Below are 57,042 nucleotides of genomic sequence, written 5' to 3'. Positions count from 1 at the left end.
AAACGCGCCGATTGTCGTGGGGATCGGGCGAAAGTGATGTGGACGCAGGTGGAAACCGGCTCGGCGATCACGTGGAAATACCCGTCCTGCATTTTGCGCGGCAATGAAAGCCAAGGCGAGTTCTACTCGATCGCGATCGCCAACAATTACCAGCAGGCCGATACCGGCACCAAGATGATCCATCTGGGGCGCGACACGCGCTCGCGCATCGTCTCCAAGGGGATCTCGGCTGGGCATGCGCAAAACACTTATCGCGGGTTGGTTTCGATGCATCCCAAGGCCAAGGAATCGCGCAACTACACGCAATGCGACAGTTTGCTGATCGGCGATCAATGTGGCGCGCACACGGTGCCTTATATTGAGGTCAAGAATAATTCGAGCCGGGTCGAGCATGAGGCCACCACCTCGAAGGTCGATGACGATCAACTGTTTTATTGCCGCGCGCGGGGCATGGACGAGGAAGAAGCCGTGGCGCTTGTCGTGAATGGTTTCTGCCGCGAAGTGCTGCAAGCGCTGCCGATGGAATTCGCGATGGAAGCGCAGGCGCTGGTCGCGATCTCTCTGGAGGGGAGCGTCGGGTGAGACAGGCGAAATTTCTCCCTGAGGTTGTCACTGATGCGCCCCAATTGGGGCGCAATCGGGCAGCAGTTTCGGATCTGTTGAATGACAGATCTGGGGTTGAAAATGTCCTTAGCCAGCACCAATTTTTCCGATCGCCTCTCGCGCATCGAATCGTCGCAAAAACGCCTCAAGGGCGGCGTCGTGCTGCATGTCGGGGACAACGAGATGCGCGTGCGCTCGGTCTCCGAGCTGCGCCGCGCGGTCGCGCAAGAGAAGACCACCACCGGGTTTCGGCCCTTCGCGTTTCTCGGCGCAACGGTTCTTGGGACGTTCGGGGTTGTGGTAGCGCTGGCGCTACGCGAACGCATTTTGACGCCGCAAATCGCAGCCTTGATCAACAATCATCCCCAACTTGCCGTCTTCGGGGCGGCTTTGCTGATCGCGATGATCGTTGGCTTTTTCCTGCGGCTGACATCGATCAAATTGCTTGCCTTTCAGATCGCTGGAATCCTTCTGACAATGGCCACGCTGCACAATCTCGCATTCTGGCAGCCTCAGATTGCGGCGCAGGTTTTCTCGCGCGATTGGGTGGCGCATCAGACCGCGACGCATGCCGCGCGCACGGTTATCTTCGGCCAGACGACCATCCCCTTCTGACCTTCGGGCGCGCGACCCGATTGGGTCGCCGCGCTGGAGGTCAGCTATGATCATCACCACAACCCCGACGGTTGAGGGACGCCCGATCACCTCTTATCACGGCATTGTCGTGGGCGAGGCGATCATGGGCGCCAATATTGTGCGTGATCTCTTTGCGCAGGTCACCGATATCGTTGGCGGGCGCTCGGGCGCCTATGAATCCAAACTGCAAGATGCGCGCGAAACCGCGCTGCGCGAGCTTGAAGAGCGCGCCCTGAAACTGGGCGCCAATGCCGTTGTCGGCGTGGACCTCGATTACGAGGTCGTCGGCCAATCCATGCTTATGGTGTCGGCCTCCGGCACCGCTGTCACCCTTTCCTGAAGGACCGAAATATGTTGGAAATCAAGAACCTGCACGTCAAACTTGAAGAAGAGGATAAGCAAATCCTCAAGGGCGTGAACCTGACGCTCGAGGATGGCAAGGTCCATGCGATCATGGGGCCGAACGGCTCGGGTAAATCGACGCTGAGCTATGTTCTGTCGGGGCGCGATGGCTATGAGGTCACGCAGGGCGAGGCGCATCTAAACGGTCTGAACCTGCTGGAGGCCGAGCCCGAAGAACGCGCCGCTGCCGGTCTGTTTCTGGCCTTCCAATACCCGGTCGAAATTCCGGGCGTGGGCAATATGACCTTCCTGCGCACCGCGCTGAACTCGCAGCGCAAGGCGCGTGGCGAGCCCGAGATTTCGGCGGGCGATTTCCTCAAACTCGTGCGCGAAAAAGCGAAGTCGCTGAAAATCGACGCTGAGATGCTGAAGCGTCCGGTCAATGTCGGCTTTTCGGGCGGTGAGAAAAAACGCAACGAAATTTTGCAGATGGCGATCCTTGAGCCGAAAATGTGCATCCTGGATGAAACCGATTCGGGCCTTGATGTGGATGCAATGCGTCTGGTCTCGGACGGGGTGAACGCGCTGCGCGATGGCACGCGGTCGTTCCTTGTGATCACCCATTACCAGCGTTTGCTCGATCACATCAAACCCGATGTCGTGCATATCATGGCCGATGGTCGCATCATCGAAACGGGTGGGCCGGAACTGGCGCTTGAGGTCGAGAAAAACGGCTATGCCGCGCTGTTGGACAAGCACGGTATCGCGCAGGAGATGGCGTAATGTCGGCTGTCGAGAAAATGACCCCCGCCGAGGCGCGGCTGGCCCGTGTCACCTTGCCCGAAGGGATGGGCCCGGCGCGGCGCGCGGCGCTCGATCGGCTGGTCGCGATGGGCCTGCCAGGTCGGCGTGATGAATATTGGCGCTGGACCAATCCGACCGATCTGATTGCGCCCGAGCCGGTGCCCGCTGCGCCTTTCGTCGATGACGAGCCCGCGCTGTTTGGCGATGTTGAGCGGCTCAAAATCGTGTTCCGTGATGGTGTGTTTGACGCCGAGGCGTCCGATGATCTGGCCCTCTCGGGCGTCGAGATCTCGCGTCTTTCCGAGGCGCGTGATGTGAATTGGGCCAGCGGTCTTTATGGCACGCTGGAAACCGCCGGCCAGACCCCGGTTGAGCGCCCCTTTGCCGCGCTCAACACCGCGTCGGCCGAAGATGGTGTGCTGATCCGTGTGACGGGTAAGGTCGAGACGCCCGTAAACCTGATTTATATCCATGAATCAGAGAGTTCCGATGCGATCTTGCACCACGTTATCAAGCTGGAAGAGGGCGCCGAGATCACCGTTCTGGAAAACGGCCCGGCAGGCGCACGCGCCAATCTGGTGATGGAAGTGGATGTCGCCAAATCCGCGCGGTTTCACCATATCCGCGTTCAGGGCCGCGATCACGAACGCCGTATGCTGACCGGCATTTTCGCCCGCATCAGTGAGGGCGCGCTGTTCAAAAGCTTCACGCTCAGCTCGAACGGGGCGCTCACGCGCAACGAATGCGTGCTCGATATCGTGGGCGATGATGCCAATGCCCATGTCGCAGGCGCGGCGTTGGGCGATGCGAAAACGCGCCCGTTTCATCACGACGACACGATCTTCATCACCCACGGCGCTGAGCGCGGCGAAAGCCGTCAGGTGTTCAAAAAAGTGCTGAAGAACGGCGCACAGGGCGTGTTCCAGGGCAAAATTCTGGTGAAACCCGGCGCGCAGAAAACCGATGGCTACCAGATCAGTCAGGCCTTGCTGCTGGATGAGGACAGCCAGTTCCTTGCCAAGCCCGAACTGGAAATCTACGCCGACGACGTGCAATGCTCGCATGGCTCCACCACCGGGGCAATTGACGAGACGGCGCTGTTCTACCTGCGCTCGCGCGGCATTCCGACTGAGGAGGCGACGGCGCTTCTGGTGCTGTCTTTCCTCGCCGATGCGATCGAGGAGATCGAGCAGGAGCGTTTCCGCGATGAGATCGTGACCCGGCTGGAAGGCTGGCTTGCGCGGCATCGCAGCTGAGATGGCGGCCACCGATGATATCTGGCGCAGCTATCGCCGCCCGCGTGTGGTGATGCGCGAACATCTGGCGCGCGCGCGTTCTGAGCCGCGCGCGCTGGTGTTCTTGCTGCTCGCGCTGACGGTGATTTTCATCGGCCAATGGCCGCGCTTGTCACGCCTGTCCTACCAGATGCCAGATCAGCCGATGGTCGGGCTAATGATGGGCACGCTTCTGGCGCTTTTGGCCATGATCCCCGTGTTTTACGCCGCGGCCGCGCTTGGCCATCTCGGCGCGAAACTGATTGGTGGACAGGGCAGCTGGTATGGCGCGCGCGTGGCGCTGTTCTGGGCGCTGCTGGCGGTGTCGCCGCTGATGCTGCTGCAAGGTCTGGTGGCGGGTTTTATCGGGGCCGGGCCGCAATTGGCGCTTGTTTCGGGGCTTGTGTTCATCGTCTTCGTGGTGTTCTGGATGGCGGGGCTGCGCGTGGCCGAGTTTGAAACGGAGACGTCGTAATGCCCGATCTCAAGGATTGGTTGATCCGCAGCTTCTCCGAGCCGCAAGCCGTCGCGCGCGAGTTGATGGCGCTGCGTCTGGATATGTCCACCCGGCTTTTGGCGATGGCGCTGGTTGTGGTCATGACGGTGATCTTGGGCACGCTGGCGCAAATGGTTTTCGTGCTCATTACCAAGATTGAACTCGGTGATTTGACGGCGCCCCTTGCCGTGATGGGGCTGCAGATCGCGTTGATTCTATATGGCGCTTTCGTGCTTAGCTTCGTCGGGCAGCGGTTTGGCGGGCAGGGCAGCTTTGGTGACGCGCTGTTGCTGATCACCTGGATCGAGTTCGTGCTGATGGTCGGGCAGACGATTCAGGTCGTTTTGATGGTGTTCTTTCCGGTTTCAGCCACGATCATGTCGATCCTGCTGATCGGGTTGATGTTCTGGCTTTTTGTGCAATTCAGCATGGCGCTCCATGGCTTTACCAACCCGTTCGCGGTGGCGGTCGGGGTGCTTTTAACCTTTGTCGGCTCGGCGCTGGTGGCGGGGTTGATTCTGGTCTCGACAGGTTTGCTGCAAGTGCCCGCAACGCTGTGAGGAAAACAGATGTATGATATCGCGAAAATCCGCGCCGATTTCCCGATCCTGAGCCGCGAAATCAACGGCAAGCCTTTGGTTTACCTTGATAACGGGGCGTCCGCGCAAAAGCCGCGCGTGGTCGTGGATGCGATGAGTGATCTGTATCTCAACGACTATGCCAATGTGCATCGCGGGCTGCATACGCTGTCCAATATCTCGACCGAGAAATACGAAAGCACGCGGGCCATCGTGGCGCGTTTCTTGGGCGTGAAGAACGAGGATGAGATTATCTTCACCACGGGCGCGACCGAGGGGATCAATCTGGTTTCTTACGGCTGGGCCGCGCCAAATTTGCAGCCGGGCGATGAAATTTTGCTATCGGTGATGGAGCATCACGCCAATATCGTGCCGTGGCATTTCCTGCGCGAACGTCAGGGCGTGGTGCTGAAATGGGTGGAGCCAGAACCCGATGGTTCGCTGCCGCCCGAAAAAGTCCTCGAGGCGATCACGGATCGCACCAAGCTGATCGCAATTGCACATATGTCCAATGTGTTAGGAACCAAAGTTGATGTTGCGAGCATCGCCAAAGCCGCGCGCGAAAAAGGCATCGCGACGCTGGTGGATGGCTCGCAAGCGGCGGTGCATGGGCCCGTTGATGTCGATGCGATTGGCGCAGATTTCTACGTTATCACCGGGCATAAACTTTATGGCCCCTCGGGCTCGGGCGCGATTCATATCCGCTCTGAACGCATGGCGCAGATGCGGCCCTTCATGGGTGGCGGTGATATGATCGACACGGTCACGCGCGACAGCGTTACCTACAACACCCCGCCGATGAAATTTGAGGCCGGAACCCCCGGCATCGTGCAGCAAATCGGCATGGGTGTGGCGCTGGAATATATGATGGGCGTCGGGATGGAGAACATCGCCGCGCATGAGCGCGATCTGCGCGATTATGCGCAGGCCAAGTTGGCGGGGCTGAATTGGCTTAGCCTGCAGGGCACGGCTGCGGACAAAGGCGCGATCTTCTCGTTCACGCTCAGCGGGCCTGCGCATCCCCATGATATCTCAACGATTCTTGACAAGCGCGGCGTAGCCGTGCGCGCAGGCCAGCATTGCGCCGGGCCACTGATGGACTGGCTCGGGGTGACGGCTACGGCGCGCGCCTCTTTTGGGATGTATAACACCCGCGACGAGGTCGACGCGCTGATCTCTGCGCTGGAACTGTGCCACGATCTGCTGGGATAGCCCGAAAGGCGCATAAAAAGTGAGCGGGCAGGGCCTTGGCCTAAACCTGTGATCTAGGTGCGTATTTTTTGATCAATCGCCCGCGCCTTGGGCCTTTTCTGCGCGCTTTGTGCATTTTGCGAGTGTGAAGCGGGCCGGGCACACCTAGTCTTGGGGAGAACAATGAACGGGGCGCATCGATTATGGCGATTCATGCCAGCATTCACCATCTGACCCATTACACTTATGATCGGCCGGTCACTTTGGGCCCCCAACTCATCCGGCTGCGGCCTGCGCCCCATTCGCGCACGCGCGTGATCTCGCATTCGCTCAGGGTTTCGCCCGGCGGGCATTTCGTGAACCATCAGCAAGACCCCTATGGCAACTGGCTGGCACGGTTCGTGTTTCCCGAGCCGGTGCGCGAGTTCAAGATCGAGGTCGATCTGACCGCCGATATGACCGTCTACAACCCGTTTGATTTCTTCGTCGAAGACAGCGCCGAGACGTGGCCTTTTGAGTATTCCGACGACCTGCGCGATGACCTGTCGATTTATCGCACCCCCGAACCCGAAGGCCCGTTGCTGGCGCAATTCGTGGGCGCGCTGGATTTTCAGGAAAACCGCACCGTTGATTTCCTGATCGCGCTGAATGCGCGGATTTCGCAGGTTGTGGGCTATACGATCCGGATGGAGGCAGGCGTGCAGACGCCCGATGAGACGCTTTCGAGCAAGATGGGGTCGTGTCGTGACAGCTCGTGGCTGCTGGTGCAGGTGCTGCGTCATCTGGGTTTTGCGGCGCGGTTTGTCTCGGGCTACCTCATTCAGCTCAAACCCGATCTTGAGGCGCTGGATGGCCCTTCGGGGACCGATCACGATTTCACCGATCTGCATGCGTGGTGTGAGGTGTTCTTGCCCGGTGCAGGCTGGATCGGTCTGGACCCGACTTCGGGACTGCTGACGGGGGAATCCCATATTCCACTCGCCGCGACCCCGCATTATCGCAATGCAGCGCCGATTTCGGGCGGGTTTTCCGCCCAGGGCACGCCAGAGGTGAATTTCGACTTCGACATGACCGTGACCCGCGTGGCCGAACATCCGCGCATCACCAAACCGTTTTCCGACGAGAGCTGGGAGCGGCTCAATGCGCTGGGGCGCAAGGTTGATGAAAGTCTGGCCGCGGGCGATGTGCGCCTGACGATGGGCGGCGAGCCCACCTTTGTCTCCATTGATGATTTCGAAAGCGCTGAGTGGAACACCGACGCGGTTGGCCCGCAAAAACGTGCGTTGGCAGATACGCTAATCCGCAAACTGCGCGACCGTTTCGCGCCGGGCGGTTTCTTGCATTACGGGCAAGGCAAGTGGTACCCGGGCGAAAGCCTGCCGCGCTGGACGTTTTCGCTTTACTGGCGCCGCGATGGCAAGCCGGTCTGGCGCGATGAATCGCTGATTGCCTATGAGGGCGATGACACGGGCGCAGGGCCGGAACAGGCGGGCACGCTGATGCGCGGTATCGCGCAGCGTCTGGGGCTGGAGCCGGAAAACGCTCAGCCCGCGTTTGAAGATCCCGCCGAATGGATGCTCAAAGAGGGCAACTTGCCCGACAATGTCACCCCCGAAGATAGTAAGCTGAAAAACCCCGAGGACCGCGCCCGGTTTGCGCGGGTTTTTGAGCGGGGTTTGGATAAGCCGACCGGATTTGTGCTGCCGATTCAGCGCTGGCAATCCAAGGCGATGCCGGGCCATCGCTGGCGCTCGGAAAAGTGGAAAACCCGGCGTGGCAAACTGTATCTGGTGCCCGGCGACAGCCCGGCAGGCTTTCGTTTGCCCTTGGGCGCCCTGCCGCATGTGCCGCCCAGCCAATACCCCTATCACTACGTCACCGATACTTCGCTGCCCAAAGACGATCTGCCCGATTTCCATGAACAGGTCGAACGCGCGGTGGCGGAGGGTTTGGTGGCCGCTGCCTCCAAAGAGCGCAGCCAACCTGTCTCCGAAGCGCAATCGTCTGACGCGGCGCAACAGATCGTCGAGCAGGAATTGGGCGCGATTGATGGCGTCGTGCGCACCGCGATTTCAGTGGAACCGCGTGATGGGCGGCTCTGTGTCTTCATGCCTCCGACAGAGGATCTTGAGGACTATCTGGAGCTGATTGCCGCCGCCGAGGAAAGCGCCAGAGAAATGGGTCTGCCGATCCATATCGAGGGCTATGCACCGCCCTCGGACCCACGCCTAAATGTGATCCGCGTCGCCCCCGATCCGGGCGTGATTGAGGTTAATATTCACCCCGCCCATAACTGGGAAGAATGCGTGGCCACCACCGAGGCTATCTATGAAGAGGCCCGCCAGTCCCGTCTGGGCGCGGATAAGTTCATGATCGACGGGCGGCACACGGGCACCGGCGGGGGCAACCATGTGGTCGTGGGCGGGGAAACCTTGCTCGACAGCCCGTTTCTACGCCGCCCCGATCTGCTCAAATCGCTGATCCTGACATGGCAGCGCCACCCCTGCCTGAGCTACCTGTTTTCGGGTCTGTTCATCGGCCCGACCTCACAGGCCCCGCGTATCGACGAGGCGCGCCACGACACGCTGTATGAACTGGAAATCGCGCTGAGCCAGATCAATCCGCCAACCGAGGGCGCAGTGCCCCCGGCCTGGCTGGTGGATCGCCTGCTGCGCAATATGCTGACCGATGTGACGGGCAACACCCATCGCGCCGAGATCTGCATCGACAAGCTGTTCTCGCCTGACGGACCGACCGGCCGTTTGGGTCTGGTCGAGTTCCGCGGCTTTGAGATGCCGCCAGATCCGCGCATGTCCTTGGCCCAACAATTGCTGCTGCGCGCCATCATCGCGCGCTGCTGGAATGCGCCGATCTCGGGCAAACCGGTGCGTTGGGGGACGGTGCTGCATGACCGTTTCATGCTGCCCCATTTCCTGTGGGAAGACCTGCGCGATCTACTGTCGGATCTGCGCGATCACGGCTTTGACCTTGATCCGCAATGGTTTGAGGCGCAGGCAGAGTTCCGCTTTCCGTTCTGTGGGCAGATCGAGGCCGAGGGCGTGCATCTCGAAATCCGCCAAGCGCTGGAGCCATGGCATGTGCTGGGTGAAACCGGTGCGATTGGCGGCACGGTGCGCTATACCGACAGCTCGGTCGAACGGCTTCAGGTCACGATGACCTCGCTGCATCAGGATCGCTACAAGATCATGTGCAACAAACGCCCGGTGCCGCTGGCCAAGACCGCGACCTCCGGCAAATTGGTGGGCGGTGTGCGCTACAAGGCGTGGCAACCCGCCGAGGCGCTGCACCCGACGCTTCCGGTCAATGCGCCCCTGACCTTTGACATCTATGATGACTGGACGGCCAGGGCGATTGCGGGCTGTGTCTATCACGTCGCCCATCCCGGCGGGCGCAGCTATGACACTTTCCCGATCAATGGCAACGAGGCCGAGGCGCGCCGTCTTGCGCGGTTCGAACCCCATGGCTACAGCCCCGGTGATTACCGACCCGCGCCGGAACAAACGCATCCGGAGTTTCCCCATACGCTTGACCTGCGCCGCCCCATCGGGCTGAGTTGATGCGGTAAATCTCGGAGACCCGATGGAGCAACCCAACAGTCAGATCGAACGCCACCCGCTTTTGGCGCGCTATCGGCCTGCGCCGGGCGTGTCGGATGAATTGTTTGACACGCACGGTCGTATGCGCCCGGTCTGGCGCCCCTTTGTGGAAAAATTCCTTGAACTGCCGCCTGCGGAAATCGCGAAGCGTTTTGAACGGGGTGATCAATATCTGCGCGATGCGGGGGTCTATTACCGGCGTTACTCCAACGATCCCTTGACCGAACGCGAATGGCCGCTCAGCCATATTCCGGTGATCTTGCACGAAACCGAATGGGGCCGGATTTGCGACGGGCTGGCGCAGCGCGCCGATCTTCTTGAGGCGGTGATGGCCGATCTGTATGGCCCCCGTCGGCTGGTCAGCGACGGGCATCTGCCGCCCGAACTGATCGCGGGCAATCAACATTGGTTGCGCCCGATGGTCGGCGTGCCTCCGCGTGGCGGGCATTACCTGCATTTCTTGGCGTTTGAGATCGGGCGCTCGCCGGACGGGTCGTGGTTCGTGCTCGGTGATCGCGCGCAGGCCCCCTCGGGGTCGGGGTTTGCTTTGGAAAACCGGATGGCGACGGGGCGGATCTTTCCCGAAAGCTTCCCGCGTGACCACATCCACAAATTGGCGGCGTTTTTCGGAGATTTTCGCAGCGCTTTGGAGGATCTGGCCTCGCAGGGGCATGAGGGTGCGCGACGTGCCGCCATCCTGACGCCGGGTCCGGCCAATGACAGCTATTACGAGCACACCTATATCGCGCGCTATCTTGGTCTGCCGCTGCTTGAGGGCGAGGATCTACTTGTCGAAAACGGCCAAGCGATGGTGCGCACGATTGAGGGGCCAAAACCGCTTGGGGCGCTGTGGCGGCGCATGGATGCGGGCTTTGCCGATCCGCTAGAGTTCCGTCCCGAAAGCCAGATCGGCACACCCGGCCTGATGGAGGCGGTGCGGTTGGGCAATCTGGCGATGGCCAATGCGCTTGGCGCGGGCGTGCTGGAAACACGCGCTTTGATGGCGTTCTTGCCCAAAATCTCGCGCGTTTTACGGGGCCAGCCGCTTGCGATGAACAATATCGCGACGTGGTGGTGTGGCAGCGCAACTGAGCGCGAACATGTGCGCAACAATGCGGCCAATATGATGATTGGCCCCGCTATGGCGGTGGATCTGCCCTTTGATCTGGATGCCACAACCGCACTGGGGGGAACATTTCGCGGCACGGCGCAAGACTCGATTGAGCGATGGCTTGAGGCAGAGGGTTCTAATCTGGTGGGGCAAGAGGCGGTCACGCTCTCGACCACGCCAGCTTGGCGCAACACGCCCGAGGGCGGCGCGCTGCGGCCCTGTCCGATGACGGTGCGGGTGTTTGCGGCACGCACCGCGCATGGCTGGCGTTTCATGAAGGGCGGCTATGCGCGCATCGGTCCCGAAGGCGACACCACCGCGCTGTCGATGCAGCGCGGCGGGGCGGTGGCCGATGTCTGGATCGTCGCAGATCGCCCGGTGCCGCCCATCACTTTGGCGCCCCCCGCCGGAACCGAGTTTCGGCGGGAAACGCAAGGCACTTTGCCTGCGCGCGCGGCGGATAACCTGTTTTGGCTTGGCCGTTATATCGAGCGCTGCGAAGACGCGATCCGTCTGATCCGCGCCTATCATCTGCGCCTTGCGGCGACGGGCAGCGCCGCCGATCCGCGTCTTGTACGTATGGGCGAGTTTCTGGATGCCGTGGGCATCGATGTCAGCGATCCGGTGCCCGAGGCGCTGATTGCGCGGCTGGATGCGGCGCGCGCGTGTGCGTCGAAATTGCGCGACCGGTTTTCCACCGATGGCTGGCTTGCGCTGCAAGATCTGGCCAAGACCGCGCGCCAGATGACGCAAACCTCGCGCCCTGGCGATGATACCGCGCGCGCGATGGGGGTGTTGTTGCGCAAGATCACCGGGTTTACCGGCTTGGTGCATGAAAATATGTATCGCTTTGCGGGCTGGCGGTTCCTGTCCATCGGGCGGGCGTTGGAACGCGCAGACGCCATGGCGGCCTTGCTGATACAATTCACCGATGCGGATGCGCCCGAAGGTTCGCTCGATCTTGCCGTAGAGGTGGGCGACAGCGTGATCACCCATCAACGCCGCTACCGGGTGCGCACCAATCGCGATACCGTCGTGGATCTGCTGGTGCTTGATGCCGACAATCCGCGCGCAATCATGTTCATGATCAATGACTTGAAGGCCATTCTTGAAGCGCTTCCCAAGGCGCAGGTCGATGGTCGGCCGGGGCCGATCTTGCGCGCGCTTTTGCCGTTGCGCACGGAATTGTCGGTTGCCGAGCCCAAGATGATCACGCCGCAATACCTGAGAAAATTGCGCAGCCAGCTGTATCAGGTTTCTGATCTGATATCTGACAGTTATTTAAGGTAGCCCAATGCGTTATGAGCTGAAGCTAAAGCTGAAATACGCCTATGACGCGCCCTCTGACCACGCGCGCAACATGTTGCGTTTGCTGCCCGGCGATATCGAAGGCGTGCAGGTAGTGCGCGCGCGGCTGTTGCAGTTTGATCCGGTCCCGTCTGAACGTCATGACAGCTGCGACTTTTTTGGCAATGCCGTGACCTCGGTTGCGTGGCATCTGCCCTTGGCAGAAATCGAAGTCACGCTGGAGGCGAAGGTTGATCGCTTGGCGGCATCCTCGGCGTTTGATCTGTCGTGCTCGTTGGGGGAGTTGCGTGAAGAACTGGCCCAGCAACGCGATTTGGGGCCGATGAGTCCGCATCATTTTATGGGGGCCTCGCACCGCGCTGCGCCCGATCCTGACATGACCGCCTTTGCGCGCTCGTTGATTTCGCCCGGCATGACCGCCTATCAGGCGATTGAGGCGATTGGGCGCGCGCTGTTTGAAGAGATGCGTTTTGACGCCAAGGCCACCAATGTGGACACCCCCGCCGCCGAGGCTTTTGTCAATCGCCATGGCGTGTGTCAGGATTTCACCCATATCATGATTTCTTGTTTGCGCGGGATCGGCGTGCCTGCGGGCTATGTGTCGGGGTTTTTACGGACCTATCCGCCCCCCGGCCAACCGCGCCTTGAGGGGGCGGATGCGATGCATGCCTGGGTGCGCGCCTGGGCGGGGGTCGATATGGGCTGGGTGGAATTCGATCCGACCAACAATCAGACTGCGGGCGAGGATTATATTACCGTTGGCTATGGTCGCGATTACGATGATGTGCCGCCCTTGCGCGGGGCAATGCGCGGGGCAGGCGGGCAGCAAAGCGCGCAGGCGGTAGATGTCCTTGCTTTAAGCTGAACATTTCAACGCCTCGTGATGGGCGACGTTGCGGCATTTGTTGACCAAGCAATCAAATGACGTTTTACTCCCTCACCAGTTCGTGTCGGGATTTGACCTCATAAGATGGCGAGTCGGCACAGCCGAAGACTAACCAACAGGAAGGATAAATAATGACCATTCGTTCAATGCTTCTGGCATGTTCCGCCGCTGTCATGTTGACGGCGGGTGCAGCCGGGGCCAAGACGCTTGTCTATTGCTCAGAGGCTTCGCCCGAGGGGTTTGATCCCGCGCCTTATACCGCTGGCACGACCTTTGATGCGTCGTCGCACCCGGTTTATGACCAACTGGTCGAGTTCAAACCCGGCACCACCGAAATCGAACCGGGTCTGGCCGAGAAATGGGATGTGTCCGCAGACGGGCTGACCTACACGTTCCACCTGCGTCCGGGCGTGAAATTCCACTCGGTCGACGGCTTTACCCCGACGCGCGATTTTAACGCAGATGACGTGATCTTCTCGTTTGATCGTCAAGCGGACCCGAAAAACGCCTATTATCAATATGCGCCCGGCATCTCGTATGAATATTACAACGCGATGGACATGCCCAAGATCGTGAAATCGGTCGAGAAGGTCGATGACCTGACGGTCAAGTTCACCCTGACCGAGCCCAACGCGCCGTTCCTGGCAGATATGGCGATGGATTTCGCCTCGATCCTGTCCAAGGAATATGCCGACAAGCTGGCAAGCGAAGATCGCAAGGCCGACATCAACAACGTGCCCGTCGGCACGGGGCCGTTTGAGTTCGTCGCATATCAGAAAGACGCTGTGATCCGCTACAAGGCGAATCCGGACTATTTCAAAGGCAAGACCCCGGTGGATGATCTGATCTTTGCGATCACCCCCGATCCGGCTGTGCGCATGCAAAAACTGCAAGCGGGTGAATGCCAGATCATGCCCTATCCGGCACCGGCAGATATTGCCGCACTCAAAGCCGACAAGAACCTGACCGTGGAAGAGCAGCCCGGTCTGAACGTCGCCTATCTTGCCTATAACACCAAGCAAGCGCCGTTCGACAATGTGAACGTGCGTAAAGCGCTGAACATGGCGATCAACAAGCAAGCGATCATCGAAGCGGTGTTCCAAGGTGCCGGTCAAGTCGCCAAGAACCCGATCCCGCCGACCATGTGGTCCTATAACAAGGACATCAAGGACGACGCCTATGATCCTGCAGAAGCTAAGAAAATGCTTGATGCGGCAGGGGTGAAAGACTTGACGATGAACATCTGGGCGATGCCCGTGCAGCGGCCCTACATGCCCAATGCACGCCGCACCGCCGAGTTGATGCAATCCGATCTCGCCAAGGTTGGCGTGACGGCCAATATCGTGTCCTATGAATGGGGTGAATACCTCAAGAAATCCAAAGATCCGGCCCGCGACGGCGCGGTAATCTTGGGCTGGACGGGTGACAATGGCGATCCCGACAACTTCTTGGGCGTGCTGCTGAGCTGTGCGGGTGCGGAAAGCGGTGCCAACCGTGCCTTCTGGTGTGACAAGGATTTCGAAAACCTGATCACCAAGGCCAAGCAAAGCTCGGATATGGCAGAGCGCACCAAGCTGTATGAGCAGGCTCAGGTCGTGTTCAAAGAGCAAGCACCGTGGGACACGCTGGCCCATTCGACGGTGTTCATGCCGATGTCGAAAAAAGTGACCGGATATGTGATGAGCCCGCTGGGTGGTCATGACTTCTACGGGGTGGACATTCAGGAATAATCCTGAGCCACTGACATATCCTTTAGGGGCGCCCGGTTGATCCGGGCGCCCCGATAATTTAGCAGGCTGACATGATCAGATTTTTCCTCGGCAAGATTCTCTGGCTGATCCCGACCTTGATCGGAATCACCATTGTGGCCTTCGGGTTCGTGCGGGTGCTGCCCGGTGATCCGGTGCTTCTTATGGCGGGCGAGCGCGGGCTAAGCCCGGAACGCTATGCCGAACTGACCCATCAACTGGGCTTTGATCGCCCGATCTGGGTGCAATATGGCGAGTTTCTGTGGCGCGTGCTGCATGGCGATCTGGGCAATAGCCTCGTCACGCACCGCCCTGTTTTGCATGAATTCCTGACGCTATTCCCCGCCACGCTTGAGCTCGCGTTCTGCGCGATGTTTCTGGCCATCGTCATCGGTGTGCCGGTGGGCGTGATCGCGGCTATCAAGCGCGGCTCGTGGTTTGATCAGGTCTCGATGACGACGGCGCTGGTGGGCTATTCGATGCCGATCTTCTGGTGGGGCCTGCTCTTGATCATCCTGTTCTCGGGCGTGTTGCACTGGACCCCTGTTTCGGGGCGCATTTCGCTGATGTATTACTTCCCCAATGGCACGAATTTCATGATCTGGGATGCGATTGCCTCGGGGCAGAAAGGTGCGCTGTCCTCGGCGCTCAGCCATCTGATTTTGCCCTCGATCGTGCTGGCCACGATTCCGTTGGCGGTGATTGCACGCCAGACCCGTTCGGCCATGCTTGAAGTGCTGGGCGAAGATTATGTGCGCACCGCACGCGCCAAGGGCATGCCGCCGCGCCGGGTGATCGGTATTCACGCGCTGCGCAACGCGATGATCCCGGTGGTCACCACGATTGGCCTTCAGGTTGGCATGTTGATGGCCGGGGCGATCCTGACCGAGACGATCTTTAGCTGGCCCGGAATCGGCAAGTGGATGGTCGATTCGATCTCGCGGCGCGACTATCCATCGGTGCAGGGCGGGCTGCTGATGATCGCGGTGATCGTGATGGTCGTGAACCTGATCGTGGACCTGCTGTATGGTCTTATCAATCCTCGTATCCGGCATAGGTGACATCATGGCTGACACAACACTCACGCCGGGAACACGTCGCGCCCAATTGGCCGAATTCTGGTTTTACTTTAGCGAGAACCGTGGTGCTGTCATAGCACTCGTGGTGTTCGCGCTGATCTTGTTTGCCGCCATTGCCGCACCGCTACTGGCAGGGCATGGGCCCGATGTGCAATTTCGCGACACCCTGTTGGCCAAGCCGATGACCGGTAATGCGCATGGCCATTTTTGGCTGGGCACCGATGCCATTGGGCGCGATATCTTGTCACGACTGCTGTTTGGCGCGCGCTATTCGCTGTTCGTGGGCTTTTTCGTGGTTGTGCTGGCGCTGTCGGTCGGGGTGATCCTTGGCTTGCTGGCAGGCTGGTTTGGCGGCTGGATTGATACCGTGATCATGCGGGTGATGGATGTGATCCTTGCGTTTCCGTCGCTGCTATTGGCGCTGGTTTTCGTGGCGATCCTTGGCCCCGGATTGATCAATGCGATGATTGCGATTGCGATCGTGTATCAGCCCCATTTCGCCCGTCTCACCCGCGCGGCGGTGTTGGGGGAGCGCTCGAAAGATTACGTCATGGCGGCGCAGGTTGCAGGCGCGGGCAATATGCGGCTGATGTTTCGCACCGTACTGCCCAACTGCCTCGCGCCGCTGATCGTTCAAGGCACGATGAGCTTTTCCAACGCGATCCTCGATGTCGCCGCGCTTGGCTTTCTCGGGATGGGCGCGCAGCCCCCGACACCGGAATGGGGCACGATGCTATCTGAGGCGCGTGAGTTCATTCTGCGCGCGTGGTGGGTCGTGACCTTCCCGGGGCTTGCAATCCTGATCACGGTGCTGGCGATCAACCTGATGGGTGATGGCTTGCGCGATGCGCTTGACCCGAAACTGAAGCGGAGCTGAGCCAATGTCCTTGCTGAAAATCCGCAACCTCACCGTTGAATTCGACACCGCCGCGGGGCCATTTCGCGCCGTGGATTCCATCGATGTCGAGGTCAGCCAACGCGAAGTTCTCGCCATCGTCGGGGAATCCGGCTCGGGCAAATCCGTCTCGATGCTGGCGGTGATGGGGCTGTTGCCCGATACCGCCACGATCACCGCCGATGTGATGGAATATGACGGGCGCGACATGCTGAAAATGTCGGACCGCGAGCGACGGTCGATCATCGGGCGCGAAATCTCGATGATCTTTCAAGAGCCGATTTCCTCGCTCAACCCCTCGTTTACCTGCGGCTACCAGATTGAGGAGGTGCTGCATCGCCACCTAGGCCTGAAAGGGGCAGCAGCGCATAAACGCGCGCTGGAACTGTTCGATCAGGTCGGCATTCCCGAACCCGAGCGGCGGCTGAGATCGTATCCCCATCAGCTTTCGGGCGGGCAATGTCAGCGCGTGATGATCGCGATGGCAATTGCGTGCAAACCCAAGCTTCTGATCGCAGATGAGCCGACAACAGCGCTTGATGTGACGATCCAGAAACAGATCCTCGATCTGCTGATGGCTTTGCAGGAAGATTATGGCATGGGGCTGATCATGATCACCCATGACATGGGCGTGGTGGCGGAAACCGCCGACCGTGTCAGCGTGCAATATCAGGGCAAAAAGATGGAAGAGGCCGATGTGCTGAGCCTGTTTGAGAACCCCCAGCACCCCTACACCCGCGCGCTGCTGGCAGCTTTGCCAGAAAACGCGACGGGGGATCGGCTGCTGACGGTAAGTGATGGTTGGGAGGGGCTGGTATGAGCGTGATCTTAGAGGTGCGCGACGTGACGCGCGACTATACCGTCTCGGGCGGGTTCATGCGCCCTGCGCGCATCATTCGCGCGCTGCATGGCATTTCCTTCGCGCTTGAGCAGGGCAAAACGCTGGCGATTGTCGGGGAATCTGGCTGCGGAAAATCGACGCTCGCGCGCATTCTGACGCTGATCGACCCGGCCAATTCCGGCGAGTTGCTGATCGAAGGTCAGCGCATCGACATCACCGCGCAAAAGATTACACCCGAGCTGCGCGCCAAAGTGCAGATCGTGTTTCAAAACCCGTATTCCTCGCTGAATCCGCGTCAGAAAGTGGGCGAGGTGCTGACGGAACCACTGATCATCAACACCAAAATGTCGGCCAATGAGCGCCGTGAGCGCGCCGAAACCATGCTAGAAAAAGTCGGGCTCGAGCGGCGCCATTACAACCGCTATCCGCATATGTTTTCTGGCGGTCAGCGCCAACGGATCGCGATTGCGCGCGCGCTGATGCTCAACCCGAAAGTTCTCATTCTCGATGAGCCAGTATCGGCGCTCGATCTGTCGATTCAGGCGCAAGTCTTGAATCTTCTCAAAGACTTGCAAGACGAGTTTAATCTAACCTATGCCTTCATCAGTCATGATCTTTCGGTGGTGCGCTATTTCGCCGATGAGGTGATGGTGATGAAGGATGGTGAGGTGGTGGAACACGCGCCGCGCGATGCGATCTTTGCCAATCCACAGCACGAATATACGCGCACCTTGCTGGCCGCGACCCCGATTGCCGATCTCGACAAAATCCGCGCCCGTCAAAAGCGCCGTCGCGCGCTGTTTGAAACGGCATGATCCGAAAGCGGAGCACCGTCAGAACGCTTAGATAGTCACGCCTTTGCGCAGGATGAAGCTGCCAAAGCGGCGGGTTTCGGTGCAGTGCACGACGCCAAATCCGGCACGGGCGCGGGCGTAAAACGCTTGGCGCTCCAGCGAGCCGCATCACCGGCAGCTTGGTCATCACGCGGCGTATCGTATCGGCGGATCAATTCGCTTGAGCAGTGAGGGGCGATGCATTGGCCACCGACAGTGTGGAAAAAATTCAGGCAAAACAACTGCCTACGCGAGTATCTAGGCTGATGGCAGCGGATGATAGCAGGCCACGCGCTGATCGGGCCCGATCTGTTCCAGCACGGGCACGGTTTTGCGGCATTGACCGCTGGCATACGGGCAGCGATTGGCAAATGCGCAGCCGGGCGGCGGGTTGAGCGGATTTGGCAGCTCTGCCTGACCCTGTTCGGGGTCGCCAAGCGCGCGGCCCACGACAGGCGCGCTCTCGGCTAGCAATTTGGTGTAGGGATGGCGCGGATTGGCGAAAATCTCTTCGGCGCGACCTTCCTCGACGACCGAACCGAAATAGAGCACGGCTATGCGGTCTGACACGGCCTCGACCACCGCCAGATCGTGGCTGATGAAAAGATAGGTCAGGCCGAATTCGTGTTTGAGATCCGCGAGCAGGTTCAAAACCTGAGCCTGCACCGAGACATCCAGCGCCGAGACGGGCTCATCCAAAATCAGGATACGCGCTTGGGCGGCAAGCGCGCGCGCGATGCCGATACGCTGCGCCTGACCGCCGGAAAATTCATGCGGATAGCGATCCAGAAAATCGGCGCGCAGGTTCACACTATCGAAAATCTCAAGAATGCGCTTTTCGCGCGCAGGACGGTCCATCTTATGCAGCAGCTTCAGCGGCGCATCCATGATTTGGCGGATCGTCTTGCGCGGGTTGAGACTGCTGATCGGGTCTTGGAACACGTATTGGATACGCTTACCAAAGTCCGCCGGGTCGGCGGTATTAAGCGCCGCGCCCTCGATCTCGATCTGGCCCGTTGTTGCCGGGATCAGTCCCACAAGCATCCGCGCCAAGGTGGACTTGCCACAACCGCTTTCACCCACGATGCCCAAAGTTTCGCCGGTGTTGACCGATAGCGTGATTGGATGCACTGCCTTTACGGCCCCCTTGGCACCGCCGAAAAGTTTCTTTCCGACAGGAAATGTCTTTGATAGGTCAGTGACTTGCAATGCGATGCTCATGCGGTTTCCTCCGCGAGGGTCGTTTCGGGGAACAGGCAGCGCACGGCGCGCGTATCCTCCCCGGCCAGCGCGATCTCACCTTGCTGGCAAGCCTCTTGCGCCCTCAGGCAGCGCGGGGCAAAGGCACAGCCCATGGGCAGTTCATCGACCGAGGGCGGCAGGCCCGGAATGGCCTCCAGCTTGCGCTTGCCTGCGCCCAGTTCGGGCACGCAAGCGATCAGCCGCGCGGTGTAGGGATGGGCGGGCGCGTCAAGCACCGCCATCGTCGGCCCGGTTTCTACGATGCGGCCCGCATACATCACCGCCACACGGTCGCAAAGCTGCGCGACAACGCCAAAATCATGGGTGATAAAGATGATCGCCAGCCCGCGTTCGCGCCGCAAGTCATTGAGAAGCGAAAGGATTTGCGCCTGAACAGTAACATCAAGGGCCGTTGTCGGCTCATCCGCAATGATCACATCGGGGTCATTGGCCAGTGCCATCGCGATGCCCACGCGCTGGCGCATCCCGCCCGACATTTCATGGGGGTAGCTGTCGATGCGCTCTTCGGCATTGGGGATGCGCACCGATCTCAGCAGATCGATTGCCTTGGCGCGCCCATCGGATTTCGAGATTGCGCGGTGGCACGAGATTGCTTCGATCAGCTGATCACCGACCTTGTAAAGCGGATGCAGCGTGGCCAACGGATCTTGAAAGATATAGGCGACGCGGCGACCGCGCAGGCTGCGCAATTCGGGGTAGGGCGCGCCGATCATGTCCCGCCCCTCAAGGCGCGCCGCGCCCCCGGTGATCACGCCGGGCGGCGAGGCCACCAGCCCCATAATCGACAGCGCCGTGACCGATTTCCCCGAGCCAGATTCGCCAATTACCCCCAAACATTCGCCCGGCTTGACCGATAGAGAAACGCCAGAAACCGCTTTATAGACCCTGTTTTTGACGTGGAACTGGGTGTGCAGGTTTTCGAGGCTTAGCAGCCCTTCGGTTTGCGTTCTGGCCGCGGGCTTGTCCTTGCGATCCACCCGCGTGGCCGCCATCGGGCGGCTCAGCGCGCCCGATTTGAGGCGCGGATCAAGGGCGTCGCGCACGCCATCTCCCAGCAGGTTGATGCTCATCACGATAATCAGGATCATGATGCCGGGAATGACCGAGGTATGCGGGTTGGTGATCAGGGCCGAGCGCGCCTCGCCCAGCATAGATCCCAGATCGGCCTGCGGAGGTTGGCTGCCAAGCCCGAGAAAGCTGAGCCCCGCGGTTTCCAAGATCATCCAGCCGATGGTCGTGGACATCGCGATCACGATGACGGGGATCACGTTGGGCAGGATCTCGGAGAGGATGATGCGCCTATTCGACATGCCCGCCAGTTTCGCCGCATCGACGAATTCCTTATGCGCCAGCCCCACGGTGATTCCGCGAATGTTGCGCGCGAAAAACGGGATGTTGACGACCGACACCGCGATCAGCGCGTTCACCAAGCCGGGGCCGAGGGCGGCGACAATCGCCAGCGCCAGCAGAATATAGGGAAACGCCATCAGCATATCGACGCCGCGCATGATGACATTATCGGTGCGCCCGCCGTAAAACCCTGCGATGATGCCCACGGCAGCCCCGGCCACGGCCGCAAACAGCGCGGCGGCAAAGCCCACAGCCAGAGACAGCCGCGTGCCCCATAACAGCCGTGAGAGCAAATCACGCCCCAGTTGATCGGTGCCGAGCAGATGACCGGGCGAGAAGGGCGGCTGAAAACGGTCAGCGGTATTGGTCACATCGGGGTCGATCAGCGGCAAGAGCGGCGTGATCAGCGCCAGCACCACCACCAGCCCCATCACCACCAGACCGCCCAGCGCCATCCGATTGCGCGCCAGCAATTTGAAAAACGCGCTCATGTCTTGATCCTCGGGTCCAGCAGGCTTTGCGCCACATCGACGATGATGTTGAAAATCACGTAGCAGGCTGCAACGAACACGACGCCGCCTTGCACCAGCAGGATGTCACGCTGCAGAATGGCATCGACCAGCATCCGCCCGATGCCGGGCCACTGAAACACGATCTCGATATAAACCGCGCCCGACAGCACGAACCCCGCCTGAATGCCCAGCACCGGAATGATCGAGACCATCGCCGCGCGCAACGCATGGCCCCAGATCACGCGGCCTTCGCCGACGCCCTTGGCCCGCGCCGTGCGGATGAAATCCTGCCGCAACACCTCGAGCATGGCCGACCGCGACAGCCGCGCCACAACCCCCGTCGCCACAACCGCGAGCGCCAGCGCAGGCATGGTGAGGTGGCGGATCAGATCGGGCAGATCGCCCCCGCCATAGATCGCATACATCCCCGAAACCGGCAGCCAGCGCAGATCGACGGCGAAGAAAAGGATCATCATCATGCCAAGAAAAAACGACGGGATCGAGATACCCAGCAGCACGACAAATGTGATCGCCTTATCGGCAAAGCCATATTGGCGCGCCGCTGAAATCGAGCCTGCGATGATGCCCAGAACGGTGCACATCACAAAAGACGTGCCCGCCAAGATCAGCGTGTTGTTGAAGCGCTCCAGCACCTCGTCGATGACGGGGCGGTTAAGCGAAAACGAGGTTCCGAAATCGCCATGCAACATGTTCCACAGCCAGATGAAATAGCGTGTCACCAGCGGCTTATCGAGACCCAGATCGCGGTTGATCTTGGCCACATTGTCGGGCGTGGCGTAGCTGCCCAGAATGGCCGTGGCCGGATCGCCGGGGATCATCGCCATGATCAAAAACACGATCACCGTGATGCCGAAAATCACCGGGATCGCCAGCAAAAGCCGTTTGAGGATATAGCCGCCCATTACCGCTCCGAATGGTTCGCGTCTCAAGAACAGAGGGCAGGCCGATCCGCCCGCCCTCCAAACCCGCTTAGGCCTTTTTCACGTCCTTGAGCAGCAAGAAGAACGACGGTTGCAGGGTGAAATCAGACACTTTGTCATTGCTCACTGCGTTCTGTTTCCAGTTCGCAACAAAGACCCAAGGCGCGTCGTCATGCACGATGACCTGCATCTTCTTGTATAGCTCGGCGCGCTTGGCCTGATCGGTCGAGGTCCGCGCCTCATTCAGCAGTTTATCCACCTCGGGGTTGGAATAATAGCCCGAGTTGAACCCGCCCTTATCGGGCCAGGCATCGGTGCGCAGCGCCAGATAGGGCAGGGTGTCGGGATCGTTGGTCATCCACGCCATCTCTGCCATATCGACATGCGCGCCGTTGGCATCCAGACCGGGGTTCACTTTGCCAAGGAAGGTGTTCCATTCAAAGGTCTCGATCTTGGCGTTCAGCCCCACGGCTTTCAGATCTGCCTGAATGGCGGTGCCCATCGGCACCGGGTCGAGCATCCCCGAGCCGCCATCGGTGACATAAAACACCACTTCCGCGCCCTCGGCCCCGGCCTCTTTGATCAAGGCTTTGGCCTTTTCGGGATCGTAGGGGTAGGGCTGCAAGCTGTCGTCATGCGCCCAGGCAAAGGCCGCAGGCGTTGGGCCCGCCGCGACCGTCGCGGTGCCCTCCAGAACGTCATTGACCAGCGCTTCCTTGTTGATCGCGTAATTGGCGGCCTGACGCACGCGCTTGTCCTTGAACGGTCCCGAGGCGCAATTGAGGATCAGGAACCACAGATGCGGGCCGGCCTGTTCGACCAGATGGTAGCTTGCATTCTGGAACTCTTTGAGTGCGACGGGCGGCACCTCGACCATCAGATCAATCCCTCCGGCCAGCATCTCGGCCACGCGGGTGTTGGCGTCGGTAATGGGGCGGAATATCACCGCCTTGAGGGTCGTTGGCGTGTCCCAATAATCGGGATTGCCCTCGACCACTACGGCCTCATTGGGGCGCCATTCCTTGAACACGAACGGCCCGGTGCCCACCGGATTGCGCCCAAAATCTTTGTCGAATTTCTTCACCGCAGTGGGCGAGACGATCAACCCCGTCGGATAGGCGAGGTTGGACAGGAAGGGCGCGTAGGGCTCTTTCAGCGTGAAGGTCACGGTTGTCGCATCGGTGGCCTCGACTTTGTCCACGCTGGAGAAAAAGAACGCCAGCGGGAACGGCCCGGTGTGGTGGTAGGGATGGGTGTCATCCAGCATACGCTGGAAATTGAATACCACCGCTTCGGCGTCAAAAGGCGATCCATCGTGGAATTTGACGCCATCGCGCAGCTTGAACGTATAAGTCTTCCCGTCTTCCGAGATCGTCCAGCTTTGCGCCAGCGCCGGTTCGACCTCCAGTGTGCCCGATTTGTAGCGCACCAATCCGTCATAGACATTCATCAGGATGCGGAAATCATTCACTGCGGTGACGGCGGCCGGATCGAGCGCCTTAGGCTCGGCAATCTGGCCCACGACCAGAACACCGGGTGGGGTTTCGCCCATCGCGGCCAGATTCGTGCCCATAAGGACGCCGCTCGCCACGCCTGAAATCAGTAGCGCGCGCCGCGTGAGGGTGAGTTTTGACATTGTGACCTCTCCTGTTCAGACATGGCTGATATTTTTTATGATAATTGCATCAGGGCAAATTATCATGATAATTGCAAGAGTCAGATAAACGGAGCAGCGTGCATGACGGTTTCGATCCTCGCATTCGACAAAAAAACAGGCATTTTGGGCGGGGCCGCAATGACGGGCAGCCTGTGCGTGGGGGCTTGGGTGTTGCGTGGCGGGGCCGATTCGGGGCTGTCGGCCAGTCAGGGAACTGCGCCGTCGACGTTGTGGGGGGACGATGTCTTGACCGAGATGCGCGCTGGCAAGCCAGCGGCGCTGGCGGTGGCCAATGTGACGGCGCCTGATACCGGTCGCGCGCATCGCCAGCTTGCAGCAATCGACTGCCACGGGCGCACGGGCCATTTCACTGGCGATCTCAGCGTGCCGGTCTGTGGCGCGCTGGAAGGGCCGGGTGTCGTCGTGGCGGGCAATATGCTTTCGGCCCCCGAGGTGATTTCGGCCACGCGCGACGCCTATCTGGGCAGCACGGGCGCAATGCCTGACCGTCTGATGGCTGCACTGGTGGCGGGCGCGCGGGCAGGGGGCGATAGTCGGGGTCTGCTTTCGGCGGCGCTGTTGGTGGTGTCGCGCAGCCAAACGCCGCTGAGCCTGCGGATCGACCGCTCGGCCCGCCCGCTTGAGGACCTCGCCAGCCTGTTGGCCGCAGCGCGCACCGAGCCCTATTGGGGGTGGACCCGCGTGGTGCCCACGCTGGCCGATCCGTATCGCGCGCCCGATCTGGTCACGACCGAACCGCTGCCCGTCCCCGAGGTCTGACCCCGGAACCTGACCCCCGCGCTATTCGGCGATGAAGCGTTTCATCACCTCGGCTTCTTGCGCCTCCATCAGGCGCTGTGCGGTCTCCATGTGATCGGCCATAATCAGGCGGGCGTCTTCGCCACGGCCCTCCCGCAGCGCCGCGATCAACTGGATCTGGTGATTGCGCCCGCTCTCCCACAATTCGCGATTGGGCGGGGCGTAGAGTTTGCGATAGACGGTCAAATCGGAAAGGATTTGCGCCATGAAACCAATCAGAAACGATAGCAGCGGATTGTCAGATTGGCGCGCCAAACTCGCATGAAATTTAAGCGAATCCACATGTTGCTGGCGCTCTTCTTCCGGGGATTTCGCAGGTTCTGCATAATGCGAGATCAGATCTTCCAACTCTGCCAATGCGGGTTCTGACAGCGTGCCTGCCAATTGTGCGACCATCTCGGGTTCCAGCACGCGGCGAATCTGATAGATGTCGGCCACGGTCAGGTCTTTGAAATAAAAGTAGTTTCCCAGTAGAGACCGGGCGCGTTCCTCGGTGACCTCACCCACGAATGACCCGCCTCCGGGGCCGGTGCGCGTTTCGATCAGACCTTGCCCTTCGAGCAGGCGCATCGCCTCGCGGATCGTGCCCTTGGACATCGCAAAGCGCGTGATCATCTCGGCCTCACCGGGCAGCCGATCGCCCTTTTGCAAGCCTTGGGACACAACCCAATCCTTGATCTGATCGGCCACTTTCGCAGGGCGGCGGCGTTTGGGTTCGGGATCGGATTTGCGGGCCATCGGCGTCATTCTGCTAGGGGTGTTTCTTTTTTCTAGAACAATCAGAGCAGAAAGAGTAGTCACCGAATTATCATGATAAATAGGAATGTCGACATGACCCAGTGGGGCGAGATCGCGCGCGAGCGGCTTGAGATTATCTCGATGGCGTCACAACCTGGTCCTGGCGTGACCCGGCTGCCGTTCAGCGATCAGCACGAGGCCGCAATCGGCATCATCACGGGCTGGATGAGGGCGGCGGGATGTGCGGTGCATCTGGATGCGGCGGGCACACTGGTGGGGCGGCGCGCGGGGCCTGCGGGGGCGGGCACGTTGCTGATCGGCTCGCATCAAGATTCCGTGCGCCAAGGTGGCTGTTTTGACGGGATCATGGGGGTCGCTTTGGGCTGTCTTGCGCTGGAAAAGCTGGAGCAAGACAGGGTGGATCTGCCCTTCGCGGTCGAGATTTTGGCCTTTGCCGATGAAGAAGGCGTACGCTTTCCCACCGCTTTGCTGGGCTCGCGCGCGTTGGCGGGCACGCTGGACTCGGCGGTGTTTGCGATGTGCGATGCCACGGGCGAGACCCTTGGCGATGCGCTTGCGCGCTTTGGCGGGGATCGCGACGCAGCATTGCTTCTGGCGCGCGATCCTGCGGACACTTTGGGCTATCTTGAGCTGCATATTGAGCAAGGTCCGGTGCTGGAATCGCTGGATGCACCGCTCGGCGTGGTGACGGCGATTTCGGGGATCGAGCGACATGCGGTCACCATCATCGGTGAGACGGGGCATGCGGGTACGGTGCCGATGGCGCTGCGTCGCGATGCGTTGCGTGCGGGGGCCAAGCTGGTTGAGGCGGTGCATGATCTGGCGCTGCGTCACGATTTGCGCGCCACGGTCGGGGCCCTTACTGTCAGCCCCAACGTGGTGAACGCGATCCCTTCGCAGGTGGATCTGACGGTCGAAATTCGCGCCCCCGAGGATAACGCGCGCGAGGCTGCGGGGGAAGAATTGGCCCGGATTTGCGCCGATATCGCGCGCGAAACCCGTACCGAGATTGTCGCCATGCGCAGCTATGCCCAGCCCGCCATTGCCTGTGATCCCACCTTGCGTGCCCAGTTGCAAACAGCAGTGCGCGATGTGACGGGGCAGGCCCCCGAGCTGGCGTCGGGCGCAACCCATGACGCCTCGGCCATGGCCGATCTTTGCCCGGTGGCGATGATGTTTGTGCGCTGTCACAAGGGCATCAGCCACAGTCCCGCAGAGCAAGCGCGCGACGAAGATATGGGCGCGGCGGTGGAGGCGTTGGCAGAGACGCTGCGGGCGTTTGACCCTGCGGCGCGTGCCCTTGCACACCCCCAGAGCGTTATTTGACGCCCGCCGCTTTCGCCTGATCCCAAAGCGCGTCCATTTCGGTCAGATCGCTGTCTTTGGGGGCTTTGCCGCGCGCTTGAAGTTCGCGTTCTATATAGTTGAAACGCCGCGTGAATTTCATATTCGCAGCGCGCAAGCTTGCTTCGGGGTCCAACCCCAGATGGCGGCCCAGATTGACCATCACAAACAGCAGATCGCCATATTCCTCGGCCAGTTCATCGGGGCCAAGCGAGTCGCGCGCCTCTTCCAATTCGCGCGCTTCCTCGACGATCTTATCCAGCACCTCGTCGGTTGAAGGCCAGTCAAACCCGACCCGCGCGGCCCGGTTTTGCAGCTTGATCGCACGGCTGAGCGCAGGCAAGCCAAGCGCGACCCCATCAAGCACCCCCACGCGCTCGGATTTGCCCGCTGCTTTGCGCTCGGCTGCCTTGATCGCTTCCCAATCTGCGGTTTGCTGCTCGGGCGTTTTGTCGCGGCTCTCATCGCCAAAAACATGGGGATGACGCGCCACCATCTTGGCGTTGATCGCGCCCAGCACATCAGCGATATCGAATTTGCCCCCCTCATTCGCCATTTGCGCATGATACACGACCTGCAAGGCCAGATCGCCCAATTCGCCGGGCAATTCGTTCCAAGCCTTGCGCGCGATGGCATCGGCAACCTCATGCGCCTCTTCGATCGTGTAGGGCGCGATGGTGTCGAAATCCTGCTCGATATCCCAAGGACAACCGGTTGTCGGATCGCGCAATGCGGCCATGATCGCCACCAGACGCTCAAACTGGCGCAGATATCCGCCCGTCGCGTCAAAGATCAGATTGGGGTCATAACCGGGCATCGCGTAATCTCCGTATAGGGGGAATTGCGCGAAATTAGGCATGGCGCGCGCGCAGAGTCCACCGCGCAGCCCGCTTGCCGCGATCATCGCGCCGTGAACAGCGTGCAACGGGGCTGGCATCGCCTTGCCAAGCGTCATAGGCACGGATAGGGTGCGCGCCGACAGACGGGGCGATCTGCCCCCAAGGCCCAAAGACAAAGGACCACGACATGTTCGCAACACCCGCATTCGCACAAGCCGCCGGCGCATCCGCTAGCCCCGTCGCAGCACTTGGTCAGTTTCTACCGCTGATCCTGATTTTCGTGATCGTCTATTTCCTGATGATCCGTCCCCAGCAGAAAAAAGCCAAAGATCACAGGGCGATGGTTGAAACCCTGCGCCGTGGCGACAAGGTGGTCACGCAAGGCGGGATCATCGGCAAAGTGTCCAAGGTGCTTGAAGATGGCGAGGTCAAGGTCGAGATCGCACAGGGCGTTGAAGTCAACGTGATCAAAACCACCATCGTGCAGGTTCTGTCCAAGACCGAACCCGCCACAAGCGCCAAATAATTAGCCAAAGGCCCATCGCCCATGTTGCAGATCTCGCTGTGGAAGCGCGTGCTGATCCTTGCCGTTATTTTGGCAGGGATCATTTTTGCCGCGCCGAACGCTTTTTACAACCGGGTTGAGGGGCATAATGATGCGCTCTTAGCCCTGAAGAAAAACGGCGCTATGACGCCCGAGCAGCAGCAGGCGAACTCGGCCTGGCCCGATTGGCTGCCCTCTGGTCTGGTCAATCTGGGCCTTGATCTGCGCGGCGGTGCGCAGCTTTTGGCGCAGGTCAACGTGGCTGATGTTTATAAGAGCCGCGTCGATGCGCTCTGGCCGGAATTCCGCAAGGCGCTTGCGGATGAACGCGCGACGCTTGGGGCGATCCGGCGCGTGCAGGCCGATCCGGGCATTTTGCGCATCCGCATCGGTAATGGCGATCAGATGCAAAAGGCGATCGAGGTTGCGCAAACGCTGAACACGCCAGTGACTTCACTGACAGGTGTTGGGCAAAAGACCTACGCGATCACCAGCGAGGGCGACCAGTTGGTGATTCAGCTTTCTGACGCTGAAAAAGCCGCAACCGACGATCGCACGGTGCAGCAATCGCTTGAAATCGTGCGTCGCCGGATTGACGCAGCTGGCACGCGCGAGCCCAGCATCGTGCGCGAAGGCTCGGACCGGATCTTGATTCAGGTGCCCGGGCTGAAATCGGCGCAAGAGCTGAAAGAACTGATCGGCACGACCGCCAAGCTGACCTTCAACTCGGTGATCTCGACCACGTCGAACCCGAATGAGGCGGTGGGCGCGGGCGAGGAAATCTTGCCGTCCTCCGATCAAAAAGGGTTGTATTATGTGCTGGATACCTCGCCAGTCGTTACCGGCGAGGATCTGACTGATGCGCGCCCAGATACCGATCAAAACGGCTATCCGGCGGTGGGCTTTCGCTTCAACGTGAGCGCTGCGCGCACCTTTGGCGACTACACGCAGGCCAATATCGGCAAGCCCTTCGCCATTGTGCTGGATAACAAGGTGATCTCGGCCCCCGTCATTCAATCGCATATCGCGGGTGGTTCGGGCATCATTACCGGGCGCTTCACGGTCAAAGAGGCAACCGATCTGGCGCTGTTGCTGCGCGCGGGCGCGTTGCCAGCTTCGATGACCTTCCTTGAAGAACGCACCATTGGCCCGGAACTGGGCGCAGATTCGATCAAGGCGGGCAAGCTGGCCGCTGCCGTTGGCGCGGTGCTGGTTGTGGCCTTCATGATTGCGTCTTACGGCTTGTTCGGCTTCTTTGCCTCGATCGCCTTGGGGATCAACATCGCGCTGATCTTTGCGATCATGTCGGTGATCGGTGGCACGCTGACGCTGCCCGGCATTGCGGGGATCGTGCTGACGATGGGCACGGCGGTGGATGCCAATGTGCTGGTGTTCGAACGCATCCGAGAGGAGCTGAAGATCGCCAAGAAACCGGCTCGCGCCATCGAACTGGGCTATGAGCGCGCGATGTCGGCTATTATCGATGCCAACGTCACCACCTTCCTCACGGCCTTGATCTTGTTCGTGCTGGGGGCAGGGCCGGTGCGTGGCTTTGCGGTGACGTTCCTGATTGGTATCGTAACATCTGTGTTTACCGCGATTTGGGTGACACGACTTTTCATCAGCTTCTGGTTCGCACGCAAGCGTCCCAAAGAGCTCATTCTGTAAGGGAGCAGAGATCATGGCATTCCGTCTGAAACTGGTCCCCGAAAAGACCACCTTCGACTTCTTCAAGCATCAAAAGCTGACCTTCGGCTTTTCGGTGGTGATGGTGCTGGCCTCGCTGGTGCTGGTGTTCACCATGGGGCTGAACCTTGGGATCGACTTCCGGGGCGGCACGACGATCCGCACCGAAAGCGATATCGCGATCAATGTCGGGGATTATCGCCGTGCGATTGCGCCGCTTAACTTGGGCGATGTGGCGATTACCGAAGTTTATGATCCCAACTTCCGCGCCGATCAGCATGTTGCCACGTTGCGCATTCAGGCGCAGGGCGGGCAAGAGGCGATCTCGCCCGAGACCCAGTCCAAGGTGCTCGCCGCGCTTCAAACCGTGAACAAGGACGTCAAAATCACCTCGACTGAATCGATTGGCCCGAAAGTGTCGGGCGAGCTGGTCTGGACGGCGGTATGGTCGGTGCTGGCGGCAGTGGCGGCGATCCTGGTCTATGTCTGGCTGCGATTTGAATGGCAATTCTCGATTGGCGCCGTGGCCGCCTTGATCCATGACGTGACGGTGACGATCGGGATTTTCTCACTGTTTCAGCTCAAGTTCGATCTGTCGATCATCGCGGCTCTGCTCACGATCCTGGGCTATTCGATCAACGACACAGTGGTTGTGTTCGACCGGCTGCGCGAAAACCTGATCAAATATAAGAAAATGCCGTTGCGCGATGTGATGAACATTTCGGTCAACGAAACGCTCTCGCGTACCGTGATGACGTCTGGCACTACGCTGCTGGCGCTGATCGCGCTATTGGTGCTGGGGGGCGATGTGATCCGCAACTTCGTCTTTGCGATGACCTGGGGCGTGATCGTGGGCACCTATTCCTCGGTCTATGTGGCCAAGAATATCGTGCTGTTTATCGGGTTGGATCGCAACAAGGAGAAGAAGGACCCTTCCGAGAAGTTCTTCGACAAAACCGATGTCGCTACTGACTGAAGCCAATTTTGGCGCCTCGCTGCCTATCGATGGCTATGGCCCGGGATTTTTCCGGGTCGCAGGCGAGGTGCATCGCGGCAATCTCTGGCTGATGGCGGATCAAAAAGGCGATTGGGGCGGCGTGGACGATCTAGCGGCGCTTGAGGCGCTCGCTGGTCAGATTGATCTCTTGTTCATCGGCACGGGCCAGCAACTCGCCCATTTGCCCAAATCCCTTGTCGAGGCGCTCGCGGCCAAGGGCATCATGTGCGAACCGATGGCCACGCCGACTGCGGCGCGCAGCTATAACGTGCTGCTGTCTGAGGGGCGGCGTGTGGGCTGTGCGCTTTTGGCGATGCCGGAAAAGGACTAGCGCCATGAGCATGCTCAGTGTGCGCAACTTGGCTGTGTCGCGCGGCGGCTTACCGGTCTTGGAAAATCTGTCGTTCGAGGTTGAGGCCGGTCAGGCGCTTGTGCTGCGCGGCCCCAACGGGATCGGCAAGACGACGCTGTTGCGCACGCTGGCGGGTTTGCAACCCGCATTGGCAGGCAACGTGTCGATCCCCAGCGAAAGCATGGCCTATGCGGCGCATTCCGACGGGTTGAAGTCGACCCTTACCGTCAGCGAGAACCTGAAATTCTGGGCGGCGATCTATGCGACCGACACGATAGACCCCGCGCTTGAGAGCATGAATTTGCGCGGCTTGGCAAACCGGGCGGCCATGAGCCTGTCCGCAGGACAAAAACGCCGCCTTGGGCTGGCGCGGCTGTTGGTCACGGGCCGTCCCGTCTGGGTGCTCGATGAGCCGACCGTGTCGCTCGACACCGCCTCTGTGGCGCTGTTTGCCCAAGCCGTGCGCGGCCATCTTGCGCAGGGTGGCGCGGCGCTTTTGGCGACCCATATCGATCTGGGGCTAGAGGAGGCGCGCGTGCTCGATCTTGCCCCGTTCAAAGCGCGGCTCCCCGAAGAGGGCGGCATGCTGGGTGCCTTTGATGAGGCTTTCCTATGATCAACCGAAGCGCATGGTGTTCCTGTTGGAGCCTCCGGCGGGAGTATTTGGAGCTAGATGAAAGGGCGCGCGCGCTACGGTTTCATCTAGCCAGAAATACTCCCCGCGGAGCGTCCCACGGGTGTCTCCGGAAGGGATTCTCAGTATGATTGCACTGTTGATCCGTGATCTGCGTCTTGCGGTGCGTGCGGGTGGGGGCTTTGGGCTGGGGCTTGCGTTCTTCCTGATCGTTGTGACGCTGGTGCCGTTTGGCGTCGGGCCGCAGGGGGATATCTTGGCGCGGATTGCACCGGGGATTTTGTGGCTTGGGGCATTGCTGGCCTGCCTTTTGTCTCTCGATCGGATCTTTGCGCTGGATTTCGAGGATGGCTCTTTGGATCTTTTGGCCACCGCACCGATCCCGCTCGAAGGGGTTGTGGCGATGAAGGCGTTTGCGCATTGGCTCACCACCGGGCTGCCTTTGGTGATTGCCGCGCCGATCTTTGGTATCTTGCTGCATCTGCCCGCAGCGGCGCAAAGCTGGCTGGTGATTTCGCTGCTATTGGGCACGCCGGCCTTGTCGGTGCTGGGCACATTTGGCGCGGCGCTGACGGTGGGGCTCAAGCGGGGCGGGCTGTTGCTGTCGCTTCTGGTATTGCCGTTTTATGTCCCCACATTGATCTTTGGGGCCGAGCTGATCCGGCGCGGCGCGCAGGGCATGGCGACCGATGTTGCTCTGTTGATGCTTGCGGGCATTACAGCGGCCACAGTGGCGCTTATTCCCTTTGCGTCAGCCGCGGCCATCCGCGTCAATCTGCGCTAGGTTCCCGCCTGAAAAACATGTTAGAGACGGACCAAGAAGCCAAGCAGGACGAAATGAAACGATGTCACTCTGGGAATATGCAAACCCCGTAAAATTCATGAAAACCTCGGGTTTTCTGTTGCCTTGGATCGTGGGATTGGCGGCGATCACCTTGGTGACGGGGCTGATCTGGGGATATTTCTTTGTGCCTGCGGCTGAAAATTTTGGCGGGTCAGTCAAGGTGATCTATGTCCATGTGCCCGCCGCGATGATGGCGATCAATATCTGGGGGATGATGTTGGTCACCTCGTTGATCTGGCTGATCCGGCGCCACCATGTCAGCGCGCTGGCCGCCAAGGCTGCGGCCCCGATCGGGGCGGTGATGACGTTGATTGCGCTGATCACCGGGGCGGTCTGGGGCCAGCCGATGTGGGGGACGTGGTGGGAATGGGACCCGCGGCTGACCTCGTTCCTGATCCTGTTCCTGTTCTACTTGGGCTATATCGCGCTTTGGGCGGCGGTCGAGGACCCCGATACGGCGGCCGATCTGACCAGCGTTCTGAGCCTCGTGGGCGCGGTCTTTGCGGCGCTCTCGCGCTATGCGGCGAATTTCTGGAACCAAGGGCTGCATCAGGGCGCGACGCTGTCGCTGGATAAGGAACAGCATATCGCCGATGTCTATTGGTTCCCGCTTTTGCTGTGCATGGCGGGGTTTGTATTGTTCTTTGTGGCCCTAGTTCTGGTGCGCACCCGCACTGAAATTCGCACGCGCCGTCTGGGCGCATTGCAGCAACGCGAGCGCATGGCATGACCGACACAACCACGACCGGAACCACGATCACCGAGGGCGGTGTCGTCTTGGTGGACGCTTCGACGAAGTCTTACGCCTATACGGTCAATATCGCTTGGGCGGCGACCATCGGCTTGCTGGTGGCGCTGGTTCTGGTGAGCTTGTGGCAAGGGGCGCGCGTCAAGAGAGCGCTCGCTGAGGCCGAGGCACGAAAGGGACGTAAATCCAATGGTTAAGCCGCTGATGTTCATCCCCCCCGTGATCTTTGCAGCACTTGCGGGGATGTTTATCTGGGGGATGCAACGCGAAGATCCCAGCCAATTGCCCACCGTTTTCGCAGGCAAACCCGCGCCGCCCGTGCAGCTCGAACCTCTTGGCGCGTTCGAGCCGTTCACCGATATGGAACTGCGCAATGGCCAAGTGAAGCTGGTGAATTTCTGGGCGTCCTGGTGCGCGCCGTGTCGCGTCGAGCATCCCAATCTTGAGGCACTCTCCAAAGAGGGAATTCCGGTCTACGGCGTCAATTACAAGGATACGCCCTCAAAGGCGTTGGGGTTCTTGTCGCAGATGGGCAATCCCTATTCCGAATTGGGCGCCGATCCCAAAGGTCAGATGGCGCTGAATTGGGGTGTGTATGGGGTGCCGGAAACCTTTGTGGTGGATGGCAAGGGCAAGGTGCTGTTTCGCTTTGCCGGGCCCTTGACCGAGCGGGTGATCGCTACGGAATTGCGCCCATTGCTTGAGGGCAAGACAGCCCCTGCGCAATAAATCGTCTTAGTTCAGGGGCGGATCGCGCGCATCGCCTTGGGGTTGAGGCGCGCCCATTCGGGCCAATATCCCAGCTTGTCGATCACGACGATCGCGATCACGGCAAAGATCACCGCCGCCACGATTTTGACCTGTAACATCGACGGCGGGTGGCGCACCCATCGCGCCATCCGCATCAGCCACGTCATATTCACGCTGCGTCCCCGGTGAAGCGCACCTTGCCAATATAGGGCAGGTTGCGGTTTTTTTGCGCGAAATCAATTCCGTAGCCTACGACGAATTCATCGGGGATTTCAAATCCAGTCCAAGTGGCGCGCACATCAACTTCGCGCCGCGAGGGTTTGTCCAGCAGCGCGCAGCATTCAATCCGGCGCGGTTTGCGTGCGCCCAAAAGACCCATCACATGCTTCAGCGTGAACCCGGTATCGACGATATCCTCGACCACCAGCACATCGCGCCCCTCGATCCCCGCGCGCAGGTCCTTCAAAATCCGCACCTCGCGCGAACTTTGCATGCCGTCGCCATAAGATGACGCTTCGAGGAAATCGACCTCGATGGGCAATTCGATCTCGCGCACCAAATCGGCGATAAACACGAAGGAGCCGCGCAGCAGACCCACCACCACCAGCTTGTCGGTGCCCGCAAAACTTTGCGTAATCTCGCCCGCCAGCTCCTCGACACGCGCGGCGATCTGCTTGGCCGAGATCAGTTGATCAATCACATGGGGACGCTGCGGCATGATGTCGGGCCTTTCGGGCTGGGGCAGGGCTTGCCTTTGCCCCCTGCTTTATCGCATCAAGGGCGCCAAGAAAACGGCCCAATAAACGGAAATGACATGCCGCAGCACCGCGAAAACCGGATCATGCCGTATTCGGCACAGCAGATGTATGATCTGGTAGCCGATGTCGAAAGCTATCCGCAATTTTTGCCATGGAATTCCGCCGCGCGCATTCGGGCGCGCAAACCTCAGCCCGATGGCTCGGAAATTCTAGAGGCGGATCTGGTGATCTCGTTCAAGGTGTTTCGCGAGAAATTCGGTTCGCGTGTGACGTTGTTTCCTCAAACCCACCGGATCGACACCGAATATCTGGACGGGCCGTTTAAATATCTCAAAAGCTATTGGCAGTTCGAAGATAATCCCGAGGGCGGCTGCAAGGTCGCGTTTTTCGTCGATTTCGAGTTCAAGAACCGGATCTTGCAAGGCGTGATCGGCGTCGTGTTCAACGAGGCAATGAACCGTATCGTTAAGGCGTTCGAAACGCGCGCGGCGGCGCTTTATGGGGCGCAGGCGTAATCTTGGCCAGCAAAGTGCTGTGCTAAATCGTATTTTCCAACCGACAGTGTTTCGAGACCACAGTATAATTCCGCCGCATTGTTTCCGCCACTACCGCAATTAGTCACGTTTCCCGGCGCGCCGCGCGTTGTGAATTGACGCTGGACTGAATTCTCAAAGACAGTCAGCGCAATTTTCGGGGGACAAACATATGTTGGGCTTTTTGCTATTTTTGGGGCTCTTGCCTGCGGCTTTCATTCTGAACGACCACTCAAGCCATCACAGCAATTCTGACGAGACCGGCTCTGATGAAAATGGCGACCAACCTGACACCCAGCAGGGCGGGGGTGATTTGCTGGATGACAATCAGGCTTTGCATGGCACCAGCGGCGCGGATTCACTCACCGGAGGGGCGGGCGATGATACGTTGTCGGGCTATGGCGGTAATGACACGTTGCAGGGCAATTCCGGGAACGATCTGCTCTATGGCGGGCCGGGGAACGATCTGCTGCACGGCGGTCTGGGCAATGACACGCTTGATCCCGGTCTTGGGGCCGATAGCGCCTATGGGGATGCGGGAAATGATGTGTTGCGCTCGGGTTCGGATGGTCACGATCTGCTGGATGGCGGGATGGGCAATGACAGTCTGACCGCCAATGGCACGGGAAATACGTTGATCGGGGGGAGCGGCGATGATTGGCTCAACCTCGGCAACGGCGATGGCAATACGGCCGATGGCGGCGCGGGCAATGATAATATTCGCTTTGAGCCGGGTACGGGTTTCTCCGATCAACTGGGCGAGCAGGCCTCGATTGATGGCGGCACCGGGGCGGACACGATCTCGTCGATCTCGCAGGCGCATGTCGATCTGGGGCAGGGTGCGGATAGCACGGTTGCGGGCGATGGTGCGGCCGATGTGCTTAACGTGACGCCGGTGTTTTACCAAGGCGCCGATGCGGCCCAACATGACAGCACGGTCATGACGGTCGATGATTTTGAGCCCGGTCTCGATCAGCTACATCTTGACGGCGTGGCAGATGCGGGCGTCGCCGCGCATGACGATGGCAACGACCTTGTGCTGACCTCGCAGGGTCAGCCGATTGTGCGCTTGACCGGGCTTGCGGGCACCGATCTTGCCGATATCTATCCAAACGCACCCACAGCGGCCAATGCCACGGGTTACAGCGCTGAGACGAGCGCTTCGGGGCAGGATTTGTGGGGCGGCTTTGGCGGTGACACGCTAGGTGCGAGTTATGATAGCAGCACGCTGTTTGGTCAGGGCGGAAACGATCTGCTGACAAGCGCGGGGCATAATACCCTTGATGGTGGCAGCGGCGATGATGTGTTGAGCGGCGTGCAGGGCGTTGGCAATGACCAATTAAGTGGCGGCGCAGGCGATGACACGTTGTTTTCAGGCGGCGCAAGCACGCTGGACGGCGGCAAGGGCGATGATCTGCTTTTTGCCACAAGCGGCGATACGGTCACGACCGGAGAGGGCAATGATCTGGTCGCGCTGACCAATGTGGCGTCTGGGGACGACGCGACGACAATCACCGATTTCACTCTCGGCGCGGATCGGATCGCGCTTGACAATCATCAGGCCGATACTCAGATCGCGCTGCATGATGACGGGACCGATTTGACGCTGAACTCGGATGGCACGGCCATTGCTGTGCTAAAGGGTCTTGGCGGCAAAGGGGTGAGCTTGGGCGATGTCATGGATCACGGCGCGACAGCGGGCGATGATTCGATCTCGAGTGCAGATTCCCCTGCGGGATCCGCCTCTGCGCACCGCCTCATGGGTCTTCAAGGCAATGACACCTTAAGCGGAGACTCGGGCTATGACACGCTGCTGGGCGGCTTGGGCAATGACAGCCTTGTAGGCGCGGATGGCAACGACATCTTGAATGGTCAGGATGGCGCGGACACGCTTTCGGGTGGCGCTGGCGATGACACGCTGTATGGCGGCGCGGGCAATGACAGCCTTGATGGTGGCACGGGCAACGATAGTCTCGTTGGAGGGGGTGGCAGTGATACGCTGAACGGCGATGACGGCAATGATACGCTGGTCGCGCTCGACCCGACCAACGCCAGCGATCTGAACGGCGGGGCGGGGGATGACACATTGGCCGCGGCGGGCAATGCCACGCTTAGCGGGGGGGCGGACAAAGATGAATTCGTCGTCTTCGACAACAGCCATGTCACGATTTCCGATTTTCAGGATGGTGAGAGGATCCAACTCGATGTTCTCAACCCATCGGGGGTCGGCGGGACGCCGTCTTCGGTTCCCGTGACCCAACAGCTCAGCAGCGCGGGCTTGACGATTTCCGCCAATGGCGATCAGGTCGCGTTCTTGCCCGGCATGACACGGGTGCTAACGAATAGTGAATTGCCCCAAGCCTATGGCTGAGATTGGGCGGCGCGCAGCAATAGCCCCAGTGCGTGATCGCGCGCCGCTTGGCGCACCTGCGCGCGCCCCAAGGCTCCGAATTCCACGGTTTCAGCGGTGACGGGCGCGCCTGTCATCGCCAGCGCGAAACAGACGCGGCCTTCGGGCTTGTGCTCGGACCCGCCGGGGCCTGCGATGCCGGTGATGGACACGGCGATTTGCGCGTGTGACTGGGACAGCGCGCCTGCGGCCATCTCGCGCGCCACAGGTTCAGAGACCGCGCCATAGGCCTCTAGCGTGGCCTCGTTGACCCCCAACATCTCGCGCTTGGCGGCATTGGTATAGGTGACAAAGCCGCGCTCGACCACGGCGGACGACCCGGCGATATCGGTCAACGCGGCGGCGACCATGCCGCCGGTGCAGCTTTCGGCGGTGGCCACCATCAGCCCGCGCGACTTGCAGGCCTCCAGCACTTCGCGCGCAAGGCTCATTGCATCATCCCCAAGAAGACGACGTGATAAAGCCCCGCGAGAATGATCGTGACGATGCCGGCAAACACGCCCGCCCACAGATCATCCAGCATCACGCCTTTGGCGTCGTGGCGGCGATCCGCGCGCCCGACCAGCCACGGCTTCCAGATGTCAAACAGGCGAAAGCACAGGAATGCCGCGACGGGGCCGGGCCAGACCATCGACATGTCGCGCATCCAAAACCCCATTGCCGGGAACAGCAACGTCAGCCACATGCCGGCAACCTCGTCGATCACGATTTCGGAGGGGTCCTCGCCGGGGCGATCCTTTAGCTCGGCCCCAACCGACCAGAAGCCAAGCGCCGTGACGGCGACAAAGGCGATCACGAGCGGGATGAAACCGAGGTAATGCTCGATCGCCCAGCCCACCAGCACAGCCGCCAACGAGCCCCACGTGCCCGGTGCCGGGCGCAACAGGCCGACGTAAAAGACGGTATTGATGAGTTTCAACATGGGGTTACTCCGCAATCAATGTGGCTGTGGCAATCGCCGCGATGCCTTCTTCGCGCCCGGTGAAGCCCAGACGCTCGGATGTGGTGGCCTTGACCGAGATCCGCCCCGGCTCCAGCCCGATGATGCGCGCCAGTTCCTGCGCCATCGCGCTGGCATGCGGGCCGATCTTGGGCTGCTCGCAGATCAATGTCACATCAACATTGCCAATCCGAAAGCCGCGCGCCTCGGCCAGTTTTGCTGCGTGATCAAGGAAAATTTCCGACGCAGCGCCTTTCCATTCTGGGTCCGAGGGCGGGAAGTGACGCCCGATATCGCCCTCGGCCAGCGCGCCATAAATCGCGTCCGTCAAGGCATGCATCCCGACATCCGCGTCAGAATGCCCCTTGAGCTTGCGCGAATGGGGCACACGTACGCCGCAGAGAATGACGTGTTCGCCCTCCTCGAACGCATGCACATCATAGCCATGGCCCAGTCGAATATCCATTTATGCCCCCAATAGCCGTTCTGCCCGCGCGAAATCGCTGGGATAGGTGATTTTCAGATTGTCTTCGCTGCCCGGTGTGATCGCAACGCCAACACCGGCTGCGCGCACCACTTCGACATCATCGGCCGCACCGCCGGGATGGGCGCGATGCGCGGATAAAATCGTATCAAAATCAAATCCCTGCGGGGTCTGCGCACGCCATAGATTGGTGCGATCTTGGGTGCCCGTGACCGCGCCGTTTGACCCAATCCACAACGCATCGCTCACCGCAAGCGCGGGAGCGGCGGCGCGATGGGTGTCAAGCGCGCTCAACACGCCTTCGATCACCTCGGGGCTGACCAGCGGACGCGCTCCATCGTGGATTAGCACGCGCGTCACGCCCGAGCCCTCAAGCATCTCCAAAGCATTGCGCACCGAGGCATCCCGCGTCTGCCCCCCTGCGCATAGCACGACTGAGCCGCCAAACAGCGCCACACCGCGCGCCATATCCTCGGGATGCAGCACCACGATGATCCGTCCAACACCTTCAAAGCGCGCAACCGTATGGGCCAGCACGGGCTGCCCCGCCAGCAACTGCCATTGCTTGGGTGCATCGCCGCCCGCGCGCGTGCCCCGTCCTGCGGCCACGATGATAACGGCTGTGTCCATGCGCCCCCCGTTTCTTCGCCACAGGCTTAGGCCATGGGGCGAAGCGGTGCAATATTTGCCCGTCGCGGCGTGATCCGCCTTGAGAAACAGGATTTCTGGACTATTTTGATTAAAAATTAGGCATATGCCAATTTTGCCGCCGTAATTTGCGCTAGTAAATTGTGAAACCTTGGTCAAAAGCGTAGCCATAACCAAAGAGAAACAGGAAGACTCGTGCAAACTGCTTTGTCACTTGGCCAAACCACCCTTGATCCGCCTGTGCTGTTGGCGCCAATGGCGGGAATCACCGATCTGCCGTTTCGTCGGATCGTGGCGCGCTTTGGCGCGGGGCTTGTCGTGTCGGAAATGGTCGCCTCGGGGGAGATGATCACGAAAATCCCCTCGGTGCGGGCTAAGGCACGTGTCGAGCTGGGGCTGGATTTGCCCACATCGGTGCAGCTTGCCGGGCGTGAAGCCGCGCCAATGGCGCAGGCGGCAAAACTGGTCGCCGATATGGGCGCGCGTATCATCGACATCAATATGGGCTGCCCGGCCAAAAAGGTGACGGGCGGGGCCTCGGGGTCGGCGCTGATGCGTGATCCTGACCACGCATTGCGCCTGATTGAGGCGACGGTGAAGGCGGTCGATTTGCCGGTGACGCTCAAGATGCGGCTGGGCTGGGATGATGACAGCCACAATGCGCCGCTGATTGCGCGCCGGGCCGAGGCCGCTGGCGTGCAGATGATCGTGGTGCATGGGCGCACGCGGATGCAGTTTTACAAAGGGGCTGCCGATTGGGAGGCGATCGCGGCGACCCGCGCCGCCGTCTCGATCCCGGTGATTGCCAATGGCGATGTCGTGGATGCGGCGTCTGCGCGCACGGCGCTTGCGCAGTCGGGCGCAGCGGGCGTGATGGTCGGGCGCGGGGCACAAGGCGCGCCGTGGCGTCTGGCCGAGATCGCGCATGAAATTTATGGCACGCCTGCGCCAATCGTGCCCACGGGGAACGCATTAAGTGATCTTATATCAGAGCATTACGAGTCGATCTTAAGTTTCTACGGGCGTGATCTTGGCCTGCGTCTCGCGCGCAAGCATCTGGGCTGGTATGCCGATGTCGCGCAGGCACCGTTGCGCGCCCAGATGATGATCAGCGCCACGCCAGAGGCCACGCTTGGGCTGATCGCGCGCGCATTTGGCGAAAGGATTGCAGCATGAGCCTGCCTGCTCCCGGTGTCATCTGGAACTCACTGCCCACGCCCGCGCTTTTGATCGATGGGCAGGATCGCGTCTCGGAAGTAAACCCCGCCGCCGAGCTGTTCCTCAACATCTCGGCCAAATCCCTGCGCGGGCAGGCGATTGGCGAGCGGTTGGCGATTTCCGCGCCGCTGGAAGAGATTTTCGCGCGTGTCCGCTCCAATCGCGCCTCGCTTTTCGTCAATGATGTCGAGGTATCGACCGGGGAGAAAGCTCCGGTGCAATGCAATCTGCAAGCCGCCCCGGTAGGTGAAGAGCTTGACCGCGTGTTGTTGGTAATTGAGCCGCGCGAGCTGGCGGACCGCTTGGGACGCGCGAGTATGGTGAAATCGGCGGCGCGCTCGGCGATCGGGATGGCGGAAATGCTGGCCCATGAGATCAAGAACCCTTTGGCGGGAATTGCCGGGGCGGCGCAGCTAATCAGCATGAACTTAAGCGGAGAAGATCTTGAACTCACAGACTTAATTGTCGACGAGACGCGGCGTATCGTGAAGCTGCTTGAACAGGTTGAGCAATTTGGCAATGTGCGCCCGCCCGAGCGCAAGCACGTCAATCTTCATGACGTTCTGGAACGCGCGCGCAAATCGGCCACGGTCGGGTTTGGCGCGCATATGCGGATCGACGAAGACTACGACCCCTCGCTGCCCGCCACCTATGGCGATGCTGATCAGCTCACTCAGGTGTTCTTGAATTTGCTTAAGAACGCGGCGCAAGCCTCTGATGGTGGTGGAAAAATCAAGATACGCACCTTTTATGAACACAGCCTGCGCCTGCGCCGGGCCGATGGCTCGGGGCAACCTTTGCCGCTTCAGGTCGAAATCATCGACGATGGCCCCGGCATCCCGCCCTCTATCGCCAATGAAGTTTTCGAGCCCTTTGTCTCGGGGCGCGAGAATGGCACCGGTTTGGGGCTGGCGCTGGTGTCCAAGATTATCTCGGAACATGACGGCTGGGTCAGTCTTGATTCTGTGCCCGGCAAAACCCGTTTTCGTATTTCCCTGCCAGTTGCGCCGAAGGAGAGTTAAGCCATGGACGGCACTGTACTTGTCGCCGATGACGACCGCACGATCCGCACCGTTTTGACCCAAGCTTTAACACGAGCGGGCTGCAAGGTGCATGCCACGGCCTCGCTTGTCACGCTGATGCGTTGGATCGAAGAGGGCAAGGGCGATCTGGTGATCTCGGATGTGATGATGCCCGATGGCAATGGCCTTGAGGCGTTGCCGCGTATCGCGCGCGAACGTCCCGGATTGCCGGTGATCGTGATCTCGGCGCAAAACACCATCATGACCGCGATTCAGGCCGCCGAAGCCGACGCCTATGACTATTTGCCCAAGCCCTTCGATCTGCCCGATTTGATGAAGCGCGCGCAAAAGGCACTGGAACAGAAACGCCGTGTCACCCAAGTGGTGGCCAAGACAGGCGAGGGTCTATCCGGCGACAAGGGCGATCTGCCACTTGTCGGGCGCACGGCGGCGATGCAAGAGCTGTATCGACTGGTTGCCCGGGTGATGAATGCTGATCTGGCGGTGTTGATCGTAGGCGAAAGTGGCACCGGCAAGTCCCTGATCGCGCGTGCTATTCACGACTTTTCTGATCGGCGCAGCTTGCCCTTTATCGTAGCGCAGGCGGGTGATTTGCAGGGCGCCGAGGGGCCCGCGACATTGCTTGCGCGTGCCAAGGGTGGCTCGCTCGTCTTTGATGAGGTGGGCGATTATGACGAGGATACTCAGGCGCGGATCGTGCGAATGCTGGATGCGCTGCCTGACCCCGCGCCGCGGATCATGGCCACCACGCAAAGCGATCTGTCGGCTTTGATGGAGGCGGGCCGGTTCCGCCAAGATCTGTTCTACCGTTTGGGCGGCGTGACACTGGCGGTGCCGAGCCTGCGCGAACGCGTCGAGGATATTCCGCTTTTGGCCGAACATTTCCTGAGCCGCGCCGAGCGCGACGGTTTGGGGACGCGTCGCTTTACCCATGATGCGCTGCAACTGGTGCGCGCCTATTCCTGGCCCGGCAATGTGCGCCAGCTCGAAAATACGATCCGCCGTCTGACCGTGACCTCGCCCGAAGACGAGATCACCCGCGCCGAGGTCGAATTTGTGCTCGGGAATCAGCCCGCGATCGAGCCGCTGCGCCAAGGGGGCGAGGGCGAAAAGCTCTCTGCTTCAATCGGGCGTCACCTGCGTCGCTATTTCGATCTGCATGGGGGGAATTTGCCGCCTCCGGGTCTTTATGATCGGATTCTCAAAGAGATGGAGGCCCCTTTGCTGGAAATCGCCTTGGACGCGACAGGGGGCAATCAGGCCAGATGTGCTGATCTTCTTGGCATCAACCGCAATACCTTGCGAAAAAAGATCACCGATCTGGATATTCAGGTGACACGGCGCCGCAAACTGATGTAAACCCGCAACAGGGGGCTGTGGCTTTTTCGTCTGGACGGATTTGTCACGCTCTGTGTCAAGGGGGCATCAGTGCAAGGCAGCACGGCATATCGTTCAGGCTGGGATCGATTGGCGCGTTTTCGCCGCCAACGGCGAGTGCGCAACATCGTAACCTTTGGATTGGTGGTGCTGGGCCCGGCACTGGCCATCGCGACCTTTGTGGTGCTTGGTCCGTTGGGGCAGGGTGCCGATAGCACGGCGTTGCGTCTGATCCTGCTGGCCGATTTCGTCTATTTCCTGCTGCTCGCCGGGCTGATTATGATGCGGCTGGCGCAAATCATCGCGGCGAAACGCGCGCGCTCGGCCGGGTCGCGACTGACCTTGCGGTTGACGGGGGTGTTTGCCGGGATCGCCTTGGTGCCCACGGTCTTGGTAGCGCTGTTTGCCGGTTTGACGGTGAATATCGGGCTTGAGGGCTGGTTTTCAGATCGTGTGCGCTCGGTTGTCGGCACGTCTTTGCAAGCGGCGGAGGCTTATCAAAGCGAGCATAAACAAGACCTTGTGTTGGATGTACGCGCGCTGGCGGCGTTTTTGAACCTGCGCCGTCAAGCCTCGACCTTTATGTCGGATGGAGAACTGCGCGAATTGCTGATCTCGGGTCAGACGCGCATTCAGCGCGGCGTCAAAGAGGCCTATGTGATCGACGGCACCGGCAAGATCGTGGCGCGCGGCGATCGCTCTTATTTGTTTGATTACGAAGAACCCGCGCCCAAAGACCTTGTCGAGGCGCAAAAGGGCGAGACCGTGCTGATCGAGGACTGGTCGAACTCGGAATTGCGCGGCTTGATCCGGCTGAATGCGTTTGTGGATCGCTATTTGTATATCTCGCGCAAAGTGGACGGGAAAATCCTGTCGCTTCTGGATCAAACACGCGAAACTGTGTCATTATATCAACAGCTTGAAAGCGCGCGTGGCCGGGTCATCTTTGAATTCGGGCTGGTTTATTTCGGCTTTGCATTGATCTTGATTTTGGCGGCGATCTGGATGGGGCTGTGGTTTGCCGAGCGGCTGTCGCGCCCGATTGGGCGGCTTGCGGCGGCGGCGGAACGCATTGGCGCGGGCGATCTGGATGCACGCGTCATCGAGGCTGAGGGCGATGATGAGATTGCAACGTTGGGGCATAGTTTCAACCGCATGACCAGCCAGCTTAAGGGGCAGCGCGCCGCGCTGATGGAAAGCCATCGCGAGACCGAAGAAAGCCGGCGACTGTTTGACTCTGTGTTGTCCTCGGTGACCTCGGGCGTGATCGGGCTGGATGCCGAGGGGCGCGTCGATTTCGTCAACCGCGCCGCGATGCAGCTTTTGGCGCTTGATCCAAGCCAAGTGCATTCGCAGGAAATTTCTAAAGTCGTTCCGGAATTCACAAGTCTTTACAATCGCTTGCACGACTCTTTCCAAGAGGCCGTGCAAGAGGAAATCCGGGTCTCGCGCGATGCGCGTTTGGAAAGTCTGTTGGTGCGCATGGCCGTGCGGCGCAATGATGAGGGCGCGCCCGAGGGCTATGTTGTCGCCTTTGAGGATGTGACCGAACTGGTCTCGGCGCAGCGCATGGCGGCGTGGGGCGATGTGGCGCGTCGGATTGCTCATGAGATCAAGAATCCGCTGACTCCGATCCAGCTGTCAGCCGAGCGCATCAAGCGCAAATTCAGCAAGCTCACGACGGGCGAAGATACCGAGGTTCTCGAAAGCCTCACGGGCGTTATTGTACGCCAGACCAATGACTTGCGCCGCATTGTTGATGAGTTTTCGCGCTTTGCCAGAATGCCCGAACCAGACCGTGCCGATCACGACCTTGCGCAACTCTTGCGCGATGCGGCCACCTTGCAGCAAGATTCGCTGCATGGGGCGAGATTGGTTTCGAACATTCCCGACACGCCCGTAATCGTAGAACTTGATGCAACCATGATTTCTCAAGCTGTGACAAATCTAATTAAGAACGCCGGAGAAGCGATTGAATCATATGTTGAAAAAGGCGCGCCGGATGGGTTTGAACCAGAGGTTCGCGTAGCGATGACGGCCACGCCAGAACTGGTCACCATTCAAATTGCCGATAACGGTCTGGGCCTGCCGCCTGACCGTGCGCGCCTGTTTGAGCCTTACGTCACGACACGTGCGAAAGGCACAGGACTGGGCCTTCCCATCGTCAAAAAGATCATCGAGGAACATGGCGGGACGCTGACACTCAGCGACGCGCCTGCCTTCAGCAGTGGGGCGCATCACGGTGCGCTTGCCGAAATCCGTTTGCCACGCGCCCGCGCGGCACATCGGGCCATCAAGGAGAGGGGCGAGCCCCCCGGAGACGTGACATGAGCGACATCCTGATCGTCGACGACGAAAAAGACATCCGCGAATTGATTGCTGACATCCTGCGAGACGAAGGCTTTCAGACGCGCATGGCGGCCAATTCCAATGAATGCATGGATGAGATCAACGCCCGTGAACCGGCGCTGATGATCCTCGATATCTGGCTGAAAGACAGCAAGATGGACGGGATCGACATTCTTAAGACCGTCAAGCGGGATAACCCCGACGTGCCGGTGATCATCATTTCCGGCCATGGCAATATTGAAATCGCGGTCGCCGCGATCAAGCAAGGCGCGTATGATTTCATCGAAAAGCCCTTTAATATCGACCAGTTGATGGTGGTGATCGGGCGCGCGATGGAAACGGCGCGGCTGCGGCGGGAGAACTCGACGCTCAAGCGGCGCGATATCGGCTCAGGCGAGATGATCGGGGAGGCGGCTGCGTTCCGGCGTCTGCGCGAGCAGCTTGATAAGGTCACCAAGTCGAACGGGCGGGTAATGCTGTCAGGCGAGCCGGGCTCGGGCAAGGAAATGGCGGCGCGGTTCATTCACCAGAATTCGACGCGCGCGGCTGGCCCGTTTGTCACGGTCAATTCTGCCTCGATTGAACCTGACCGCATGGAAGAAGTTTTGTTTGGGCGCGAAACGCTTGAGCGTGGCGTGGAAAAAGGTCTGCTGGAGCAGGCCCATGGTGGCGTGATCTATTTCGACGAGGTGGCCGAGATGCCGCCGGGCACGCAATCCAAGATTTTGCGCGTGCTCACCGAGCAGCAATTCATGCGGGTCGGGGGCGCGGATAAGGTGCGCGTGGATCTGCGTGTGATCAGTTCGACCACGCGCGATCTGACGGGTATGATCCGGGCCGGGCATTTCCGCCAAGAGCTGTATGATCGTCTGAACGTGGTGCCAATTGAAGTGCCCGCGCTCAGCGAGCGTCGTGAGGATGTGCCGCTGCTCGCGCATCATTTCGTGCGGAGTTTCAACGAAACGCAAGGCTTGCCACTGCGCGAAATCTCGGACGAGGCGGGGGCGTTGATGCAAACGATGGAATGGCCCGGCAACATTCGCCAGCTGCGCAACGTCATTGAGCGCGTGCTGATCCTGGGCGAGGGGGCGGGCCCGATTGACGCGCGCGAACTCCCCGGCCAATCGGCCCCCGCTGAAGAGGGGCGTGTTGTCTTGGGGGGCGCTCTGGCCACCTTGCCGCTGCGCGAGGCGCGCGAGCTGTTTGAGCGCGAATATCTGCTCACCCAGATCAACCGGTTTGGCGGCAATATCTCCCGCACCGCGAATTTCGTCGGGATGGAGCGATCCGCCCTGCACCGCAAGCTCAAGACACTGGGGGTTGTGACGTCCAACAAAGCGGGCGCGCGCGTGGCCCATGTCGAAGATGACGACGAGGGGTGAGGCGCGCCAAAGGCGTTGCGCCCCCCTTTGGTGGGCGCAACGCAGCGCAAATAAGGGTGTTTAGGCTTTATTAGGGTCGGATCTCGTCTTGGAAATTCTGACCTCTTTGGGTTGGGGATAGACCAGCCCGGCCGAGATGATCAGCTTGGCGGCGTCTTCGACCGACATATCCAGATAGGTGACTTGCGATTGCGGCACGAACAGCAAGAACCCCGAGGTCGGGTTTGGCGTGGTGGGCAAAAACACCGAGATCAGCGGATCATCGGCCTCGGCCAGACCTGCCACTTCGCCCTTGGCATTTGACGAGACAAAGGCAATCGCCTTGAGCCCTTGGCGAGGGTATTCGATCACGCAGGCGCGGTCGAATTTCGCCTCTGATTGGCTGAGCACCGTTTCCGCAATCTGTTTCAGCCCGCTATAAACCGTGCGCACCAAAGGCAGGCGATTGACCACGCTTTCGCCGATCCGCAGGAAGGTGCGCCCGAAGAAACCCTTGGCCAGCCAGCCCACGATCACTGTGAAAATCAGGAAAATCAGAACGCCGATGCCGCGCACATTGACGCCGATATAATGCTCGGGGCGCATTTCCTGGGGCACCAGTGGCAGCACCCAGCCATCGACCCAACCTGCCATCGTCCACATCAGCCAGATCGTCAGGCCAATCGGTGCGACCACGATCAGCCCGGTAAAGAACGACGCGCGCAGCGCCGCGAAGCGCGAGCGACGACGCGGGGGGAGCGTTTCATCAGAATGGGTCATGGGCCGCCTTTGCGCCTGAGGTCTGCGGGGGTATTTATGCAGCCATACCGGTCAGGGCAATGGCCGCAGATCTAGCGGCGCTTGGATCGCGCGATTTCGCCTGCGATTTGCGCGCCCAAGCGGGCATTGTTCAAAACAAGGGCGATATTGGCGTCGAGCGAGCGTCCCTCGGTCAGCTCGAAGATCCGTGACAGCAGGAAGGGCGTGACCGCTTTGGCCGCGATCCCTTGGGATTTTGCCTCTGCCAAAGCCGCCTCGATCACCGGCACGATTTCCTCGCGCGCAATTTCGGCCTCGGGGGGGATCGGATTGGCGATCAGCTGCCCGCCGGGCAGGCCAAGGCGCGCGCGCATCAAATGCGATGCGGCGATTTCGGCGGCACTATCGGCGCGCAATGGCGCGGGTAGACCCGAGCTGCGCGACCAGAAGGCGGGGAAGTCATCTTGCCCATAGGCAATCACCGGAACGCCATGGGTTTCCAGAACTTCCAGCGTTTTCGGAATGTCCAGAATGGCCTTGGCCCCTGCCGCCACCACGCTCACCGGGGTTGCACCCAGTTCCAGCAGATCGGCGGAAATGTCAAAGCTGTCCTCGGCGCCGCGATGCACGCCACCAATGCCGCCCGTCGCAAACACATCAATCCCGGCGAGATGGGCGCAGATCATCGTGGCAGCCACCGTGGTCGCCCCGGTCGCGCGTTTGGCCAGACACATCGCCAGATCGGCACGGCTGACTTTCATCGCGTCACGGGTCTGGGCAAGACGCTCTAACAGGTCAGGATCAAGCCCGATATGAATTGCACCATCCATCAGCGCGATCGTGGCGGGCACAGCGCCAGATGCACGCACCTCGGCCTCCACCGCCTGCGCGGTTTGCAGGTTTTGCGGATAGGGCATGCCATGGGTGATGATCGTGGATTCCAGCGCCACAACGGGCTGGCCTGCATCAAGGGCGGCGCGCAGCTCGGGGGTAAAGATCAAGGGGAGGGTCATGTCGCAAGTTCTCCGGAAACATAGCGGGCAGCTGCGATCAGCGCATGCTCCAGCGCCTTATCGCGCGAACTGCCGCGCCGTTCAGCCACCAGATGGGCGGCCATGAAAGTATCGCCAGCGCCCGTCACACGGGTCACAAGCACGGCAGGCGGAGCCGAGGCGATCACATCGCCCCCAGTGGCGCAGCCATCCGCCGCCGCGCGTCCGCCATCGGTCACCAGAACGCGGCGCGCACCGCGTGCCAACAGCCCTTCGGCGGCCTCATGCGCGCTTTTGAAATTGCGCTGGCACAGAATGCCCGCCTCTTCGAGATTGACGTAAAGCGTGGCGCGGGGATGGGCGAGCAGGGGCGTCAGACGTTCCGCCTTGCCGGGGCTGGCGGGGGCGACGCGGAGATCGGATTTCGCGAAAAGCGGTGAATGCGCGATTTGCGACAGTAGCGCCTCGGTCAGGTTGCCATCGAGCGCGACCGGACCCTCCCATGGGGCCTCAACCGTGCCAAGGCGCCCATCCGAAAGCGGCGTCAAAATCTTGTCGCCAGCGGCCTCAAGGCTATGGGCATCCGCAATCGCAGCGATCAGCCCGTTCGCGCCTTCAATCGCCATATAGCGGTCGGTGGGCAGGTCATCTGATCGGTAAAGATAGTCGCAATCCACGCCCAGAACCCGCGCCGTCTCGATCAGGTCATTGCCCTGACTGTCGCGCCCCAGCGCCGTCAAAATCGCCGGGCGCAGACCAAAGCGGCGCAGTGTCATCGCGATGTTCATTGCCACGCCACCGGGCAGGCGCTCGATCCGGCCGGGCACGTCCGAGCCCAGATGCATATGGAGCGAGCTGCGCCCGATAATGTCCCACAGGACCGAGCCGATGCAGAGGATGTCAGGGGGTGATTCACGCATGCCCCTTGGTGGCCCGAGACGGGGCAGGGCGCAAGGGGTCGGGCGCGGCTTTGCCACCGCGCCCGCGCCTTTTTCAGCTTTCAAACCATGCGGCAGCGTTCGGCCCCAACACCAGCTTTCCCCCGCTCAAGGTCGCGGCTTGCGAGGGGTCGGTTAGCGTGCCTGCGGGGGCGTCGATGGTGACCGGATCGGGGCCAAGGTTGAACAGGCAGGTAAGGCTTTGTTCAGGCGCGATGCGCGTGAAGCCAAGGATCGGCTCGGGCAGGTCAAGAAAGACACTGCGGCCGTTTGACAGCGCCGCCGAGCCCTTGCGAAATGCAATTGCGGCGCGGTAATGGGCCAACACGCTGCTCGGATCGCCCTCTTGCGTGCTAAGCGCGCGTGCGGCTTGTGGCGGCTTTACGGGCAACCACGGCTTGACGGTGGAAAACCCGGCATGCGCGCTGGCGTCCCACACCATCGGCGTGCGACAGCCATCGCGGCCCTTGTTTTCGGGCCAAAACCGCAGACCGGGCGGGTCGGTCAACTCGCTATAGTCCAGCTCGGTCTCGGTCTGGCCCAGTTCTTCGCCCTGATAAATCCCGATCGTGCCTTGGAACGACACCAGCATCGAAATCGCCAGTTTCGCAACCGCATCCTGCGTGCCGTATTTGGCCCAGCGCGTCACATGGCGCTGCACATCATGGTTGGAGAATGACCAGCTTGGCCAGCCATCGGGCGCACCCTTGAAGAACCCCTCAATCCTTGAGCGGGAATGCTCGGGCGTGAATTTTGGCCCCAGCATGTCGAAACTATAGGCCATGTGCAGCCGGGTCGTGCCCGATGTGTACTCCTCCATGATGCCAAGCGCGCGATGGGGGGCCTCGCCGACCTCGCCAACGAGCGTGCGCGCCTCGAACTGATCCATCAGCGCGCGCATCCGTTCCAGAAACGCCAGATTCTCGGGGCGGTTTTTGTCGAACGCGTGATCCTGCATGTCATAGGTCGAGAGCGGCGGCCAACGTTCTGGGTCAGGTGACATCGCGGGATTGTCGCGCAGTTCGGGGTCGTGGAAATAGTAGTTCACCGTATCAAGTCGGAACCCGTCCACCCCGCGTTCCAGCCAGAAGCGCAGCACATCAAGTAGTTCATCTTGCACCGCGGGATTGTGCAGGTTCAGGTCGGGTTGCGAAATCAGGAAATTATGCAGGTAATATTGCCCGCGCTCGGGCGCATATTCCCAAGCCGATCCGCCAAAGACCGACTGCCAGTTATTGGGCGGGGAACCGTCGGGTTTGGGATCGGCCCAGACATACCAATCCGCCTTCGCGCCGCTTTTCTTGGACTCCTTGAACCAAGGATGCTGATCCGAGCTATGCGAGATCACCTGATCGATGATCACCTTCAGCCCCAGATCATGGGCGCGCGCCACCAGCGCGTCGAAATCGGCCAGAGTGCCGAATTGCGGGTCAACATCGCGGTAATTGGACACGTCATAGCCCATATCGGCCATCGGCGAGGTAAAGAACGGCGATAGCCAGATCGCATCCACGCCAAGGCTCGCCACATGATCGAGGCGGCGCGTGATGCCAGCCAGATCGCCAATGCCATCTCCGGAATCGTCTTGAAAGCTGCGGGGGTAGATCTGATAGATCACCGCGCCGCGCCACCATTCCTTGTTCATATCGCGCTCCTGATTCATAGGTTTTGCCTGTTCTTGCACCAAGTTTAGATTTGTTAGCGCAAACGGCAACCGCTATAGCGTTGTTTTGCTCCGCTCGCTTGACCTTATTGGGGGCGATGCCCATCAATCAATCGAGATCAAGCTTTCGGAGATTGCGCCCGTGAATGACAGCCAAATGCCCAGCGTTGAAACCATACGCGACGAGATTTTGCATCATCTGACCTATTCGATGGGCAAGGATGCAGATCATGCTTCGGTGTATGACTGGCGTATGGCGTTGAGTTTGGCGCTGCGCGACCGGGTGGTTGCGCCCTGGTTTGCCGCGACGCGCAAAACTTGGGAGCAGGGCCGCAAGCGCGTCTATTACCTGTCGATGGAGTTTTTGATCGGGCGGATGCTTGAAGATGCCGCGATCAATCTGGGTCTGCGCGCAACCTGTCGCAGCGCGATCGAGGGCTTGGGGCTGGATTGGTATGAGGTCATTGAAAACGAACCCGATGCGGCGCTTGGCAATGGCGGGTTGGGGCGACTGGCGGCGTGCTATATGGAAAGCATGGCGAGCCTTGGGTGCCCGGGCTATGGCTATGGCATCCGCTACGAGCACGGGTTGTTCAAGCAGCGCTTTGAGGGTGGCCAGCAGGTTGAGACGCCCGAAGATTGGCTCAAACAGCGCCACCCTTGGGAGTTCGAACGCCCCGAAAGCGCCTATGTGATTGGCTTCAAGGGCCATGTCGAAACGGTAGATGGCAAGACCCATTGGGTGCCCGGCGAAACAGTGCTGGCCGAGGCCTATGACATGCCGGTGATCGGCTGGGAGGGCAAATGGGCCAATACGTTGCGGCTCTGGTCGGCCAAGCCCACCGAGATGTTCGATCTGGCGCGGTTCAATCATGGCGATTATGCTGCTGCCGCCGAGCCCGAGGCGCTTGCGCGCACGCTCAGCCGAGTGCTTTATCCTGATGATACGACCTTTGCGGGCAAGGAATTGCGCCTCAAGCAGGAGTATTTCCTGACCGCCGCCGCGCTGCAAGACATCCTGCGCCGCCATCTTGCTGCGGGCTTGGCGCTGACCGATCTGCCCGAGCATGTCGCGATCCAGATGAACGACACCCATCCCGCGATTGCCGGGCCGGAACTGATCCGACTGCTCTGCGATGAGCATGGGATGGAGTTCACGCAATCCATTGAAATCACCGTTCAATGTCTGGGATATACCAACCATACCTTGCTGCCCGAGGCGCTGGAACATTGGGCGACCTATCTGATGGGCACTGTGCTGCCGCGCCATATGCAAATCATTGAAAAGATTGATAGCTGGCATCGGCGCAACCATCCCAATCGGCCCCATTATGTGGGCATCGTCAAACACCAAGAGGTGCGGATGGGTGAGCTGGCCTTTATCACCTCGCATAAGGTGAACGGGGTGTCGGCGCTACACACCGAACTGATCAAGAAAAACCTGTTTCCCGAGCTGAATAAACTGCATCCCGGACGCATCATCAACCAGACCAACGGCATCACGCCGCGCCGTTGGTTGCGCATGGCCAACCCCGCGCTGTCGCATCTGATCATCGACACCATTGGCGAGGGCTGGGAGGGCGATCTGGACCGGCTGCGCGAGTTGGAACCCTTTATCGAGGACTCCGCGTTTCTCGATAAATTCATGGCCGCCAAACGCACCAACAAGGAACATCTGGCCGCCTGGATCGCGCAAAGCGAAGGGATCACGGTCAACCCGGATGCAATTTTCGACATTCAGGTCAAACGCTTGCATGAATATAAGCGGCAGTTGATGAACATCTTGCAGACTATCGGCGAATGGCACGAGATGCGCGAGAACCCGCAGGTTGACTATCAACCGCGCGTCAAGATTTTCGGCGGCAAGGCGGCGCCGGGTTATTTTGCGGCCAAGCAGATCATCCGTCTGATCAAGGACGCGGCCGAGGTGATCAACAATGACCCGCTGATCGGGGATCGCCTGAAAATTGTCTATCCGGCCAATTACAACGTCTCGATGGCGGAGCGCCTGATCCCGGCGGCGGATTTGTCGGAACAGATCTCGACCGCGGGCAAGGAAGCCTCGGGCACGGGGAATATGAAATTCGCGCTCAACGGGGCGCTCACCCTTGGCACGCTGGATGGCGCAAACGTGGAAATTCGGGAACAGGTGGGGGCGGAGAACTTTTTCCTCTTTGGCCTGACCGCCGATGAGGTGATAGAGCGTCGCCGCGACCCCGAACATGCCCGCCACGCCATTCTGGACAGCCCGCTTTTGCAGGACGTATTGCAGATGATTGCCGAGGGGCGCTTTTCCAAGGATGAGCCGGAACGCTATCACGATCTGGTTCATAATATGTGGAATAGCGACTACTTCCTCGTCGCCTCGGACTTCGAAGCCTACCGGTCGTCTCAGAAAGAAGTGGACGTGGCCTTTGGTGATCGCGCAAGCTGGGCAAAGATGGCTGCCCTCAATACGGCGCGCATGGGGTTTTTCTCATCGGACCGGGCGATTGCGGGCTATATGAAAGATATCTGGGACGCGAAATCTGCCCTTTAGGCGATCGTTCGCGCCCCGGCGAAGGAGCGATATGGCGCTGATTGATCGTGCGACCGCCGAAGCCTTGACTGAAGGGCTCCATCCTGACCCGTTTTCGGTTCTGGGGGTGCATGATGGACAATTAGTCGCCTTCGTGCCCGGTGCCACGCGGGTCTGGGCCTTGGGCAAGCACGAAGAAGAATTGACCCAGATCCTGCCCGATGTCTTTGCCACAAGCTGGAGCAACGGTCCCTATCGCCTGCGCGCCAGCAATGACATGGCAACATGGGATTTCGACGATCCCTACAGCTTCCCGCCCGTTCTGGGGGAAATCGACGAATATCTGATCGGCGAGGGCACGCATAAGCGGCTTTGGGAAAAGCTGGGCGCGCATACCATCACCCATTGCGGTGTCGAGGGGGTGCATTTCGCGCTTTGGGCACCCAATGCGCGCCGCGTTTCGGTCGTCGGGGATTTCAATTTTTGGGACGGGCGGCGTCATCAAATGCGCCGTCTCGGAAAGACCGGGGTTTGGGAGATTTTCGTTCCCGGACTGCATGAAGGGGCGCTGTATAAATACGAGTTGCTCGATACAGAGGGGCGGTTACTGCCGCTGAAATCCGATCCGCTGGGCTTTGGGGCCGAGCACCCGCCCGCACAGGCCTCGGTCGTGCGCAAGCTGGGGCTGCATCATTTTGGCGACGGCGCCTGGATCAAGCAACGCGCCGCACGCCATGAACGCCACGCGCCGATCTCAATCTACGAGGTGCATCTGGGGAGTTGGGTGCGGATCTGGGACGAGGGCGGCAGACCGCTTAGCTATCATGAGTTGGCCAAAAAGCTGATCGATTACGTCTGTGACATGGGATTTACCCATATCGAGCTGCTACCGATCACCGAATTTCCCTTTGACGGGTCTTGGGGCTATCAGCCGATCGGGTTGTATGCGCCCACGATCCGCCATGGCCGCCCCGAAGAATTTGCTGAATTGGTGGACGCCGCGCATCGCCGGGGTGTCGGGGTGATCCTTGATTGGGTGCCCGGCCATTTCCCGACCGATGCCCATGGGTTGCAGAAATTCGATGGCACGGCTCTGTATGAACATGCCGATCCCAAAGAAGGGTTTCATCAGGACTGGAACACCCTGATCTATAATTACGGGCGGCGCGAGGTTTCGAATTTCTTGCTTGCTAACGCATTGTTCTGGCTAGAGGAATATCACCTAGACGGGCTGCGCGTGGATGCGGTGGCCTCGATGCTGTATCGTGATTACTCCCGCGAGCCCGGTGAATGGGTGCCCAATAAGGATGGCGGGCGCGAAAACCTTGAGGCGATCGAGTTCCTCAAGGCGATGAATGCGGCCTCTTATGGCGGGGCCGAGGGGATCATGACCGTGGCCGAGGAAAGCACAGCCTTTCCCGGTGTCACGCGCCCCGTGCATGAGGGCGGGCTTGGCTTTGGCTATAAGTGGAACATGGGCTGGATGAACGACACTCTGCGCTATTTCGCGCGTGAGCCGGTGCATCGCAAGTTCCACCACAACGAACTTACCTTCGCATCTTCATACACTTACAGCGAAAACTTCATCCTTCCGATCAGCCATGACGAGGTGGTGCATGGCAAGGGTTCTATGCTGGGCAAAATGCCGGGCAATGAGGCCGAGAAATACGCCAATCTGCGGGCCTTTTACGCGTTCCAATGGGCGCATCCGGGTAAGAAGTTGTTGTTCATGGGGCAGGAATTCGGCCAATGGTCGGAATGGAGCCATGAGCGCGAGCTGGATTGGTATTTACTTGATGATCCAAGCCATGCGGGCCTGCGCAATCTGGTGCGCGATCTCAACCGCCTTTATCGCGACACGCCCGCGCTGCATTGGGGGGATTGCGACCCGCAGGGCTTTGCCTGGATCGAGGCGGATGACGCCGAAAACTCGGTCTTTGTGTTTGAGCGCCGCGCCCCCGGAGCGCCCCCCGTCGTTGTGGTTGCCAACCTGACGCCGATGGATCGCACCTATCGCATCGGCCTGCCGCAGAGCGGCGAGTGGGTCGAGTTGCTCAACACGAATTCCGCGCATTACGGCGGCGAGAACTGGGGCAATCTGGGCTATATCACCGCTCAGGATCAGCCCCATTCGAACCGCGATCACAGCGCAGAAGTGTATTTGCCGCCGCTCTCGGTTGTGATGTTCACGCCCGGTTGAGCGCTTTCAGGGAGGGGAGAGAATGCTACCACAACCCAATACACGCCTTAGCGCGCAGGCGATGGCCTTTGTGCTGGCGGGCGGGCGCGGGAGTCGCCTGAAAGAGCTGACAGACCGGCGCGCAAAACCGGCGGTCTATTTCGGCGGCAAGACCCGGATCATTGATTTCGCGCTCTCCAATGCGCTGAATTCCGGCATTCGGAAAATGGCGATTGCGACGCAATACAAGGCCCATTCGCTGATCCGCCACGTCCAGCGCGGCTGGAACTTCTTTCGCGCAGAACGCAATGAATATCTTGATATATTGCCCGCAAGTCAGCGCGTCGCTGATAGCAGATGGTATTCTGGAACGGCCGATGCCGTGGCGCAAAATATTGATATTATTGATGATTATGGCGTGAAATTTGTCGTCATTCTGGCCGGCGATCATATCTACAAGATGGATTATGAGATCATGCTGCGCGAGCATGTCGATACTGGTGCCGATGTCACCATCGGCTGCCTGACCGTGCCGCGCGATGAGGCGACAGCCTTTGGAGTGATGGCGATCGATAAAAGCGGGCAGGTGAC

General features: G+C 60.2%; 54 protein-coding genes (1 of these 54 only partly in view). 37 read left to right on the top strand and 17 right to left on the bottom strand.

Annotated features, from left to right (window positions below):
* The 16 genes from sufB to QZ571_RS02490 form a co-directional block, all read left to right on the top strand.
* Positions 1-582 carry the 3' end of a Fe-S cluster assembly protein SufB gene (gene sufB, locus QZ571_RS02565; protein WP_295531249.1) on the top strand. Its footprint begins 939 nt before the window's first position, so the window shows 582 of its 1,521 coding nt (coding positions 940-1,521); its start codon lies beyond the left edge, outside the window; it ends in the stop codon at positions 580-582.
* Positions 583-663: 81 nt separating this feature from the next.
* A complete protein-coding gene (locus QZ571_RS02560; protein ID WP_295531246.1) occupies positions 664-1,218 on the top strand; it encodes a hypothetical protein in 555 nt (184 codons plus the stop codon).
* A 46-nt stretch (positions 1,219-1,264) separates the two neighbouring features.
* Positions 1,265-1,579 carry a heavy metal-binding domain-containing protein gene (locus tag QZ571_RS02555; protein WP_295531243.1) on the top strand — a complete coding sequence of 105 codons (315 nt, stop codon included), beginning with the start codon at positions 1,265-1,267 and terminating at the stop codon, positions 1,577-1,579.
* 11 nt (positions 1,580-1,590) lie between these two features.
* The gene (gene sufC, locus QZ571_RS02550; RefSeq protein ID WP_295531240.1) at positions 1,591-2,364 is read left to right on the top strand and encodes a Fe-S cluster assembly ATPase SufC; all 774 of its coding nucleotides are present in this window, start codon (positions 1,591-1,593) and stop codon (positions 2,362-2,364) included.
* Positions 2,364-3,641 (top strand): Fe-S cluster assembly protein SufD, encoded by a 1,278-nt coding sequence (sufD, locus tag QZ571_RS02545; protein ID WP_295531237.1) that lies wholly within the window; start codon positions 2,364-2,366, stop codon positions 3,639-3,641. The genes sufC and sufD overlap by 1 nt, the downstream gene beginning before the upstream one ends.
* Positions 3,622-4,134: a YIP1 family protein gene (locus QZ571_RS02540; protein WP_295531234.1), complete on the top strand. Its 513-nt coding sequence runs from the start codon at positions 3,622-3,624 to the stop codon at positions 4,132-4,134. The genes sufD and QZ571_RS02540 overlap by 20 nt, the downstream gene beginning before the upstream one ends.
* Positions 4,134-4,715 carry a YIP1 family protein gene (locus QZ571_RS02535; protein ID WP_295531231.1) on the top strand — a complete coding sequence of 194 codons (582 nt, stop codon included), beginning with the start codon at positions 4,134-4,136 and terminating at the stop codon, positions 4,713-4,715. The genes QZ571_RS02540 and QZ571_RS02535 overlap by 1 nt, the downstream gene beginning before the upstream one ends.
* 9 nt (positions 4,716-4,724) lie before the next feature.
* On the top strand, positions 4,725-5,945 hold the full coding sequence (locus QZ571_RS02530; RefSeq protein WP_295531228.1) for a cysteine desulfurase: 1,221 nt from the start codon (positions 4,725-4,727) through the stop codon (positions 5,943-5,945).
* A gap of 182 nt (positions 5,946-6,127) precedes the next feature.
* Positions 6,128-9,502 carry a DUF2126 domain-containing protein gene (locus tag QZ571_RS02525; protein WP_295531225.1) on the top strand — a complete coding sequence of 1,125 codons (3,375 nt, stop codon included), beginning with the start codon at positions 6,128-6,130 and terminating at the stop codon, positions 9,500-9,502.
* Between the two features lie 22 nt (positions 9,503-9,524).
* Positions 9,525-11,942, top strand: a complete 2,418-nt coding sequence (locus QZ571_RS02520; protein ID WP_295531222.1) for a circularly permuted type 2 ATP-grasp protein — start codon at positions 9,525-9,527, stop codon at positions 11,940-11,942.
* Positions 11,943-11,946: 4 nt separating this feature from the next.
* Complete coding sequence (locus QZ571_RS02515) at positions 11,947-12,825, top strand: transglutaminase family protein (RefSeq protein WP_295531219.1); 879 nt, start codon at positions 11,947-11,949, stop codon at positions 12,823-12,825.
* Positions 12,826-12,977: 152 nt separating this feature from the next.
* Positions 12,978-14,576: an ABC transporter substrate-binding protein gene (locus QZ571_RS02510; RefSeq protein WP_295531216.1), complete on the top strand. Its 1,599-nt coding sequence runs from the start codon at positions 12,978-12,980 to the stop codon at positions 14,574-14,576.
* A 71-nt stretch (positions 14,577-14,647) separates the two neighbouring features.
* Positions 14,648-15,655 (top strand): ABC transporter permease, encoded by a 1,008-nt coding sequence (locus QZ571_RS02505; protein WP_295531213.1) that lies wholly within the window; start codon positions 14,648-14,650, stop codon positions 15,653-15,655.
* Between the two features lie 4 nt (positions 15,656-15,659).
* Complete coding sequence (locus QZ571_RS02500; RefSeq protein ID WP_295531210.1) at positions 15,660-16,550, top strand: ABC transporter permease subunit; 891 nt, start codon at positions 15,660-15,662, stop codon at positions 16,548-16,550.
* A gap of 4 nt (positions 16,551-16,554) precedes the next feature.
* The gene (locus tag QZ571_RS02495) at positions 16,555-17,388 is read left to right on the top strand and encodes an ABC transporter ATP-binding protein (protein ID WP_295531206.1); all 834 of its coding nucleotides are present in this window, start codon (positions 16,555-16,557) and stop codon (positions 17,386-17,388) included.
* Positions 17,385-18,224 carry a dipeptide ABC transporter ATP-binding protein gene (locus QZ571_RS02490; RefSeq protein ID WP_295531203.1) on the top strand — a complete coding sequence of 280 codons (840 nt, stop codon included), beginning with the start codon at positions 17,385-17,387 and terminating at the stop codon, positions 18,222-18,224. Before QZ571_RS02495 ends, QZ571_RS02490 begins: the two co-directional genes overlap by 4 nt.
* Positions 18,225-18,251: 27 nt before the next feature.
* On the opposite strand, the gene QZ571_RS02485 is transcribed toward QZ571_RS02490, so the two are convergent.
* The 5 genes from QZ571_RS02485 to QZ571_RS02465 all read right to left on the bottom strand — a co-directional run bounded on the left by QZ571_RS02485 (position 18,252) and on the right by QZ571_RS02465 (position 23,944).
* On the bottom strand, positions 18,252-18,362 hold the full coding sequence (locus QZ571_RS02485; RefSeq protein ID WP_295531512.1) for an RbsD/FucU domain-containing protein: 111 nt from the start codon (positions 18,360-18,362) through the stop codon (positions 18,252-18,254).
* 138 nt (positions 18,363-18,500) lie between these two features.
* Complete coding sequence (locus tag QZ571_RS02480) at positions 18,501-19,463, bottom strand: oligopeptide/dipeptide ABC transporter ATP-binding protein (RefSeq protein ID WP_295531199.1); 963 nt, start codon at positions 19,461-19,463, stop codon at positions 18,501-18,503.
* The gene (locus QZ571_RS02475; RefSeq protein WP_295531196.1) at positions 19,460-21,346 is read right to left on the bottom strand and encodes a dipeptide/oligopeptide/nickel ABC transporter permease/ATP-binding protein; all 1,887 of its coding nucleotides are present in this window, start codon (positions 21,344-21,346) and stop codon (positions 19,460-19,462) included. The genes QZ571_RS02480 and QZ571_RS02475 overlap by 4 nt, the downstream gene beginning before the upstream one ends.
* On the bottom strand, positions 21,343-22,290 hold the full coding sequence (locus tag QZ571_RS02470; protein WP_295531193.1) for an ABC transporter permease: 948 nt from the start codon (positions 22,288-22,290) through the stop codon (positions 21,343-21,345). The genes QZ571_RS02475 and QZ571_RS02470 overlap by 4 nt, the downstream gene beginning before the upstream one ends.
* 67 nt (positions 22,291-22,357) lie before the next feature.
* Positions 22,358-23,944 (bottom strand): ABC transporter substrate-binding protein, encoded by a 1,587-nt coding sequence (locus QZ571_RS02465; RefSeq protein ID WP_295531190.1) that lies wholly within the window; start codon positions 23,942-23,944, stop codon positions 22,358-22,360.
* 102 nt (positions 23,945-24,046) lie between these two features.
* On the opposite strand from QZ571_RS02465, the gene QZ571_RS02460 reads away from it, so the two are divergent.
* Positions 24,047-24,745, top strand: coding sequence for a DUF1028 domain-containing protein (locus QZ571_RS02460; protein WP_295531187.1), 699 nt, complete (start codon positions 24,047-24,049; stop codon positions 24,743-24,745).
* 21 nt (positions 24,746-24,766) lie between these two features.
* Here the strand turns inward: QZ571_RS02460 and QZ571_RS02455 are convergent, their stop codons facing one another.
* On the bottom strand, positions 24,767-25,522 hold the full coding sequence (locus tag QZ571_RS02455) for an FCD domain-containing protein (protein WP_295531184.1): 756 nt from the start codon (positions 25,520-25,522) through the stop codon (positions 24,767-24,769).
* Between the two features lie 93 nt (positions 25,523-25,615).
* Here QZ571_RS02455 and QZ571_RS02450 point away from each other — a divergent pair, with 93 nt between their 5' ends.
* Positions 25,616-26,869, top strand: a complete 1,254-nt coding sequence (locus QZ571_RS02450; RefSeq protein ID WP_295531180.1) for a M20 family metallo-hydrolase — start codon at positions 25,616-25,618, stop codon at positions 26,867-26,869.
* On the opposite strand, the gene mazG is transcribed toward QZ571_RS02450, so the two are convergent.
* Entirely contained in the window at positions 26,862-27,704 is an 843-nt protein-coding gene (gene mazG / locus QZ571_RS02445) for a nucleoside triphosphate pyrophosphohydrolase (RefSeq protein WP_295531508.1), read from the bottom strand. The genes QZ571_RS02450 and mazG overlap by 8 nt on opposite strands.
* Positions 27,705-27,913: 209 nt before the next feature.
* Between mazG and yajC the strand changes: the two genes are divergently transcribed.
* From yajC to QZ571_RS02400, 9 genes are all read left to right on the top strand, one after another.
* Positions 27,914-28,252, top strand: a complete 339-nt coding sequence (gene yajC / locus QZ571_RS02440) for a preprotein translocase subunit YajC (protein WP_295531177.1) — start codon at positions 27,914-27,916, stop codon at positions 28,250-28,252.
* A gap of 21 nt (positions 28,253-28,273) precedes the next feature.
* Positions 28,274-29,938, top strand: a complete 1,665-nt coding sequence (secD, locus tag QZ571_RS02435) for a protein translocase subunit SecD (RefSeq protein ID WP_295531174.1) — start codon at positions 28,274-28,276, stop codon at positions 29,936-29,938.
* 13 nt (positions 29,939-29,951) lie between these two features.
* A complete protein-coding gene (gene secF, locus QZ571_RS02430) occupies positions 29,952-30,932 on the top strand; it encodes a protein translocase subunit SecF (protein WP_295531171.1) in 981 nt (326 codons plus the stop codon).
* Positions 30,916-31,284, top strand: coding sequence for an Mth938-like domain-containing protein (locus QZ571_RS02425; RefSeq protein ID WP_295531168.1), 369 nt, complete (start codon positions 30,916-30,918; stop codon positions 31,282-31,284). The genes secF and QZ571_RS02425 overlap by 17 nt, the downstream gene beginning before the upstream one ends.
* Before the next feature lie 4 nt (positions 31,285-31,288).
* Positions 31,289-31,921 (top strand): heme ABC exporter ATP-binding protein CcmA, encoded by a 633-nt coding sequence (gene ccmA, locus QZ571_RS02420; RefSeq protein ID WP_295531165.1) that lies wholly within the window; start codon positions 31,289-31,291, stop codon positions 31,919-31,921.
* 145 nt (positions 31,922-32,066) lie between these two features.
* A complete protein-coding gene (gene ccmB / locus QZ571_RS02415) occupies positions 32,067-32,723 on the top strand; it encodes a heme exporter protein CcmB (protein ID WP_295531162.1) in 657 nt (218 codons plus the stop codon).
* Positions 32,724-32,784: 61 nt separating this feature from the next.
* Positions 32,785-33,513 (top strand): heme ABC transporter permease, encoded by a 729-nt coding sequence (locus QZ571_RS02410; RefSeq protein WP_295531159.1) that lies wholly within the window; start codon positions 32,785-32,787, stop codon positions 33,511-33,513.
* Positions 33,510-33,728 (top strand): heme exporter protein CcmD, encoded by a 219-nt coding sequence (gene ccmD / locus QZ571_RS02405; protein WP_295531156.1) that lies wholly within the window; start codon positions 33,510-33,512, stop codon positions 33,726-33,728. The genes QZ571_RS02410 and ccmD overlap by 4 nt, the downstream gene beginning before the upstream one ends.
* On the top strand, positions 33,721-34,260 hold the full coding sequence (locus tag QZ571_RS02400; protein WP_295531153.1) for a DsbE family thiol:disulfide interchange protein: 540 nt from the start codon (positions 33,721-33,723) through the stop codon (positions 34,258-34,260). The genes ccmD and QZ571_RS02400 overlap by 8 nt, the downstream gene beginning before the upstream one ends.
* Before the next feature lie 11 nt (positions 34,261-34,271).
* Here the strand turns inward: QZ571_RS02400 and QZ571_RS02395 are convergent, their stop codons facing one another.
* Both QZ571_RS02395 and hpt read right to left on the bottom strand, forming a co-directional pair.
* Complete coding sequence (locus tag QZ571_RS02395; protein WP_295531151.1) at positions 34,272-34,448, bottom strand: hypothetical protein; 177 nt, start codon at positions 34,446-34,448, stop codon at positions 34,272-34,274.
* Positions 34,449-34,450: 2 nt separating this feature from the next.
* On the bottom strand, positions 34,451-34,999 hold the full coding sequence (gene hpt, locus QZ571_RS02390; RefSeq protein ID WP_295531148.1) for a hypoxanthine phosphoribosyltransferase: 549 nt from the start codon (positions 34,997-34,999) through the stop codon (positions 34,451-34,453).
* 96 nt (positions 35,000-35,095) lie between these two features.
* On the opposite strand from hpt, the gene QZ571_RS02385 reads away from it, so the two are divergent.
* Both QZ571_RS02385 and QZ571_RS02380 read left to right on the top strand, forming a co-directional pair.
* On the top strand, positions 35,096-35,554 hold the full coding sequence (locus QZ571_RS02385; RefSeq protein WP_295531145.1) for a type II toxin-antitoxin system RatA family toxin: 459 nt from the start codon (positions 35,096-35,098) through the stop codon (positions 35,552-35,554).
* 190 nt (positions 35,555-35,744) lie between these two features.
* Positions 35,745-37,943: a calcium-binding protein gene (locus QZ571_RS02380; RefSeq protein WP_295531142.1), complete on the top strand. Its 2,199-nt coding sequence runs from the start codon at positions 35,745-35,747 to the stop codon at positions 37,941-37,943.
* On the opposite strand, the gene QZ571_RS02375 is transcribed toward QZ571_RS02380, so the two are convergent.
* From QZ571_RS02375 to ispD, 4 genes are read right to left on the bottom strand one after another with little or no spacing between them, the layout of a single operon-like run.
* Positions 37,934-38,413 (bottom strand): CinA family protein, encoded by a 480-nt coding sequence (locus tag QZ571_RS02375; RefSeq protein ID WP_295531139.1) that lies wholly within the window; start codon positions 38,411-38,413, stop codon positions 37,934-37,936. The genes QZ571_RS02380 and QZ571_RS02375 overlap by 10 nt on opposite strands.
* The gene (locus QZ571_RS02370; protein ID WP_295531137.1) at positions 38,410-38,904 is read right to left on the bottom strand and encodes a phosphatidylglycerophosphatase A; all 495 of its coding nucleotides are present in this window, start codon (positions 38,902-38,904) and stop codon (positions 38,410-38,412) included. The genes QZ571_RS02375 and QZ571_RS02370 overlap by 4 nt, the downstream gene beginning before the upstream one ends.
* Positions 38,905-38,908: 4 nt before the next feature.
* On the bottom strand, positions 38,909-39,388 hold the full coding sequence (gene ispF / locus QZ571_RS02365) for a 2-C-methyl-D-erythritol 2,4-cyclodiphosphate synthase (protein ID WP_295531134.1): 480 nt from the start codon (positions 39,386-39,388) through the stop codon (positions 38,909-38,911).
* Positions 39,389-40,036, bottom strand: coding sequence for a 2-C-methyl-D-erythritol 4-phosphate cytidylyltransferase (gene ispD, locus QZ571_RS02360; protein WP_295531131.1), 648 nt, complete (start codon positions 40,034-40,036; stop codon positions 39,389-39,391).
* A gap of 213 nt (positions 40,037-40,249) precedes the next feature.
* Between ispD and dusB the strand changes: the two genes are divergently transcribed.
* The 5 genes from dusB to QZ571_RS02335 all read left to right on the top strand — a co-directional run bounded on the left by dusB (position 40,250) and on the right by QZ571_RS02335 (position 47,423).
* Positions 40,250-41,230, top strand: coding sequence for a tRNA dihydrouridine synthase DusB (gene dusB / locus QZ571_RS02355; RefSeq protein ID WP_295531129.1), 981 nt, complete (start codon positions 40,250-40,252; stop codon positions 41,228-41,230).
* Positions 41,227-42,294 (top strand): ATP-binding protein, encoded by a 1,068-nt coding sequence (locus QZ571_RS02350; protein ID WP_295531126.1) that lies wholly within the window; start codon positions 41,227-41,229, stop codon positions 42,292-42,294. Before dusB ends, QZ571_RS02350 begins: the two co-directional genes overlap by 4 nt.
* 3 nt (positions 42,295-42,297) lie before the next feature.
* Complete coding sequence (locus QZ571_RS02345; RefSeq protein WP_295531124.1) at positions 42,298-43,674, top strand: response regulator; 1,377 nt, start codon at positions 42,298-42,300, stop codon at positions 43,672-43,674.
* A gap of 135 nt (positions 43,675-43,809) precedes the next feature.
* Positions 43,810-46,023: a PAS domain-containing sensor histidine kinase gene (locus QZ571_RS02340; RefSeq protein WP_295531122.1), complete on the top strand. Its 2,214-nt coding sequence runs from the start codon at positions 43,810-43,812 to the stop codon at positions 46,021-46,023.
* Positions 46,020-47,423: a sigma-54 dependent transcriptional regulator gene (locus QZ571_RS02335; RefSeq protein ID WP_295531119.1), complete on the top strand. Its 1,404-nt coding sequence runs from the start codon at positions 46,020-46,022 to the stop codon at positions 47,421-47,423. Before QZ571_RS02340 ends, QZ571_RS02335 begins: the two co-directional genes overlap by 4 nt.
* 60 nt (positions 47,424-47,483) lie before the next feature.
* Here QZ571_RS02335 and QZ571_RS02330 read toward each other — a convergent pair whose 3' ends face one another.
* The 4 genes from QZ571_RS02330 to QZ571_RS02315 form a co-directional block, all read right to left on the bottom strand.
* Positions 47,484-48,182, bottom strand: a complete 699-nt coding sequence (locus QZ571_RS02330) for a DUF502 domain-containing protein (RefSeq protein ID WP_295531116.1) — start codon at positions 48,180-48,182, stop codon at positions 47,484-47,486.
* A gap of 71 nt (positions 48,183-48,253) precedes the next feature.
* On the bottom strand, positions 48,254-49,174 hold the full coding sequence (locus QZ571_RS02325; protein WP_295531112.1) for a pseudouridine-5'-phosphate glycosidase: 921 nt from the start codon (positions 49,172-49,174) through the stop codon (positions 48,254-48,256).
* The gene (locus tag QZ571_RS02320; RefSeq protein ID WP_295531109.1) at positions 49,171-50,073 is read right to left on the bottom strand and encodes a PfkB family carbohydrate kinase; all 903 of its coding nucleotides are present in this window, start codon (positions 50,071-50,073) and stop codon (positions 49,171-49,173) included. The genes QZ571_RS02325 and QZ571_RS02320 overlap by 4 nt, the downstream gene beginning before the upstream one ends.
* Before the next feature lie 73 nt (positions 50,074-50,146).
* Positions 50,147-51,736: an alpha-glucosidase gene (locus QZ571_RS02315; protein ID WP_295531106.1), complete on the bottom strand. Its 1,590-nt coding sequence runs from the start codon at positions 51,734-51,736 to the stop codon at positions 50,147-50,149.
* A gap of 175 nt (positions 51,737-51,911) precedes the next feature.
* Here QZ571_RS02315 and QZ571_RS02310 point away from each other — a divergent pair, with 175 nt between their 5' ends.
* The 3 genes from QZ571_RS02310 to QZ571_RS02300 form a co-directional block, all read left to right on the top strand.
* Complete coding sequence (locus QZ571_RS02310) at positions 51,912-54,293, top strand: glycogen/starch/alpha-glucan phosphorylase (protein WP_295531103.1); 2,382 nt, start codon at positions 51,912-51,914, stop codon at positions 54,291-54,293.
* Between the two features lie 31 nt (positions 54,294-54,324).
* Complete coding sequence (gene glgB, locus QZ571_RS02305) at positions 54,325-56,472, top strand: 1,4-alpha-glucan branching protein GlgB (RefSeq protein WP_295531100.1); 2,148 nt, start codon at positions 54,325-54,327, stop codon at positions 56,470-56,472.
* A 22-nt stretch (positions 56,473-56,494) separates the two neighbouring features.
* On the top strand, positions 56,495-57,042 hold a 548-nt coding region (locus QZ571_RS02300; protein ID WP_295531098.1), incomplete at its 3' end, for a sugar phosphate nucleotidyltransferase.

It is taken from the genome of uncultured Thioclava sp. (genome assembly GCF_913064665.1).
Classification (GTDB): Bacteria; Pseudomonadota; Alphaproteobacteria; order Rhodobacterales; family Rhodobacteraceae; genus Thioclava; species Thioclava arctica.
This window is presented reverse-complemented; position numbering and strand designations above follow the sequence as displayed.

What these genes read in the sequence shown, in the direction of transcription:
- QZ571_RS02515 (WP_295531219.1), top strand. Translation starts at nt 11,947, where the DNA reads ATGCGTTATGAGCTGAAGCTAAAGCTGAAATACGCCTATGACGCGCCC.
- QZ571_RS02375 (WP_295531139.1), bottom strand. Translation starts at nt 38,413, where the DNA reads ATGAGCCTTGCGCGCGAAGTGCTGGAGGCCTGCAAGTCGCGCGGGCTG.
- QZ571_RS02455 (WP_295531184.1), bottom strand. Translation starts at nt 25,522, where the DNA reads ATGGCCCGCAAATCCGATCCCGAACCCAAACGCCGCCGCCCTGCGAAA.
- QZ571_RS02470 (WP_295531193.1), bottom strand. Translation starts at nt 22,290, where the DNA reads ATGGGCGGCTATATCCTCAAACGGCTTTTGCTGGCGATCCCGGTGATT.
- QZ571_RS02335 (WP_295531119.1), top strand. Translation starts at nt 46,020, where the DNA reads ATGAGCGACATCCTGATCGTCGACGACGAAAAAGACATCCGCGAATTG.
- QZ571_RS02315 (WP_295531106.1), bottom strand. Translation starts at nt 51,736, where the DNA reads ATGAACAAGGAATGGTGGCGCGGCGCGGTGATCTATCAGATCTACCCC.
- QZ571_RS02325 (WP_295531112.1), bottom strand. Translation starts at nt 49,174, where the DNA reads ATGACCCTCCCCTTGATCTTTACCCCCGAGCTGCGCGCCGCCCTTGAT.
- QZ571_RS02495 (WP_295531206.1), top strand. Translation starts at nt 16,555, where the DNA reads ATGTCCTTGCTGAAAATCCGCAACCTCACCGTTGAATTCGACACCGCC.
- secD (WP_295531174.1), top strand. Translation starts at nt 28,274, where the DNA reads ATGTTGCAGATCTCGCTGTGGAAGCGCGTGCTGATCCTTGCCGTTATT.
- QZ571_RS02425 (WP_295531168.1), top strand. Translation starts at nt 30,916, where the DNA reads ATGTCGCTACTGACTGAAGCCAATTTTGGCGCCTCGCTGCCTATCGAT.
- QZ571_RS02490 (WP_295531203.1), top strand. Translation starts at nt 17,385, where the DNA reads ATGAGCGTGATCTTAGAGGTGCGCGACGTGACGCGCGACTATACCGTC.
- QZ571_RS02475 (WP_295531196.1), bottom strand. Translation starts at nt 21,346, where the DNA reads ATGAGCGCGTTTTTCAAATTGCTGGCGCGCAATCGGATGGCGCTGGGC.
- QZ571_RS02320 (WP_295531109.1), bottom strand. Translation starts at nt 50,073, where the DNA reads ATGCGTGAATCACCCCCTGACATCCTCTGCATCGGCTCGGTCCTGTGG.
- QZ571_RS02370 (WP_295531137.1), bottom strand. Translation starts at nt 38,904, where the DNA reads ATGTTGAAACTCATCAATACCGTCTTTTACGTCGGCCTGTTGCGCCCG.
- QZ571_RS02410 (WP_295531159.1), top strand. Translation starts at nt 32,785, where the DNA reads ATGTCACTCTGGGAATATGCAAACCCCGTAAAATTCATGAAAACCTCG.
- QZ571_RS02560 (WP_295531246.1), top strand. Translation starts at nt 664, where the DNA reads ATGACAGATCTGGGGTTGAAAATGTCCTTAGCCAGCACCAATTTTTCC.
- hpt (WP_295531148.1), bottom strand. Translation starts at nt 34,999, where the DNA reads ATGCCGCAGCGTCCCCATGTGATTGATCAACTGATCTCGGCCAAGCAG.
- QZ571_RS02465 (WP_295531190.1), bottom strand. Translation starts at nt 23,944, where the DNA reads ATGTCAAAACTCACCCTCACGCGGCGCGCGCTACTGATTTCAGGCGTG.
- QZ571_RS02400 (WP_295531153.1), top strand. Translation starts at nt 33,721, where the DNA reads ATGGTTAAGCCGCTGATGTTCATCCCCCCCGTGATCTTTGCAGCACTT.
- ispD (WP_295531131.1), bottom strand. Translation starts at nt 40,036, where the DNA reads ATGGACACAGCCGTTATCATCGTGGCCGCAGGACGGGGCACGCGCGCG.
- QZ571_RS02505 (WP_295531213.1), top strand. Translation starts at nt 14,648, where the DNA reads ATGATCAGATTTTTCCTCGGCAAGATTCTCTGGCTGATCCCGACCTTG.
- secF (WP_295531171.1), top strand. Translation starts at nt 29,952, where the DNA reads ATGGCATTCCGTCTGAAACTGGTCCCCGAAAAGACCACCTTCGACTTC.
- QZ571_RS02460 (WP_295531187.1), top strand. Translation starts at nt 24,047, where the DNA reads ATGACGGTTTCGATCCTCGCATTCGACAAAAAAACAGGCATTTTGGGC.
- yajC (WP_295531177.1), top strand. Translation starts at nt 27,914, where the DNA reads ATGTTCGCAACACCCGCATTCGCACAAGCCGCCGGCGCATCCGCTAGC.
- ccmB (WP_295531162.1), top strand. Translation starts at nt 32,067, where the DNA reads ATGATTGCACTGTTGATCCGTGATCTGCGTCTTGCGGTGCGTGCGGGT.
- QZ571_RS02555 (WP_295531243.1), top strand. Translation starts at nt 1,265, where the DNA reads ATGATCATCACCACAACCCCGACGGTTGAGGGACGCCCGATCACCTCT.
- QZ571_RS02395 (WP_295531151.1), bottom strand. Translation starts at nt 34,448, where the DNA reads ATGACGTGGCTGATGCGGATGGCGCGATGGGTGCGCCACCCGCCGTCG.
- mazG (WP_295531508.1), bottom strand. Translation starts at nt 27,704, where the DNA reads ATGCCCGGTTATGACCCCAATCTGATCTTTGACGCGACGGGCGGATAT.
- QZ571_RS02380 (WP_295531142.1), top strand. Translation starts at nt 35,745, where the DNA reads ATGTTGGGCTTTTTGCTATTTTTGGGGCTCTTGCCTGCGGCTTTCATT.
- QZ571_RS02385 (WP_295531145.1), top strand. Translation starts at nt 35,096, where the DNA reads ATGCCGCAGCACCGCGAAAACCGGATCATGCCGTATTCGGCACAGCAG.
- QZ571_RS02350 (WP_295531126.1), top strand. Translation starts at nt 41,227, where the DNA reads ATGAGCCTGCCTGCTCCCGGTGTCATCTGGAACTCACTGCCCACGCCC.
- QZ571_RS02480 (WP_295531199.1), bottom strand. Translation starts at nt 19,463, where the DNA reads ATGAGCATCGCATTGCAAGTCACTGACCTATCAAAGACATTTCCTGTC.
- QZ571_RS02450 (WP_295531180.1), top strand. Translation starts at nt 25,616, where the DNA reads ATGACCCAGTGGGGCGAGATCGCGCGCGAGCGGCTTGAGATTATCTCG.
- QZ571_RS02330 (WP_295531116.1), bottom strand. Translation starts at nt 48,182, where the DNA reads ATGACCCATTCTGATGAAACGCTCCCCCCGCGTCGTCGCTCGCGCTTC.
- QZ571_RS02520 (WP_295531222.1), top strand. Translation starts at nt 9,525, where the DNA reads ATGGAGCAACCCAACAGTCAGATCGAACGCCACCCGCTTTTGGCGCGC.
- ispF (WP_295531134.1), bottom strand. Translation starts at nt 39,388, where the DNA reads ATGGATATTCGACTGGGCCATGGCTATGATGTGCATGCGTTCGAGGAG.
- QZ571_RS02500 (WP_295531210.1), top strand. Translation starts at nt 15,660, where the DNA reads ATGGCTGACACAACACTCACGCCGGGAACACGTCGCGCCCAATTGGCC.
- sufC (WP_295531240.1), top strand. Translation starts at nt 1,591, where the DNA reads ATGTTGGAAATCAAGAACCTGCACGTCAAACTTGAAGAAGAGGATAAG.
- QZ571_RS02535 (WP_295531231.1), top strand. Translation starts at nt 4,134, where the DNA reads ATGCCCGATCTCAAGGATTGGTTGATCCGCAGCTTCTCCGAGCCGCAA.
- ccmA (WP_295531165.1), top strand. Translation starts at nt 31,289, where the DNA reads ATGAGCATGCTCAGTGTGCGCAACTTGGCTGTGTCGCGCGGCGGCTTA.
- ccmD (WP_295531156.1), top strand. Translation starts at nt 33,510, where the DNA reads ATGACCGACACAACCACGACCGGAACCACGATCACCGAGGGCGGTGTC.
- QZ571_RS02310 (WP_295531103.1), top strand. Translation starts at nt 51,912, where the DNA reads ATGCCCAGCGTTGAAACCATACGCGACGAGATTTTGCATCATCTGACC.
- QZ571_RS02510 (WP_295531216.1), top strand. Translation starts at nt 12,978, where the DNA reads ATGACCATTCGTTCAATGCTTCTGGCATGTTCCGCCGCTGTCATGTTG.
- glgB (WP_295531100.1), top strand. Translation starts at nt 54,325, where the DNA reads ATGGCGCTGATTGATCGTGCGACCGCCGAAGCCTTGACTGAAGGGCTC.
- QZ571_RS02345 (WP_295531124.1), top strand. Translation starts at nt 42,298, where the DNA reads ATGGACGGCACTGTACTTGTCGCCGATGACGACCGCACGATCCGCACC.
- QZ571_RS02525 (WP_295531225.1), top strand. Translation starts at nt 6,128, where the DNA reads ATGGCGATTCATGCCAGCATTCACCATCTGACCCATTACACTTATGAT.
- QZ571_RS02530 (WP_295531228.1), top strand. Translation starts at nt 4,725, where the DNA reads ATGTATGATATCGCGAAAATCCGCGCCGATTTCCCGATCCTGAGCCGC.
- sufD (WP_295531237.1), top strand. Translation starts at nt 2,364, where the DNA reads ATGTCGGCTGTCGAGAAAATGACCCCCGCCGAGGCGCGGCTGGCCCGT.